At 42.6% G+C, this 57671-nt stretch carries 56 protein-coding genes and 1 riboswitch (1 of these 57 running past the window's edge); of the genes, 18 read left to right on the top strand and 38 right to left on the bottom strand.

The features are described 5' to 3' along the window. From DV872_RS13565 to DV872_RS13555, 3 genes are all read right to left on the bottom strand, one after another. Nucleotides 1-548 carry the 5' portion of a sugar ABC transporter substrate-binding protein gene (locus DV872_RS13565; protein WP_114630487.1) on the bottom strand. It extends 502 nt beyond the left edge of the window, so only the first 548 of its 1050 coding nucleotides appear in the window; the start codon lies at nt 546-548; the stop codon falls past the left edge of the window. Between the two features lie 81 nt (nt 549-629). Continuing rightward, nucleotides 630-2177, bottom strand: coding sequence for an FGGY-family carbohydrate kinase (locus DV872_RS13560; protein WP_114630486.1), 1548 nt, complete (start codon nt 2175-2177; stop codon nt 630-632). 17 nt (nt 2178-2194) lie between these two features. Beyond that, nucleotides 2195-3382, bottom strand: a complete 1188-nt coding sequence (locus DV872_RS13555; protein WP_114630485.1) for an iron-containing alcohol dehydrogenase — start codon at nt 3380-3382, stop codon at nt 2195-2197. 268 nt (nt 3383-3650) lie between these two features. Between DV872_RS13555 and DV872_RS13550 the strand changes: the two genes are divergently transcribed. Beyond that, nucleotides 3651-4526, top strand: a complete 876-nt coding sequence (locus DV872_RS13550) for an SMP-30/gluconolactonase/LRE family protein (RefSeq protein WP_114630484.1) — start codon at nt 3651-3653, stop codon at nt 4524-4526. A 96-nt stretch (nt 4527-4622) separates the two neighbouring features. Here the strand turns inward: DV872_RS13550 and DV872_RS13545 are convergent, their stop codons facing one another. The 9 genes from DV872_RS13545 to DV872_RS13505 form a co-directional block, all read right to left on the bottom strand. After that, nucleotides 4623-5387, bottom strand: coding sequence for an SDR family NAD(P)-dependent oxidoreductase (locus tag DV872_RS13545; RefSeq protein WP_114630545.1), 765 nt, complete (start codon nt 5385-5387; stop codon nt 4623-4625). Between the two features lie 112 nt (nt 5388-5499). Continuing rightward, on the bottom strand, nt 5500-6063 hold the full coding sequence (locus DV872_RS13540) for a hypothetical protein (RefSeq protein ID WP_114630483.1): 564 nt from the start codon (nt 6061-6063) through the stop codon (nt 5500-5502). A gap of 8 nt (nt 6064-6071) precedes the next feature. Continuing rightward, nucleotides 6072-7634 carry an FGGY-family carbohydrate kinase gene (locus tag DV872_RS13535; protein ID WP_114630482.1) on the bottom strand — a complete coding sequence of 521 codons (1563 nt, stop codon included), beginning with the start codon at nt 7632-7634 and terminating at the stop codon, nt 6072-6074. 21 nt (nt 7635-7655) lie between these two features. After that, nucleotides 7656-8822, bottom strand: coding sequence for an iron-containing alcohol dehydrogenase (locus DV872_RS13530; protein WP_114630481.1), 1167 nt, complete (start codon nt 8820-8822; stop codon nt 7656-7658). A gap of 48 nt (nt 8823-8870) precedes the next feature. Further along, nucleotides 8871-9857, bottom strand: coding sequence for an ABC transporter permease (locus DV872_RS13525; RefSeq protein WP_114630480.1), 987 nt, complete (start codon nt 9855-9857; stop codon nt 8871-8873). Nucleotides 9858-9859: 2 nt separating this feature from the next. Next, on the bottom strand, nt 9860-11419 hold the full coding sequence (locus DV872_RS13520) for a sugar ABC transporter ATP-binding protein (protein ID WP_114630479.1): 1560 nt from the start codon (nt 11417-11419) through the stop codon (nt 9860-9862). Between the two features lie 4 nt (nt 11420-11423). Continuing rightward, a complete protein-coding gene (locus DV872_RS13515; protein WP_114630478.1) occupies nt 11424-12392 on the bottom strand; it encodes an ABC transporter permease in 969 nt (322 codons plus the stop codon). Nucleotides 12393-12479: 87 nt separating this feature from the next. Continuing rightward, entirely contained in the window at nt 12480-13523 is a 1044-nt protein-coding gene (locus DV872_RS13510; protein ID WP_114630477.1) for a sugar ABC transporter substrate-binding protein, read from the bottom strand. Between the two features lie 320 nt (nt 13524-13843). After that, nucleotides 13844-14629 carry a DeoR/GlpR family DNA-binding transcription regulator gene (locus tag DV872_RS13505; RefSeq protein WP_114630476.1) on the bottom strand — a complete coding sequence of 262 codons (786 nt, stop codon included), beginning with the start codon at nt 14627-14629 and terminating at the stop codon, nt 13844-13846. Between the two features lie 164 nt (nt 14630-14793). On the opposite strand from DV872_RS13505, the gene DV872_RS13500 reads away from it, so the two are divergent. Continuing rightward, a complete protein-coding gene (locus DV872_RS13500; protein WP_114630475.1) occupies nt 14794-15933 on the top strand; it encodes a uroporphyrinogen decarboxylase family protein in 1140 nt (379 codons plus the stop codon). A 35-nt stretch (nt 15934-15968) separates the two neighbouring features. Beyond that, complete coding sequence (locus DV872_RS13495) at nt 15969-16844, top strand: SMP-30/gluconolactonase/LRE family protein (RefSeq protein WP_114630474.1); 876 nt, start codon at nt 15969-15971, stop codon at nt 16842-16844. 66 nt (nt 16845-16910) lie between these two features. On the opposite strand, the gene rpe is transcribed toward DV872_RS13495, so the two are convergent. The 5 genes from rpe to DV872_RS13470 all read right to left on the bottom strand — a co-directional run bounded on the left by rpe (nt 16911) and on the right by DV872_RS13470 (nt 21155). Beyond that, the gene (gene rpe, locus DV872_RS13490) at nt 16911-17582 is read right to left on the bottom strand and encodes a ribulose-phosphate 3-epimerase (protein WP_114630473.1); all 672 of its coding nucleotides are present in this window, start codon (nt 17580-17582) and stop codon (nt 16911-16913) included. After that, the gene (gene deoC / locus DV872_RS13485) at nt 17582-18268 is read right to left on the bottom strand and encodes a deoxyribose-phosphate aldolase (RefSeq protein ID WP_114630472.1); all 687 of its coding nucleotides are present in this window, start codon (nt 18266-18268) and stop codon (nt 17582-17584) included. The genes rpe and deoC overlap by 1 nt, the downstream gene beginning before the upstream one ends. Further along, nucleotides 18268-19047, bottom strand: a complete 780-nt coding sequence (locus tag DV872_RS13480) for an SDR family NAD(P)-dependent oxidoreductase (protein WP_114630471.1) — start codon at nt 19045-19047, stop codon at nt 18268-18270. The genes deoC and DV872_RS13480 overlap by 1 nt, the downstream gene beginning before the upstream one ends. 12 nt (nt 19048-19059) lie before the next feature. Continuing rightward, nucleotides 19060-19824, bottom strand: a complete 765-nt coding sequence (locus DV872_RS13475; RefSeq protein ID WP_114630470.1) for an SDR family NAD(P)-dependent oxidoreductase — start codon at nt 19822-19824, stop codon at nt 19060-19062. A gap of 203 nt (nt 19825-20027) precedes the next feature. Beyond that, on the bottom strand, nt 20028-21155 hold the full coding sequence (locus DV872_RS13470; protein ID WP_147283172.1) for a GntR family transcriptional regulator: 1128 nt from the start codon (nt 21153-21155) through the stop codon (nt 20028-20030). 98 nt (nt 21156-21253) lie between these two features. On the opposite strand from DV872_RS13470, the gene DV872_RS13465 reads away from it, so the two are divergent. Continuing rightward, a complete protein-coding gene (locus DV872_RS13465; protein WP_114630468.1) occupies nt 21254-21553 on the top strand; it encodes a hypothetical protein in 300 nt (99 codons plus the stop codon). A 112-nt stretch (nt 21554-21665) separates the two neighbouring features. Here DV872_RS13465 and DV872_RS13460 read toward each other — a convergent pair whose 3' ends face one another. From DV872_RS13460 to DV872_RS13445, 4 genes are all read right to left on the bottom strand, one after another. Further along, nucleotides 21666-22607, bottom strand: a complete 942-nt coding sequence (locus DV872_RS13460) for an ABC transporter permease (protein ID WP_114630467.1) — start codon at nt 22605-22607, stop codon at nt 21666-21668. A 12-nt stretch (nt 22608-22619) separates the two neighbouring features. Beyond that, nucleotides 22620-24122, bottom strand: a complete 1503-nt coding sequence (locus DV872_RS13455) for a sugar ABC transporter ATP-binding protein (RefSeq protein ID WP_233516426.1) — start codon at nt 24120-24122, stop codon at nt 22620-22622. Between the two features lie 67 nt (nt 24123-24189). Further along, entirely contained in the window at nt 24190-25134 is a 945-nt protein-coding gene (locus tag DV872_RS13450; protein WP_114630466.1) for an ABC transporter substrate-binding protein, read from the bottom strand. 39 nt (nt 25135-25173) lie between these two features. Beyond that, nucleotides 25174-26190: a LacI family DNA-binding transcriptional regulator gene (locus tag DV872_RS13445; RefSeq protein WP_158546970.1), complete on the bottom strand. Its 1017-nt coding sequence runs from the start codon at nt 26188-26190 to the stop codon at nt 25174-25176. Between the two features lie 371 nt (nt 26191-26561). On the opposite strand from DV872_RS13445, the gene DV872_RS13440 reads away from it, so the two are divergent. From DV872_RS13440 to DV872_RS13395, 10 genes are all read left to right on the top strand, one after another. Then, nucleotides 26562-27119 carry a C-GCAxxG-C-C family protein gene (locus DV872_RS13440; RefSeq protein ID WP_158546969.1) on the top strand — a complete coding sequence of 186 codons (558 nt, stop codon included), beginning with the start codon at nt 26562-26564 and terminating at the stop codon, nt 27117-27119. Nucleotides 27120-27338: 219 nt separating this feature from the next. Next, entirely contained in the window at nt 27339-28328 is a 990-nt protein-coding gene (locus tag DV872_RS13435) for a Gfo/Idh/MocA family protein (RefSeq protein ID WP_114630463.1), read from the top strand. 295 nt (nt 28329-28623) lie between these two features. Then, on the top strand, nt 28624-30006 hold the full coding sequence (locus DV872_RS13430) for a PTS galactitol transporter subunit IIC (RefSeq protein WP_114630462.1): 1383 nt from the start codon (nt 28624-28626) through the stop codon (nt 30004-30006). 101 nt (nt 30007-30107) lie between these two features. Then, entirely contained in the window at nt 30108-30593 is a 486-nt protein-coding gene (locus DV872_RS13425; protein ID WP_114630461.1) for a PTS sugar transporter subunit IIA, read from the top strand. Then, entirely contained in the window at nt 30590-32311 is a 1722-nt protein-coding gene (ptsP, locus tag DV872_RS13420) for a phosphoenolpyruvate--protein phosphotransferase (protein WP_114630460.1), read from the top strand. Before DV872_RS13425 ends, ptsP begins: the two co-directional genes overlap by 4 nt. 17 nt (nt 32312-32328) lie before the next feature. After that, nucleotides 32329-32616 carry a PTS sugar transporter subunit IIB gene (locus tag DV872_RS13415; RefSeq protein ID WP_171832102.1) on the top strand — a complete coding sequence of 96 codons (288 nt, stop codon included), beginning with the start codon at nt 32329-32331 and terminating at the stop codon, nt 32614-32616. A 3-nt stretch (nt 32617-32619) separates the two neighbouring features. Further along, nucleotides 32620-32955, top strand: coding sequence for an MTH938/NDUFAF3 family protein (locus tag DV872_RS13410; protein WP_114630459.1), 336 nt, complete (start codon nt 32620-32622; stop codon nt 32953-32955). Between the two features lie 14 nt (nt 32956-32969). Beyond that, nucleotides 32970-33740, top strand: coding sequence for a DeoR/GlpR family DNA-binding transcription regulator (locus DV872_RS13405; RefSeq protein WP_114630458.1), 771 nt, complete (start codon nt 32970-32972; stop codon nt 33738-33740). An 8-nt stretch (nt 33741-33748) separates the two neighbouring features. Further along, nucleotides 33749-34108, top strand: a complete 360-nt coding sequence (locus tag DV872_RS13400) for a hypothetical protein (RefSeq protein WP_114630457.1) — start codon at nt 33749-33751, stop codon at nt 34106-34108. 1 nt (nt 34109) lies between these two features. Next, nucleotides 34110-34394, top strand: coding sequence for an HPr family phosphocarrier protein (locus tag DV872_RS13395; RefSeq protein WP_114630456.1), 285 nt, complete (start codon nt 34110-34112; stop codon nt 34392-34394). A 24-nt stretch (nt 34395-34418) separates the two neighbouring features. Here the strand turns inward: DV872_RS13395 and DV872_RS13390 are convergent, their stop codons facing one another. The 5 genes from DV872_RS13390 to DV872_RS13370 all read right to left on the bottom strand — a co-directional run bounded on the left by DV872_RS13390 (nt 34419) and on the right by DV872_RS13370 (nt 40242). Next, complete coding sequence (locus tag DV872_RS13390; RefSeq protein ID WP_114630455.1) at nt 34419-35366, bottom strand: sugar-binding transcriptional regulator; 948 nt, start codon at nt 35364-35366, stop codon at nt 34419-34421. 118 nt (nt 35367-35484) lie between these two features. Further along, complete coding sequence (gene lpdA, locus DV872_RS13385) at nt 35485-36891, bottom strand: dihydrolipoyl dehydrogenase (RefSeq protein ID WP_114630454.1); 1407 nt, start codon at nt 36889-36891, stop codon at nt 35485-35487. 15 nt (nt 36892-36906) lie between these two features. Further along, a complete protein-coding gene (locus DV872_RS13380) occupies nt 36907-38232 on the bottom strand; it encodes a dihydrolipoamide acetyltransferase family protein (RefSeq protein WP_114630453.1) in 1326 nt (441 codons plus the stop codon). A gap of 8 nt (nt 38233-38240) precedes the next feature. Beyond that, nucleotides 38241-39221 carry an alpha-ketoacid dehydrogenase subunit beta gene (locus DV872_RS13375; protein ID WP_114630452.1) on the bottom strand — a complete coding sequence of 327 codons (981 nt, stop codon included), beginning with the start codon at nt 39219-39221 and terminating at the stop codon, nt 38241-38243. Between the two features lie 22 nt (nt 39222-39243). Then, on the bottom strand, nt 39244-40242 hold the full coding sequence (locus DV872_RS13370) for a thiamine pyrophosphate-dependent dehydrogenase E1 component subunit alpha (RefSeq protein WP_216664390.1): 999 nt from the start codon (nt 40240-40242) through the stop codon (nt 39244-39246). Nucleotides 40243-40353: 111 nt separating this feature from the next. On the opposite strand from DV872_RS13370, the gene DV872_RS13365 reads away from it, so the two are divergent. Beyond that, nucleotides 40354-41298, top strand: coding sequence for a GTP-binding protein (locus tag DV872_RS13365; RefSeq protein WP_114630451.1), 945 nt, complete (start codon nt 40354-40356; stop codon nt 41296-41298). A gap of 27 nt (nt 41299-41325) precedes the next feature. Here DV872_RS13365 and DV872_RS13360 read toward each other — a convergent pair whose 3' ends face one another. Genes DV872_RS13360 through DV872_RS13350 form a run of 3 tightly spaced genes read right to left on the bottom strand, consistent with a single transcriptional unit; the run spans nt 41326 to nt 43720 of the window. Next, complete coding sequence (locus DV872_RS13360) at nt 41326-41559, bottom strand: MoaD/ThiS family protein (RefSeq protein WP_114630450.1); 234 nt, start codon at nt 41557-41559, stop codon at nt 41326-41328. After that, nucleotides 41556-41990 carry a hypothetical protein gene (locus tag DV872_RS13355; RefSeq protein ID WP_114630449.1) on the bottom strand — a complete coding sequence of 145 codons (435 nt, stop codon included), beginning with the start codon at nt 41988-41990 and terminating at the stop codon, nt 41556-41558. The genes DV872_RS13360 and DV872_RS13355 overlap by 4 nt, the downstream gene beginning before the upstream one ends. Beyond that, nucleotides 41990-43720: an aldehyde ferredoxin oxidoreductase family protein gene (locus tag DV872_RS13350; RefSeq protein ID WP_114630448.1), complete on the bottom strand. Its 1731-nt coding sequence runs from the start codon at nt 43718-43720 to the stop codon at nt 41990-41992. The genes DV872_RS13355 and DV872_RS13350 overlap by 1 nt, the downstream gene beginning before the upstream one ends. Nucleotides 43721-43784: 64 nt before the next feature. Next, nucleotides 43785-43912: riboswitch (molybdenum cofactor riboswitch) on the bottom strand. Between the two features lie 189 nt (nt 43913-44101). Here DV872_RS13350 and DV872_RS13345 point away from each other — a divergent pair. After that, entirely contained in the window at nt 44102-44806 is a 705-nt protein-coding gene (locus DV872_RS13345; protein WP_114630447.1) for a FadR/GntR family transcriptional regulator, read from the top strand. Nucleotides 44807-44931: 125 nt separating this feature from the next. On the opposite strand, the gene iolG is transcribed toward DV872_RS13345, so the two are convergent. The 8 genes from iolG to DV872_RS13300 all read right to left on the bottom strand — a co-directional run bounded on the left by iolG (nt 44932) and on the right by DV872_RS13300 (nt 55306). Next, complete coding sequence (gene iolG, locus DV872_RS13340) at nt 44932-45945, bottom strand: inositol 2-dehydrogenase (RefSeq protein WP_114630446.1); 1014 nt, start codon at nt 45943-45945, stop codon at nt 44932-44934. Between the two features lie 29 nt (nt 45946-45974). After that, entirely contained in the window at nt 45975-46868 is an 894-nt protein-coding gene (gene iolE / locus DV872_RS13335; RefSeq protein ID WP_114630445.1) for a myo-inosose-2 dehydratase, read from the bottom strand. 9 nt (nt 46869-46877) lie between these two features. Continuing rightward, nucleotides 46878-48758, bottom strand: coding sequence for a 3D-(3,5/4)-trihydroxycyclohexane-1,2-dione acylhydrolase (decyclizing) (iolD, locus tag DV872_RS13330; protein ID WP_114630444.1), 1881 nt, complete (start codon nt 48756-48758; stop codon nt 46878-46880). After that, complete coding sequence (locus DV872_RS13325) at nt 48755-49570, bottom strand: 5-deoxy-glucuronate isomerase (protein WP_114630443.1); 816 nt, start codon at nt 49568-49570, stop codon at nt 48755-48757. The genes iolD and DV872_RS13325 overlap by 4 nt, the downstream gene beginning before the upstream one ends. 91 nt (nt 49571-49661) lie before the next feature. Continuing rightward, the gene (locus DV872_RS13320) at nt 49662-50681 is read right to left on the bottom strand and encodes a LacI family DNA-binding transcriptional regulator (protein ID WP_114630442.1); all 1020 of its coding nucleotides are present in this window, start codon (nt 50679-50681) and stop codon (nt 49662-49664) included. Between the two features lie 501 nt (nt 50682-51182). Beyond that, nucleotides 51183-52778, bottom strand: coding sequence for an acyl-CoA carboxylase subunit beta (locus DV872_RS13310; protein ID WP_233516425.1), 1596 nt, complete (start codon nt 52776-52778; stop codon nt 51183-51185). Continuing rightward, nucleotides 52756-54135, bottom strand: coding sequence for an aldehyde dehydrogenase family protein (locus tag DV872_RS13305; protein WP_114630439.1), 1380 nt, complete (start codon nt 54133-54135; stop codon nt 52756-52758). Before DV872_RS13305 ends, DV872_RS13310 begins: the two co-directional genes overlap by 23 nt. Nucleotides 54136-54229: 94 nt before the next feature. Further along, nucleotides 54230-55306, bottom strand: coding sequence for a transaldolase family protein (locus tag DV872_RS13300; protein WP_114630438.1), 1077 nt, complete (start codon nt 55304-55306; stop codon nt 54230-54232). A gap of 493 nt (nt 55307-55799) precedes the next feature. Between DV872_RS13300 and DV872_RS13295 the strand changes: the two genes are divergently transcribed. Both DV872_RS13295 and DV872_RS13290 read left to right on the top strand, forming a co-directional pair. Beyond that, the gene (locus tag DV872_RS13295) at nt 55800-56342 is read left to right on the top strand and encodes a hypothetical protein (protein ID WP_114630437.1); all 543 of its coding nucleotides are present in this window, start codon (nt 55800-55802) and stop codon (nt 56340-56342) included. A 17-nt stretch (nt 56343-56359) separates the two neighbouring features. After that, the gene (locus DV872_RS13290; protein ID WP_114630436.1) at nt 56360-57391 is read left to right on the top strand and encodes a leucine-rich repeat protein; all 1032 of its coding nucleotides are present in this window, start codon (nt 56360-56362) and stop codon (nt 57389-57391) included. A gap of 94 nt (nt 57392-57485) precedes the next feature. On the opposite strand, the gene DV872_RS26975 is transcribed toward DV872_RS13290, so the two are convergent. Beyond that, a partial coding sequence (locus DV872_RS26975; protein ID WP_114630435.1) for a general secretion pathway protein occupies nt 57486-57671 on the bottom strand: 186 nt, incomplete at its 5' end.

The raw sequence follows: 57671 nt of genomic DNA, 5'->3' as shown, positions 1-57671 counted from the left end.
AAGAAAGCACCTGTTCTCATCTGCCAGATCTGCTCGATACCACCGAAGTTCAGCATAGCAACTTTACAAGGTTTATCGGGATTAGCTTTCAACCACTGAGTGGCTGCAATCTGACCCATTGTAAGAGAGCTGGGAGTTTCCTGGGGCTGAACATGGGGAGCCATCATTTCGGTAGGACGAATAAGTGTTGTTACAATGGGGATTCCTGCCTCATGAGCAATATTGATGGCAGTTGTCATAAGACCTGCATCTCCACAGTGAAGTTCAATTGCATCTACACCCTGGGCTACCAGGTTTTCAACAGCTGCAAGAGTCTTTTCATTTGATGCCTGACCATCTACAACGACAACCTTTGCATTGTACATCTGCTTTGCATAAGAAGTCAGTTCTTTAGCAACTGCCTGATGATATGCGTGTTCAAAGGTATAAGGTACTTTACCCAATACATAATCGTAATCCGCAGCTTCATCCTGACCGTTTGCGAAAAGTGGTGCCATTACACCAGCTACCATAATAAGAACCAGTAAAAATTTACTTGTTTTCAGCATATTAATGCCTCCCTTAATTTATTGACTCACAAGAGTCAAAGATACATATCGTACAAAGGACCATTCCCCTTTGAAGAAACCCTAATATGTTGACTGCAATGCAGACAATTTTTTAAAAACACCATTGGCTTTAAGTCCATCAAATGTCCGGCAGAATATATCATATAATTCAGAATAGACTGCCGTATTCTTCTCAATTGGCCTGTATGTCTTTTTTATCTGAACCATCTGCTCAGCCCCTTCCTCGATGCTGTCAAAGAGTCCGGCACCAACGGCTGCAAGAATGGCAGCCCCCAGCAATGTGGCATCCTCAACTTCCAGAGTTGAAACAGGTAGTCCATAGACATCAGCCTGAATCTGATTCCAGAGTTCAGACTTTGTGGGTCCACCCAGAATATGGATATCCTTTATCTCAACACCCGATTGGCTGAATGATGAAAGAATATCTTTCATATCCAGGGTAATTCCTTCTAAATAAGCACGTGCCATACAGGCTCGGTCATGTGCAAATGTCAAACCGACCAATACACCACGAGCACTGCTGTCATAGCGGGGTGTTGCAGCTCCGGCATAATAAGGAAGAAGAAGCAGACCCTTGGAACCGACTGGTACATCGGCAATCTTCTTATCCATGAGTTTGAAAAAATCCAGTCCATCTTTTTCAGATGTGTATTTTTCCAGAGCTGCCACTTCATCTCTAAACCAACGGTAGACTCCACCCGCAGCAGCCTGATGTGCTTCAAGAAGCCAGTTACCTTTTATGGAATGGCTTGTGACCATACCGGAACCTGTTGGGTCCCGAAAAGGTTTATCCAGGAATGCTCCCATTGCACCGGCGGTTCCCATGGAAACAGAAACTGTCCCCTTTTTGACAACACCTGCACCTAGAGCACCGGCACACTGATCACCGGCACCAACAGCTATAATGGTTCCTATGTTCAAGCCACATATAGTGGCAACATCAGCGCGTACAACTCCGGCTTTGATTCCTGATGCCATAGGAATTGGAAGTATGGATGGGTCAATATCAAATAGGTCTAACAGACTCTGATCCCAGACTGATTTTTCCGAATCAAAGAAACCAAAGAAACCGGCATCATTCAAATCAACAAAATAATCATCAGCACCCAGGGCACGCAGAAAATAGTCGTGCATCTGTACAACACGTCTTGTCTGCTTCCAGATTACGGGTTCATTCTTTCGAACCCACATCATTTTAGAGAGCAGCCAGGTTGTACTGTTGGGAAAACCTGTTTTACGGTAATACTCGTCCGAATCAATTTTTTCAGCTATTTCAGCAACTTCCTCGGAAGGTCTGTTATCCTGCCAGGAGATCATAGGCCTGAGAAGCTTCTCATCATCCCCCAGAAAGATTCCACAGCAGCGTTGAGCAGAAACAGAAACAGATTTTATCTGTTCTGCATTGACACCGGATTCAACCACAGCTTCATGCAGGGCCTCCATCGCCGATTTAACAAGCAGATCAGGGTCCTGTTCTACCCAGCCCGGCTTAGGATAGGTACAGGGATATTCCCTGTACGCACTGCCCAGGGCAATACCCTTCAGATTAAAAATTGTTCCTTTAGAACCTGTAGTACCGATATCAACCGCAGCAACACATACATCCATAGCTTTACCCCGGCCCCTTAAAGGGCTTCCTTATAGAGCTGAATCACATCTTCACGGTTTAATTCCATCAAGCTGCAGTTCAAAACATTAACCATTGTCTTAAATACTGAATCAGTCATGGCTTCAATCATCTCTTCTTTAACACCAAGATCACTCATTGTGATTTTGCATCCGAAGCGCTCCAGAACTTTCTCCAAAGCCTCAGGAGACTTTTCAGCCAGCTGTTCTTCAGTCATTCCCGGCTCTGCAAAACCAAGCATTCTTGTGACTTCTGCATATCGTGATATATCTGATTTGCAGGTTTTTCTCATAAAGGGTAGACAGACCGCAGCCATGGTCATGCCATGGGGAGCATCTGTCTGTCCGCCGATACTGTGTCCCATTGCATGAATACCGACAGTACCTGATTTACCTTCACCGATGGCAATTCCGGCGATAGTATTAGCCCAGGCGATTTGACTGCGGGCTTCAACATTACTACCGTCTTCAAGTACAGTTCCCAGATTTTCCATAACAAGGCGTATTGCCTCTCTTGCAAAAAGATCTGTAAAAGGAGTCGCGATATTGGCGATGAATGCCTCCATGGCATGGAAAAGAACATCAATTCCACAGCTTCTGGTAACACCCTGGGGAAGAGTCAGCATGAGTTCAGGATCTACAATTGCATAATCCGCACATGTGCTGTCATTTCCTGTACCGGGTTTTTCATGGTCTTCTGTATTTGTAATAACCCACCAAGGTGTAGCCTCGGCCCCGGTACCGGCAGTAGTTGTAATGAGTAGAATTGGAAATGCGTCCTTTATGCCGGGAGCAGCCAGATCGGCTTTATCGCCTCCGGCCAGGTAATCTCTTATATTCCCACCACCCTGAGCGGCCAGAAATGAGACAGCCTTGGCTGAATCCATTGCGCTTCCGCCGCCGAGGCCGACAGTAAAATCACATTTTTCGGATAAAAATAATTCAGTTTGCTTATTGATGTCCTTATCTCTTGGATTAGGAGATACATCATCAGATATAACTACTTCCAAGCCTGCTTCTTTTAAAAGGTTTTCTGTTTTTTCAAGAAAACCGAGAGCTCTCATTGTGTCCTTAGCAGCAAGAAGAAGAACTTTCTTTCCCAGCTTAGGGGCCAGTTCCTTTACCCTCTTTATTTCACCACATCCAAAAAAAACATTAGTTGGTACCGCAAAATCAAATACTTTCATGTAATATCCTTCGTTTCATTTATTATATAAAACATTATTGTTTTTCGTTTCTTTATTGAATATTAATAACCTCCATGCTCTCAACTGTCAATGTTTATTTTAACTTATGAAGCATATTTCATATAATCATCCTATATACATGTTTATTCGATATATAAACTTATTATTATTTGTTATTTGAATCATTTATACTATTTGACCCATATATGAACTAATGATAATATATATTATTATATCAGACTAAAAAGATAGTCAATGGAGTGTAAAAATGAATAAAACGGCCGTATCAATAGTCCCATGTAAAAAATTCTGCGGGGAGGCTCCTCTATGGATGGAGCAAACAAAAGAGCTTTACTGGGTTGATACCGGAAGGAAAGAGTGCCATAGATTCAACACCAGGAACAAAACATCTTCCATTATTAAAATGGACGGCTTTCCTCAGGCCCTGGGAAGAAGAGAACAGGGCGGCTGGATCTGCCCCATGGAAGACCGGGTGGTGCTTCTTGATAAAGACTTTGCCCAAGTCAAAGATCTGGGATCCCCCCTGCCTGCAGGAACTCCCCTCCTTTTAGGAGACGGCACAACCGGCCCGGATGGCCTGTACTACTTCGGCGCCTATGACCCGGAAGACCTTAGCAGTAAAGAAGGTGCAGTCTACAGAGTCAATTCTGACCTTAGTTTTGAATTGGTAATACCGGAGATGGCTCTGCCCAACGGAATGGCCTTCAACAAAGAAGGTGACAAATACTACCTGACAGAGATGTTCGGGAATTGTATCTGGTCCTATGATTTCAGTAAGGAAACAGGACAATTCACAAACAAAAGCCTTTTTGCCTCTATCCCGGAAGAAGATGGATATCCCGACGGTCTGATAATGGACAACAAGGGAGGCGTATGGAGCGCTCATTGGCAGGGATTCCGGATTACACGGTATAATCCCGATGGAATGATAGAAACAGTTATAAAGCTTCCGGTCCCTACGGCAACATGTATGGCCTTTGGGGATGATGGAGGACTCTATATCACTACTGCTACTAAAGGATGCAGCGAAGAACAGCTGAAGGAGTACCCTGAGTCGGGTAATCTGTTTTTTACCGAAACCAGGTACAAAGGCTTCCAGGAAAGAGAGTTTATTGAAAAGTAAAACTTTGAGATAAAGAACTATTGATTCTCATTTTTCAACCCGGCAGCTAAACAGTATTATCTGCCGGGATTATTATTTATTATTATTGTAATATCACTACCATAAGGTATAACCACCGTCACTGATAATTTCTGATCCGGTTGTGTAGCTGGATGCATCACTGGCCAGAAAGAGTACAAGCCCCTGCAATTCTTCCATTTCCGCCATTCTTCCCATAGGAATTCTCTCAATCCAAATAGGATGTACCTCACCGAACTGCATGGCCATTTCTGTCTTATGATACCCCGGACTGACTGCATTAACCCGTACATTGAATGGTGCCCATTCTGCAGCAAGAGATTTTGTTAATGCCACGACTCCAGCCTTAGCAGCATGATAATCGACAACCTTCTGAGGAACATTGATTATATGGGCAGACATGGAAGCCATATTGATTATTGATCCTTTTTTCTGTTTCAGCATGATTTTCCCTGCAGCCTGAGCAACAAGAAATACTCCTGTCAGATTGACATCAATGGTTCTCTTCCATTCTGCCAGAGTTTTCTCTTCGGCGGGAGCAACTGATGCAATACCTGCATTATTGAAAACTATATCCACCTGACCATACTGTTCCATTATTTTATCCATCATGGCTTCTACCTGAACCTGATCACTCACATCTGCCTGAATGGCAATGGACTTTCCACCTTTGGCAATAATTTCGTTCGATGTCATCTGGGCGCCTTCAATATGCAGGCTGTTGGTCACCACTGTCGCCCCGGCTTCTGCCAATCCTATGGCACATACTTTCCCCAGCCCTCTTGAAGAGCCGGTAACCAGCGCGACTTTTCCATCTAATTTAAATTTATCCAGAATACTCATATATGATTCCTCCTTATTATTAAAACAGATCCACAGGATAATTCTGAGCATATATAAACATATGATCATTTATATAACTATTTGATCCCAGCCGGTCATGTTCTATATTTAACTAAAACTTAATTGATGGGTCCGAAAACCTTACACCAGCTCCATCATGAGCCGTAGCATACTCTGTTATAATCGCGCCTTCGGGACCTGCCATAAACCAATGTTTCTCTTCCTCTTTTTCAGCAAATCCAACTTCCCCCGCAAGCAGGATCTTTTCTTTCCGTGCCTTGACAATATCTTTTTGAAAAGATGGTATCCTTCCTTCCACACCGGGAGTTTCATTACCTTCTGTGAAGAGCATGATGGAGCCGTAACGAACATGGCTGGACTCAAATTTTGCACCGGCATTGTCTGTGGAGACATGCCAGTGCTCGGGAATACTCTGACCAGGCAGCAGAAACATATCCACACCAGTGTAATTATGTTCCATATTTATCACCCAGAAGATACCGGCCATTCCTGCTTCCGGGAATTTCTTCAGGTTAAAATCTGCTACCCAGAAATCATCACTTTTCAAACGACCTGCTATTGGATAATGAAATGCTTCCATCATTTCAAAATATGCAGCTTTAGCTTTTTTCTCATTAAATAATCCATCAGAATTATAAAAACTATCATTGTCCATGGTAAATCCTATTCATGCTCTGACAAGCTATTCTGAAATTCCACCAGAGATGTATACACTCCGCCCTGTTCTAAAGACTCATACATCTGACAATAGACTTTGTATTGCCGCTCATATACTGCATTGTTTTTTTTGTCGGGAACATAATGGTCCTTCAGACGGACCATCTTATCGGTCCCGTCCTGAATTGAGTCAAACAAACCTACTCCGGCACCCGCAATTATGGCGGCTCCCAGTACTGCAGCATCAACAACTTCAAGAGTATCCACTTCCAAGCCATACATATCCGCCTGCATCTGATTCCAGACTTTTGAATTTGTAGGACCGCCCAGAATACGGATGGATCTGATCTCATTACCCGAATCTCTGACAGAACGGATAATGTCATTCATCTCCATGGTGATACCTTCCATATAAGCCCGGGCCAGACAATTACGGTCATGAGCAAAGGTCATTCCAGCCAGAACGCCACGGGCCTCGGGATTAAAACGAGGTGTAGCGGCGGAAGCGTAATGCGGGATAAATACCAGCCCCTTGGCACCGGCGGGAACGGATGCAACCATATCAGACAGAATTGTGTAGATATTCTCTCCGCTGCTTTCTGCATAGGAGTTCTCCAGTCGGGCAATTTCATCCCTGAACCAGCGGAATACACCTGCTGCTGCGGGCTGGTAGCCTTCCAGCATCCAGTCACCATAACAGGGATGATCTGTAACAAAGGTACGACCTGTCGGATCTCGATAAGGATGATTCAGACAGATACCTGTAGCTCCGGCAGTTCCCAGAGAAACAAACATATCTCCCGGGCGGACTGCACCAGCTCCCACGGAGGCACTGTTCTGGTCTCCGGCACCCACGCAGATGGGAGTACCTTCCTTAAGACCGCAGCGTGCAGCCGCTTCTGAAGAGACATTGCCGACCAATGTTCCCGAGGGTTTTATATCCGGCAGCAGAGATTTATCGATTTCAAAAGTATCGAGAAGTTCCTGGCTCCACTCGAAGGCATAGGGGTCCCAGAGTCCATAATAACGGGCATCGGAAACATCGCAGTAATAATCCTTTGCTCCCATGGCCGCCAGCATATAATCCTGCAGCTGCACGACTTTTTTGGTTCTCTTCCAATTCTCCGGTTCGTTCTTTTTCAACCAGAGCATCTTGGGAAGCATCCAGGTCGTGCTGTTGGGAAAGCCGGTGATATCCAGGTACTTTTCAAAAGGCACTTTCCGGTTGATTTCCTCAACTTCATCTATAGGACGATTATCCATCCATGAAATCATGGGTCTGATCAGTTTATTCTGATCATCGAGAAAAATTGTACAGCAGCGTTGGGTGGAAAACGAAACAGCTTTGACTCTTTCCGCAGACACTGCGGATTTAGTCAAGGAATCCCGGACCGCATTCATGGCTGATTTCTCCAGAAGTTCCACATCCTGGTCAACCCAGCCGGGCTTGGGGTACAGACAGGGATATTCATAGTAACCACTGCCCAGCATATTCCCGTTGACATCAAAGACGCCGGCTTTTGCTCCCGTTGTCCCTAAATCTATCCCTATTAATATATCCTGTTCCATTATGACTGACCCCTCTATTTTCTATAAACACAGATCTAGGATTTCTAGAACCGCTTCTTTTGTATATGACTCGATTCCCCAGTTTTTGGCTGTAATCAATACATCATCTGCCATGGCATCCAGCTCATTTACAGGCATATCAGCCTCTTTGAAAGAAGTAGGGACACCGATCCGTTTGAACCAGCTGACTATTGCATCCACTCCGGCTTCGGCCATTGCCTCGCAGGCTTCTCCTTCAATACCGAAGACCTCTTGAGCAAAGACTGAGTATTTTTCGATTTTATCCTTCAGGTGATATTTCATAACAGCGGGGATAGAGACAGACATCGCCGCACCATGAGGAGTATCATAAAAAGCAGAGAAAGAATGACCGATCATATGAATGGAAGCGTCAAAAGCACCCAGACCTGAGACATAAAAACCATTCCAGGAATTAGTAGTGACCCACATCAGAGTGGCTCTTGCCTGTGCATCTTTGGGATCTTTCATCAGGAGTTCCATACATTCTATAACAGTTTTGATCATTCCCAGAGCATATCTATCCTGCATAGGTGCCCATGGATCGTTATGATTCAGGTATCCTTCCAGAAGATGAGACACAACATCAGCAGCGGAAATTGCAGTCTGCCGAATAGGGAGGCCATAAGTCAATTCCGGATCAAGAATAGCAACCTTGGGATACATCAGAGGACTTCCGAACCCTTCTTTTCTCTTTATTTCATCATTGAATAAGACTGAAACATTATTCATTTCCGAACTGGTGGCCGGGATGGTCACGACCGCAATAATAGGTAGAGCATCTTTCATATCTTCAGCACCGGTTGCCATATCCCAGATATCGCCTTCTGCGTAATAACCGACAGCCATGGCTTTAACCGTATCAATAACACTTCCGCCACCCAAAGCAATCAGAACATCGGGCTTCTCTGTCTTTGCTACTTCGATTCCTTTTCGGACATGATCGACCGTGGGGTTAGATTTGACTCCGAAGAACTGAAGAACCTCAATGTTTGCCTCATTCAATGATTTTACTGCTTTATCATAAAAGCCAAATGACTTGATCAGGTCCTCATCGTAAGAAACGAGCATAGCTTTTTTTCCGAATGTTGATGAAATTTCACCAATTTTATTTATAGTACCCTCACCAAAAACGACTTTCGTAGGTAAATGCAATTCAAATGGAAACATAATAACCCTCCTATATAATTCTAAATAATTCTAAATAATTTTCTATAATCAATTACGCTTTGATTTGATCCTCTGATCCAGAAGAACAGCCGCTACAAGAACGACCCCTTTGATGATGCTTTGATAAAAGGTAAGTACTCCCATCATATTCAGACCGTTGCCGATAACTCCGATCAAAAGAGCACCAACAACCATTCCCATAACCGAACCTTCACCACCGTCCAGACTCGTTCCGCCGAGAATAATTGCAATGATAACATCAAACTCAAAACCATCGCCAATATTCGGCTCTCCGATTCCCAATCTTGAAGATTGTATAGCTCCGGTCAATCCGACGATACCACCGATGATGATATAGAACAGCGAAACCATTTTATTGACATTGATACCCGACAATTGTGCAGCAAGTTTATTACCGCCGATAGCAATGGCATATTTTCCCAAAAGGCTTTTATTTTGAAGTATGACCGCAACGATGACTACGGCAAGCATGATCCAGATAGGAAACGGGACATTCAGGAACTCGCCGCGTCCGAGTACATTATAATTCTCCGGCAGATCGTTACGGATCGTAACTCCTCCGGAAATGATAAGGGCAGTACCCCGACAGATAAGCATGGTACCGAGGGTCGCAATAAAGGGTGGTATTTCAAAGAAACAGACCATTAAAGAGTTAAAGTAACCGATAAAGATTCCGAGTCCAACTGCTCCCAGTATAGCCAGAGGAACAGGAACTCCGGATCTGGCAAGAATTGCCATAAAAACACCTGATAGAGCAGCGGCGCTTCCTACAGATAAATCGAAATTACCCGATATCATAAGAAATGTGACTGCCGATCCCGTAATGATTACATAACTTGTCTGTCTAACTATATTTACCAGGTTTTTAGAGCTTAGAAACCTGGGAGACAAAATGGAAAAGATGATAATCAGCAGAACCAATACAGAGAAGATTATAAGATTCTGTACTGGAATTTTTTTATATGCCGGCATCTTTACCTGTGTCTGCCCCAAAGCTGTATTTAAAGTATTCATAATTATTCTACTGTCCCTCCAGTTACAATATGTAGGATTTCTTCATAATCATGGTTTCCACCATTCTTAAGAACCTGTTTGATCTCACCTTCGTAAAGCAGAATAATACGATCACAAAGATTCATGATCTCCGGCAGTTCGGATGAAAATACTACAGACGAAACTCCTTCTCTGGCGAGCTCACGGACGATATTGTGTATTTCTTCCTTGGCTCCAACATCGACTCCCCTGGACGGTTCATCCAGGAGAAAAATCTTAGGTTTTGAGTTCAGACATTTAGCAAGAACGACTTTCTGCTGATTTCCGCCGCTTAGAAGGGACACCTTCTGATTTTCATCCCGGCAGGCGATCTGCAGTTTGGAAATATAGTCTTTTACTAAAGTTCTCTCTTGCCCTTTATCGATAATGCCCCATTTGGAAACAGCATCCATATTCATAAGGGTTGAGTTTTCACGTATATTGAGCATGGTACAAAGTCCCTCCGTCCGTCTTTCTTCGGGAACAAGAGAAATATTTTTATAGATAGCTTCTTTGGGATCTTTAAAATCGACTTTCACTCCGTCCATTTCTATCAGCCCCTCATGAATGCTGTCTACTCCGTAAATGGCTCTCGCGATTTCAGACTTTCCAGAACCTACCAGCCCGTAAAATCCGAGAGTTTCCCCTTTATACAGATCAAAAGATATATTTTTCAATTTGTGATTGGATACATTTCTTACTGAAAGGACTATGGAATCAGACAGGACAGGATTCGGTTTATATCCGGTGACAACGATCTTTCCAAGCATCATGCGAATAAGATCTTTGCATGATTCCTCCTCCTCTACTGTCCTGACCATCTGGTTCGTGGCTTCATCATAGGACTCCGAACAACCGGCGAATTCGTAAATGGGTCTTGTATCAATCATGCAGCCGTCCCGCATAACAGTCACATAATCCCCGATTTCGAAAATTTCAGTGAGACGGTGACTGATGTAAATAACGGTAACATTCTGCTTACGCAGGTTTTTAATAACCTTGAATAGTTTGGCAATCTCAGCCTCGGTGATAGCGGCCGTTGGTTCATCCATTATGATGACATCGGAATTCGTTGCAATCGATTTTGTGATTTCAACAACCTGTTTCTGGGCAACGCTGAGTTCCGAAACCTTCTGACTTAATGTTATATTCTTATCCATACTGGAGAGTATATCTTTCAGTTTCTTCTGATTATCCGTCTTCTTAATGAATCCGAGTTTATGCCGCTCCATCCCCAGGGTAAGATTTTCTTCAACAGTCAGCTGATCAATAACATTCAGCTCCTGAAAAAGAACGCTCATTCCACTTTTCATGGCATCTCGAGTACTCTTGGGATTGAAGGACTTGCCGTTTATCGTGATATCGCCCTTCGTACGCTGTACAGCTCCGGCAAGGATCTTGATAAGAGTGGATTTTCCCGCTCCATTTTCTCCTACGATGCAATGAACAGTGTTTCTCTTAATATCAAAACTGACATCATTAAGAGCTTGAACACCTGGATATTGTTTATAAAGTTCTTTGATTGAAATTAATGTTTCTGACATCTATTTACCCCTGGGCGATTTTATTTTTCAGACTGCGTTCCAGAATTATTGAAGCCAGAAGAATAGCCCCCTTGATTACGGTCTGATAAAAGGACTGAACATCAAGAAGATTGAGACCGTTAGCTACAAATCCTATGATCAAGGCCCCGATAACCATACCCAGGACTGAGCCTTCTCCGCCGGTAATCAAAGTTCCGCCTAGGACTATTGCTATGATGACATCAAATTCAAATCCAAGCCCGATACTGGGGACACCGGAACCGAGTCTTGAAACAAGAATGGTTCCACAGAACCCTGCAAGGATACCTGCGAGAACATAAAGGAGGATGACCCATCTGTCGACCTTGACTCCTGACAAATAAGAGCTGTGCTTATTGGCACCGATAGCATATGAGTATCTTCCGAGATTAGTCTTTGTTTGAATGAAGTAAAAGATTGCGACAATGGCAATCATAATGATTACAGGCAGAGGGACAGGTCCGACCATACCACGTCCGAAGCTCTGAAAATCAAGAGGGAGGCCGCTGGTGATATTGGCACCGCCGTCTGCCCTTGCAATTATATATGCCAGACCTCGGGCCGCATACATTGTTCCCATTGTTGCAATAATGGGAGTAATTTTGAGTTTAGTGACCATTACACCGTTCAAGTAACCGATCAATCCCCCCAGTAGGACAGCTATTATGATAGAAATCGGTGTGGGGGCATAATGCTTGCTGATAAAGGCATGCATTACTCCGGAAAATGCAATAATACTGCCTACGGAAAGATCAAAGTGTCCGGAGATCATCAATAGAGTCAAAGCAGATCCTGTGATTATGATCAGAGAAACCTGCAGCATTACATTGCTTAAATTGACATAAGTTATGAATTTCGGCGTGGCTAATGAAAAGGATATGAATATAAGCAGCAATATCCCCAGCATTAAATATTTTTGAACATTCAATCCGAAACTCATCTTCTTTAAGATCATTCTCTTTTCCTCAGTTAATTAACTTAAATAATTTTTGAAATAATTTTCCGACTGATAAGCTTAGTCGGAAAATTATCAATTCCTGGACTACAGTCCCAGTTCTGCTCTCAGATCCAGATCAGAAAAATACTGTTCTTTCAGGAAGCTGGTACCTTCTTCAACAGAGCTGTTCCAATAATCAACTAAGAAGTTCTTTGTTGAGATTTCTTTCCAATCATCCATGGCCATTGTTCCGTTGATGACTTCCATCAATGCGTCAACCTCGGCCATTGCATTTTCTCTGGGCTGCAGTCCCTGTGTAATCTTAAATGCAGATGTAGGATCGTACAGCTTGAGAAGTTCGCCTTCTGTAGCATCAGTTCCGATGATAATCTCAGTAAGGGGAACACCGTCTACAGCTTTTCCACGTCCGGCAGATTCAAAGGCAGCAAGAGCACCGATAGCATGTTCTGCGGTACTACCGTAAACAATATTTACCTCGGGATGGGCCTGGAGAATATCCTGGGCGCCAGCCATTGACAGCTCGGAAGAACCTTCACCATTCAGCTGTACAACAAGCTCTGCGCTGGGATCGATAGATTTGACGCCTTCAAGGAAGGGAGTACTTCTCAGGTTCATAACATGCTCCATGTTCATGAAGGAAATCATGGCAACCTTGATGGGTTTATCGGGATAGAATTCTTTCCATTTATTAGCAGCCAGTACACCCATTTCAAAAGAAGTGGAGGGTTCATCGATACGAACATGGGGATTTCCCTTTGTTTTAGGCTCATTGTAAAAAGAAACGACGGGAATACCCTCGTCATGAGAAATAGAGATGGCCTGATCCAGAATTACAGGATCAGTTATATGAAGTAACAGCCCGTCCATTCCCTGGGCTACGAAGTTCTCAACAGCATTGAGAGATTTTTCAGGACTGGCCTCTCCATCCACGACTTTTACTTCGACACCATACTTTTCCATAGCATATATCTCGACCCACTTAACATGAGACTGATGATAATCATGTGCCAGGGTATAAGGGATCTTACCTATGACAATTGTTGAATCTTCCTGTCCTCCTGCAGCAAACACCGGAAGAGCCGTTACCAACATCAGAACCAGCATCGTTAAAACTATCCTTTCTTTCATACAATTACTCCTTTAATTTTCCATAATTAAACTTATACTATCATATGTTTTCGCATTGTCAACCTATACTTTCTTTTTTTCATTTTAATATTTTATTCGACACTTTATGCTGCTAAAGAATAGTTGAAAATGAGTAATATTGGCATAAATCAATTGAGATAGGGCTGATTCCTAGTATAAGAGGATATAAAATGTCTTTTTTTTAATGGAAAGAGTATTTATAAAGAGTTATGAATATTCAAATGAGTAATTTGAACTAAAAATAGGGCTGCTCTTTTAGCTGAGCAGCCCTATGACAGTATTATAGTATTTCTTTGCGATCAGACAGATTCTACAACGATTCCAAGATCTCTTGCTTTTTGAATTTCATCTGCTGGAGTATCGGTATCTGTGATAAGCATATCAATATCACCAGGGGCGACAAAGGATCCAAGACTGAGAATACCCCATTTAGATGAATCCACCAGACCAATATTCGTATGGGCCTTTTCTGCAATAATCTTTTTCTGCTCTACAAAACCAATTTCAAGATCGGAAAGCCCCTCATTAAGGGTAAATCCAGCAGCACCAAAAAAGGCTTTTGAAAGATTCCATTGAGACATAAAATCCATTGAGGGCACACCTACTGTAGAGTAGGAATCCCTCTCAAAAAACCCGTTTAATACATAAATCTTAAGATTACTGGTTACCGCAAGCCAGTAAGTCACTACTATACTAGGAGTTATGATTGTAATATCTTTTTTATCAACCAAATAATGCCTCATTTCTGATGCGGTTGTCCCTCCATCGATAAAGATAACCTCCCCATCATTAACCAGATCTGCGGCAGCTTTACCAATCCTCTGTTTGTTTTCAAAGTGTTTCTCTTCCCGGATGTCAAAAGGAAGAACCAGTCCTTCCTCATTTTCTTTGACAGCAATGGCTCCTCCGTGGGTTCTAATTATCAAACCCTTGTCTTCCAGGAGAATAAGGTCATTCCGGACGGTGACCACTGAGACTTCAAAAGTATCACAGAGATCTTTTACAGATGCTTTTCCATTCTTTCGAATTATACCTAATATGTTCTCTTGCCTTTTTTCAATGGCAACACCGTTTCTCTTTTTCATATTCCAATTCTACTATAGAGAGTTATAAGCCGTCAACATTACATTGGCACTAAATATCATTTACATAATTTATATTATCGTTTATTAACTTTAAATATCTATTTGACATTTTACACTTTCCATTGTTTAATATAAAAAATCAATCGACAACATAAGGAGCAGATATGACTCATCGTGAGCGTGTCTTAGGGGCATTGGCCCATAAAGAATCCGACAGGATACCTATTGATCTCTGGGGATCGGCCAGTCGGATATGTAACAAACTGTATTTGGAAATTGCAGAGGATCAAAACTGGAAAGAGCTGGGCCCCTGTATTAAAGCAAGCCGCTCCGGAGATTACGTGGATGATCGTGTTTCCGAACTTGTTGGATGTGATTTCAGACATATCAACATAGGAAAACCCACAGATTTCAAATCCTACACCAATGAACATGGTGCCACAATCGGCGAATGGGGCTGGGGTTCAACTCAGGTTGCCGGTACATCACATATATCTTTCAATCCTCTGGCAGATGCAGAAGAGAGTGATATTGAAAAACATAGATGGCCTGTCGCTGATGATCCCGGCCGCAGTGCCGGAATAAAAGAACAGGTCGAAGCTCTGCATAATGAAAATGAGTATTTTATCAGTGCTGCCTCCGGCATATCAGGAATGATGCTTGACCTGGGTCCATATTTGAGAGGCTTTGAACAGTTCCTCATGGATCTCTATATAAATGAACCATTCTCTCATAAACTGATCGGGAAAATTACCGATGTGATTATTGAAATATACTCCTGTTACTTGAAAGATGTGGGACCTATGATTGATTGTGTAGAGTTTTCCAGTGATCATGGAATGCAGGATCGTCCACTTATAGCACCCGACCTATATCGAAAATTTTTCAAAGGACCCTATGCCCGTATTTTCAGTGAGGTAAAAAAAATGGCACCCAATGCCAAAATTTTTATGCACAGCTGTGGCTCAGTTCGCGACCTTATCCCTGATTTTATAGATATGGGTATAGATATACTCAACTCACTTCAGCCTAAAGCGACTGGTATGGATTCATTTGAGTTAAAAAAAGAGTTTGGAACTGAAATAGTTTTCCATGGAGGACTCTGTCTACAGGGTGGTATTACGGGTACAAAAGAAGAAGCCATAGATGAAGCTAAAAGAAGGATAGATGCCTTCGCTCCAGGGGGCGGATTTATCTTTGCTCCCTCCAATCACTTTATGGAAGATGTCAGTCTGGAAAATTTCTATGCAGTGTATAATACTGCCCGAAAATACGGTCGCTACCCCATCAAATTAACAAATTGAATATAAACATGTGATTAGTTCAAAAGGAGAAATAATTGAGTTTATGTAAAACTATAGATACCATACCGGCCTTTTGTGGAGAAACTCCTCACTATACGACGGATTCAAACAGCATCGTCTGGATTGATTCGGGAAATCCAGTCTTATATATTTATCATCTTGATTCTGGCAGTATAAGCAGCAAGAAACTACCCGCCCCTCTGGAGGGTCTGATCCCCAGAGAGAAGGAAGGATGGGTTGCACCGACTGCGCATTCAATTCTCTATCTAAATGAAGAATTTGAACTTGAACAGGAAATAAAATCTCTTCTTCCGGATAGACAGCAGCTGGCGTTTCATGACTGCTGTGCTGGACCGGATGGATCTTTATACATCGGTTGTTACGACGAAGTAGATTATGCTGCATCCAAAGGATGCATCTACAGATTAAACCCGGAACTTCAATTCGAGCAGGTAGCCGAGAAACTGGCTCTCCCTAATGGCTCCGGATTCAGTCCTGATGAGAAAACATTTTATATCAACGAGATGATGGCTTCCCGTATCCTTGCTTATGATTTTGATACATCAAAGGGAACTTTCAGCAACAGACGGACTTTCACTGAAATAGCTCCTGAGAAAGGATATCCCGATGGAATGACCATTGATAGCGAAGGTTGTCTATGGGTTGCTCTATGGCAGGGATTCAAGATAGTGAAGATTACACCGGATGGAAAGATCGCAGAAGAAATTGAGATGTCCGTTCCGTCTCCCACCTCTATGACCTTTGGCGGTACAGACCGGAAAACCCTCTATATTACCACTGCAAAAAAAGGGTTATCTGAAGAGCAGCTGACCGACTACCCAGAGTCGGGATTATTGTTCAAATTGCCGGTGAAGGCAAAAGGACTGGGCGCAAGAACTTTCAAAGGCTGAGAATTCGAGCATTTGGTTAAGCAGGAAAGGAAGTATCTCCCTCCCTGCTTAACCACACATTCAGGATCATATATAAACAGACTGGTTCAACAGCATTCTAAGCTGCTCTGTTTCCACACCATAATCGTCCCGGTCAAAAATGGCCGAACCTACAACAAAGATATCTGCACCGGCATCTGCTGCATCACAAATGGTCAGGGGATTAACTCCCCCATCCACCTGAATACGGACAGATGACTCCCTGACATCAAGGATTTCACGAAGTTCCCTGATTTTCTTCAGCACGGGAGTTCGAAAGCTCTGGTTGCCAAATCCCGGTTCTACGCTGAGGAGAAGTATATAATCCACATCATCAAGAAGCTCACTCAACTGAGATACAGGAGTGCCGGGAGCAATAGCTATCCCCGCTTTTTTCCCATAAGACTTTATTTTTTGTATAACTCTCAAGGGAGTATGAGTTGCTTCAATATGAAAGGAGATCATATCTGCTCCGGCATTTGCAAAGGATTCAACAAAATCCAGTGGATTCGCAATCATAAGATGCGCATCCACTGGCAATTGACAATATTCTTTCACAGCTGAAACGGTCTTGGGACCCATGCCCAGATTAGGAACAAAATTCCCGTCCATCACATCCACATGGATGATATCAGCCCCCGCCGCTTCCACAGCCCGGACCTCATCAGCCAGTCGCCCCATATCAGCCGAAAGGATAGATGGGCCGATTTCGAATTTCATCAGTATCCATCTCCGGATTCACCGACACCACCTTCACATATGGCTTTTACTGATGAAACACCGATACCGAGACGATGAACACCCATATCAACAAACATCTTTGCACGATCGTAATCTCGGATTCCTCCAGAGGGTTTGACCTTGATCTTTCCTGCAGATGTATCCAGCATGACCTTTACAGCCTCTTCGGAAGCACCGCCGGAAGCAAATCCTGTAGATGTTTTAACAAAATCAGCACCTGCACGAATGGCCGCTTCTGTTGCACCTTTGACCTCATCAAGATTCAACTCTGTAGATTCTAAAATAACCTTCAATGCTACTGCTGCAGGTTTGCATACTTCAACTACGGCACGGATATCAGATTCAACCAGGTCCCATTCCCCGGATTTGATAAAACCATAATTGGCAACCATGTCTATTTCACTGACACCGCGATCTATATAAGCTTTAGCCTCTGCAGCCTTTACTTCACTCAGACCACAGCCATGGGGAAAACTGAGAACAACTGAAACTTCCGTATCACTTCCTTTACTCAGTTCTCTTGCCAGATCAATATCACATGGTCTGACACAGACAGTTTTAGATCTGTATTTGACAGCCTCTGCTATGGCAGCCATCGCTTCTTTCCGGGTCATATCCGGTTTAAGTACGGCAGTATCCAGGTATCTGCATATTTCATCACTCATCAATGAACCTCTCTCCCACCGGAAACATTGAATGCCTGTCCGGTATTATAATCACCATGTATGGTTAAAAATTCACACCATGCCACAATATCATCAATAGCAGCCAATCTCTGAAGGGGGATTTTCGCTGTAAATTTATCTACAATCTCATCCCGTTCCATTTTCATATTCTCTACATAACCCTTACTCACACTGGACCAGACACCTGTTGCATCCACAATACCGGGGCACAAGCAGTTAACCTTGATCTGATCTCCCGCCAGCTCAAAAGCCAGGGCATGAGTCAGAGAGATAATGGCTCCCTTGGCACCGGAATAAGCACCCATAAGTGCAGAACCGGTCTTACCTGACTTGGAAGCAAAGTTGATAATTCTACCATCTTTGTAATTCTTCATAGTCTTCAACGCACCCTGCACACAATAGACAGAACCGTTAAAATTGATCTGCATCATGCGGTCAATTCTTTCTGGAGTCATCTCTTCAATGGATTGCTGATCAACGGCTCCTGCAATATTTGCAAGTGCAAAAACATTACCCAGATTCTTGGCAATAGTTTCAAAACAAGCCAAAACTGCATTCTGGTCTGTAATATCCAGGACATAACCGGCTACATCGAATCCTTCTTTTTTAAGTCTATCAGCCTGATCCTTAACCTCCGGCAGTATATCTATGAGAGCTACAGAAGCTCCATGCTGACAGTACTTTTCGGCAACAGCCAGACCAATACTCCGCGCCGCCCCAGTGACAACACAAACTTTACCTTTTAAATCGACTCCCATTTCACTCTCCTGTTAAATAAGCATTCCACCGGTGATATCCACTACAGAACCGGTGATATTAGCGGCCTTACCCGAAGCCAAAAAAGCTACCAGGTATCCAACTTCAATAGGCTCTGTCAACTTTCCGACAGGAATCCTTTTAATGTAATAATCTTCCATTCCATCCTGACTCCACTTATCTTCATTCATGGGAGTCCGGACCATACCTGGAGCAATTGCCACGACACGGATTCCATCTGCTGAAACTTCCCGGGCCATAGACCTGGTCAGCATATTGATTCCGGCTTTTGCAGTTGCATAATGGGCATGTCCGCCGGTGTTATACTGAAAAGCTGATTTGGAAGAAAGATTCACAATGACACCTTTTTTCCCTGCTTCAACCATCTTATTCACAACACGCTTGCTCAGCATATAAGGACCGTTCAGGTTTATATCTATGACCCTCTCCCAACGGCTGTCATCCATCTCGACTGCATTCTCAGTCGGCCAGACACCTGCATTGTTCACAAGAATCTCAACGGCCCCAAGTTTACCGGCAACCTCTTTCAGCATGGTATCAAGGTCATCAGCCTTAGAGACATCTGCATATACCGCAATACACTCTGTGCCATATTTTTCATTAAGCTTCTCAACAAAAGCTTCTACTGCAGGCTTATCTACAATGTAGTTCACAGCAACATTGACACCTTCACAGGCGAGGTATTCCGATATACCTCCCCCGATCCCACTTCCGCCGCCTGTAACCAGCGCGACCTTACCCTTTAGACCTAAATCCATAGGACCTCCAATAAATTACTATATCAATCAATGTATAGCACTATATATAGCTATAAAGCACATGTCAAGTTTTCCACCAATGAATAGATATATTTCACGAAATTAGAGACATAGATCAATTAAAAGAGAGGAAGGACTATAGGTATTATATAGTTACAAGAGTAGAGAAAGGTTATTGAAAAGATCTTTGAAGTAAAAAAGAATTATGAATTGAGAGAATATTTGCGGAGTACAAGCTCCGGCTTTACCTCATAATGAGACAAAGAAAGCTCTCCCTCATCACTATATTCTGTAAGGATTGTCCGAACGATCTGCACGGTTCGGGAATTGTTCAGATCCATTGAACTGAGACCAAGAACTTCAGCAAAGGCATGATTCCCACATCCAATGATTGTAAAGTCCTTTCCGGACTCAAGGCCGGTTCCCTCTAAATAATTCTGCACGCCTCCGGCAGAAAGATCATTGGCACAGAGAAAAGCCCGGCAGGTAGGATGATGATTCAATATACGGCGACAGGCATCAGCTCCCCCTTCCCTTAGACCCATTCCGTTGACACGAAGTGAGGAAAGAGAGCTTATATTCAACGATTTCAAACCCTGAGAGTAACCTTCAAGCAGTTTTTCACCCCTGTAGTTCCTTTCCCAGTCAACAAAAGCTATATCATCATAACCAAGGCGGTTCATAAAAAGAACGGTATCAAAGGCACCACGAACAAGATCATAGTGAATCTCAGTATATTCAGAATCAGTCTCTGAAGGATTTAGCAGGAGAACACGTTTTGCTATAGATGCATTAAGGTTCGTTACCACACCCTGAACTGAGGGCTCATAAATCAATAAAGCACCATCCCCGGCTAAGGCCTTTTTCACAAGAGAGTTTTCCAATACAGAATTTTCATGATACAGGGAGACACTCATATCTATTTTTCTGGATACACATTCTCTGCTTATGATATCCAAAACTTCCTCATTGGATGAATCTATCAAGGGCAGCACGATTCTCACTGATGACGCATACTTCTTATCCGGTTTATCTGCTGATACTGAACCTGCAGCAGATGTACCCGCATAAACGACAATGGTACCTTTACCACTATAGCGCTCTATGTACCCCTCCTCTACAAGCAGGGACAATGCATTTCTAATGGTAACATGGGTGGTTCCGAAACGATCTTTAAGCAATCTTTCGGGAGGGAATGAATCACCTTTCTGGTAATCCCCCCGGAGAATCTCATTCTTAAGCTCTTTATATATATTAAGATATAGAAAATCGCTTCTTTTATTCCCTTTATCCGGCATTACTTTCCTCTTGACTTCTCCTGCTTTCTTCAAGAATATATGTTACAAAAAGACAGGTTTGATGTATGCTTTAATACAAAAGAGCACTATAGTTATGAGTATAGCATTAGAGGATTGATAAGAGTAGTCATATGGCAGAAGAAAAATCGTTCAACAAAAAAGTGGCAGAAGTCATATCAACATTTGACTTTATGCGTGTCAAACAGGTGATGGATTACTTAAACTGGAACTGGGCAGGTTTTGATGGAACACCAGACGAAGAAGCTCTCATAAAAAAAGCTACCGATTTACTGGAACAAGTAGGCAATAATCCTGGTGAAGTTTGCGGTTCCGGCGGGTTCAGAGCAAGCTGCAAGCAAAATGGAACTCTAAGTTTGAAATTCATTCTAACTGAAAGCTGGTCTGATCCTCCCGATGAGACTATTATTTAAAAACTCTTCAAGAGCCAAAAAAATTGAATCCCGATATATATAAATTTAATAAACCCGCTGAATGATTCAGCGGGTTCCATAAGAAGCAGCATTGATTACTGCAACAAGTTATTTAACGTTTCTTTTTATTAAGTTGATCAAAGAGTACAGCGAAAACAATCAGACCACCTACAGTGATGTCCAGAATAAAAGGGTTGATCCCAAGAAGGTTTCCACCATTTCTAATAGCTGCGATTATCACTGTTCCGAGAACGGTTCCGAGTATTGTCCCTACGGCACCGCTCATTGAAGCACCACCGACTACAACAGCCGCGATAACATCAAGCTCATAACCTGTTCCGGATGTTGGAACACCATTACCAAGACGTGCTGTCATTAAAATACCGGCAACCGCAGAAGTAAATGCTCCAAAAGCATATATACCATATATGTTTTTACCTATTTTAATACCCGAAAGACGAGCCGCTTCTTCGTTGGAACCGATTGCATAAACATTACGGCCGAAAACTGTATATTTGGCAATTATAAATCCAATAATGACAATGATGATCCAGACCCAGACCATTCCCGGTACCCCAAGGTATTTGGCAACTGCAAAGTGTTTGAAATCCTTTGGCAGGCCTGAAATCTTCCTGGCTCCGGATATGAGCATAACTGCTCCCCTGACCATGGTCATGCCACCCAGGGTGGCAATAAATGCCGGGACACTTCCTTTATGAATCAGAATGCCCATCAGGAGACCCAATACAGTACCTGAAAAAAGAGCAAGCAATATAGCCAGTGGAATAGGTAATCCTGCTTTCATCATCATAGCGGACAGAACGCTGCTGAACGCCAGAACTGAACCGACAGACAAGTCAATTCCACCAGAAAGAATAACAAATGTCATTCCGATCGCCATAACACCTATTATTGAAGTCTGCCGGAGCAGGTTCATTATATTATTGTATGACAGAAATCTATGGGATACGATGCTGAGTACAGCAATCAGAAGTACAAGAATTATAACAAGGTTTCTCTCAGCAAACTGAGGGCCCTTAATTTTTTTCAACATTGGTTTAGTCTCCTATTTTAATAAACCGGAAGCCAGTTTAAGTAATTTTTCTTCACTGTAATCGCCACGCTCGACGATTCCTGTCTGTTTTCCTTCATGGATGACCATGATTCTATCAGCGATGCCAATAATCTCAGGCAGATAGGACGAGATCATGATCACAGCATTTCCTTCAGCTAAAAGTTGTTCAAGAAGTCTGTATATTTCTGATTTAGCACCCACATCAATACCTACTGTCGGTTCATCAAAAATGAAGATATTACTGTTACAGCAGAGCCACTTTCCAATAACAACTTTCTGCTGATTACCTCCGCTGAGGTTAATAACTTTTTGTTTACCAGAGGGTGTTTTTATCCTCATATCATCAATCTGCTTAAGAGAACGTTCTTTCTCTTTTTTCAGATTTATAAAGCCAAGCTTTGAAATGTCTTTATAAGAGGCCATATTGATATTATTTTCTACTGTAGTGTCCAATGTCAGGCCTTCATTTTTACGATCTTCAGGCAGAAGCCCTATACCCTTACTTATGGCTACAGCCGGATTTCCAATGGATACTTTCTTATTATCTAGATAGATTTCTCCGGACTCAAAGGAATCCGCCCCGTAGATTGCTCTGACAATCTCTGTTCTTCCAGAACCTACTAAACCGAATATGCCGAATACTTCACCTTTGTGAATACTGAAATTTATATTTTCAAAAGCTCCTGAACTGGTCAGGTTTTCAACCCGGAGGGCTTCATCGCCTTGTTTGCAATGTTTAATGCTATACATATCTTCTATCGTACGACCAACCATTTTAGAGATCAGATCATCTTCATTGCTGTCTGATACGATCATAGTATCGATAAGACGGCCGTCTTTCATAACGGAGACCCTATCGCAAAGTTCAAATATCTCTTCCATACGGTGTGAGATATAAATACATGCTACGCCTTCGTTTTTTAGTCTTCGTATAATTGTAAATAATTCTTCAACTTCTTCATTTGCCAGAAGAGCTGTCGGTTCATCAAAAATAATAATTTTGCTATGTTCAAAATATTTTTTAGCAATAATAACCATTTCCTGCTGAGCTGCGGAAAGCTGCTTAACAACGCTCTTAGCATCAACAATAATATTTAGTTCGTCCAGGACAGCCTGAGTCTGTGACGTCATTGCTTTCCAGTCAACAAATCCCAATTTAGTAAGGGGGATTCTCCCTAAGAAAAAATTCTCGGCTACTGTCAAATGTCTGGCAATTGTAACATCCTGATAAACAGCACTGAGACCATGGCCTGCAGCATCGATGGGATTTCGGATATCGACCTTTTCTCCGGCGATGTAAATGTCACCGCTGCTTCTCTGATGAACACCCATCATAATTTTAATCAGAGTGGATTTCCCAGCACCGTTTTCACCTACTAACGCATGAACTTCCCCGGCATTAATACTGAGGTTGACATCTGTTAACGCTTTAACTCCAGGAAATTCCTTGCTTATATTTTCCATACGGATAATTTCATCGAAGTTCTGCTTCAAAAAATACTCCTTTATCTAACCAGAATAAAAAAAACCGCACCGAAAGGAATCAGTGCGGTCATGTCTTTTAAAGATCTTCTTTCTTTGTAACTTTTACACCAGTGTCAACAAACTTGGGAAGTGTCTCGCCGTTTATTGCTTTCAGTGCATAGGCACAACCTGAGTAACCCATATTGAACTGGTCCTGAATAATGAGTGTCTTGATAACACCATCGCCAAGGGCAATAATTTCATCTTCATCATCATCAAATGCAACAACCATAATCTTGTCTTTAAGTTCTGCCTGCTCGATAGCCTTGGCAACACCGTCACCAGTATGGTTGTTATCGGCATAAATACCAATAAGGTCATCATATGTTGTAATAAGGTCTTCTGTAGTCATCAGTGACTTTGCAATATCATTATTAACATAACGGGGATCAAGAATTTTGATGTCCGGAGCAAGAATCTTAAGCTGGTCAATAAATCCACCATCTCTCTCAATTATTGTATCAACACCTGCAACAGCTGCAACGATTGCCACTGTTCCATTTTTCTCAATTCCATACTCGTCAAAGAATGCGACCATTGCATCCGCTGCCAGTTTTCCACCGAGAACATTGTCTGTAGCAAGGTGACTTGTAACGTCTGTAGGAATCTTTGTATCAACTGTGATAACGGGGATTCCCAGACTGAGGGCATTATTAACGGCGGGGACTGCACCTTCACCTGCATTTGAAGCAATTACGATTGCATCAGGTCTGCTCTCAACTACATTTTCGAGTATACCAATAGCTTCTTCTACGTCTGCTTCAGAAGCAGGACCATAAATAGTTACTTTAACATCGGGGTTTTCTGCATCGAAAGCTTCTCCACCCTCAATAACTTTCTGCCAGAAACCTGAGTCTGTTGCCTTTATTATAAGTGCAATTTCAGTTTTTCCGCTGTCTGCTGCACTGTCCTGCTGTCCTCCAGCAAATACAGGAACTACCATCATAGCCATAATGACTAAAATCAGGGTAATCTTTTTCATGTTTGTCTCCTCAATTATATTTATAGCTTCATACGAAGTCTATTTAACTGTTGCTACTGAATCCGTCATTTTCAGTCTGGTCTTCAGTTCGATATGTACCGGTTCATATTCCTCTCCGGCATGTTTTATCCTTTCAAGAAGGAGTTCGGCCGCATATTTACCGATCTCTGTGAGGGGTTGGATGATACTTGAGAACTCCGGCTCTATGAAGGATACATAGTCATGATTTGGAAAGGTTGCAATATCATCAAAAACAAGCACCGAGATATCTTCTGGAATATTCAGTTTTCGACGAAGCCGCATTTTGAGTGCACCGATGCCAATATATACATTTGAACAGAAAAGTAATGTTGGTCTGTTTTCTGAGTCCAGTAAATCCGCTATTTCTTTTTCAAGCTGACAATCAAAATCCTTCACCTGTATGAGAGAGTCTTCTGACTGTTCTATTCCATGATCTTTAAGAGCTTTCTCAACACCACGGAATCTTTCTTTATCTGTATAAAAATCACCATAAACAGCGCCGATATTCCTATGCCCCATTTCGATACAGCGGCTTATTGCCTTATATGAGGCCGTATAGTTGTCCACAGTAATGCTGTCGCAATCGAGTCTATCGATGAGACGGTCAAGGAGAATTACCGGGAGGCCTTCATCAATGCATGCCTGTATGTGTTCACCTTTTTCATGGGATGATGCCAATACAACTCCATCAATCTTTTTGTCCATCAGCATCTCAAGCTGTTTGATCTCATTATCCTTACAGTTCCCGTAATCAGAAAGAATAACGTTGTAACCATTTTCTCTCATATTTCGTTCAAATTCTTTGATAATCGGAGGAAAAAAAGAATCCGTAATGTCGGGGAGTATGACACCTACGGTGAATGTAGTACTTGTCTTCAGACCGCTCGCAAGTGGATTCATTTTGTAGTTGAGCTTATCAATTGCATTAACAATCTTTATTCGATTCTCCTCGGTAACAGTACGACCGTGAAGAAAACGTGAGATTGTTGATTTTGAAACTCCTGATTCTCGTTCAACATCAAGTATTGTAGACAAAACCTTTCCTTCAAGTGAGAACGTTCTCACTTGATAGGAATTATATGTCAGCATTTTTTATATGTAAAGGAATAATTTCAATAATGAGAGGGTTTCATATTTCATAGATATATATAAGACTATTATATACATTTATACATCTTTAATTTAAATTATAGATTTTATTATCGTTTTGATTTATTTTATGATTTATGACTTCAGGCGGAAATATGGAAGAAATCAGCACGGTAAAATGGTATGTTTTCACCTTTGTGTCATAAAAAGCGGGCAAAAAGAAAAAATATTATGTTAGAGTTGTTATGGATTATTTTGATAAAGAATCTTTAGCTGAAAATAGAATGAAGATTAAATAAAAGATGAAGGATTACAAAATGAAAAACAAGGAACAACTGATTCAAAAAGCGGAAGAATTGGGATTCAAATATGAAAAGGAATATCGGGGTTGCGCACAATGCACGATACTTGCCGTTATGAACACCCTGGGAATTGACAATCCCTATATCTTCAAAGCAGCTACCGGTTTGGCCAGTGGTGGCGGAAAAATGTGTGATGGTGTTTGTGGAGGATATGCTGGTGGAATTATGGCCATGAGTTTGATTTTTGGTAGAAGTCTGGATAAGGTCCTGGATGATAATGAAAATAAAAACACCTCTTTTCTTATGGCCACACAATTAAGAGAAGAATTTATTAAAAGTTATGGAACTGTAATCTGTGGAGAGATACACCAGAAAATATTCGGCCATACATTCAATATGTACGATGAACTGGATAAAAAGCAGTTCGATGATGAGGGAGCTCATGTTGACAAATGTACATCTGTTGTTGCCTCCGCTTCCCGAGAAGCAATGAGATTACTCCTTGATGAAGCCGAAAGAAGAGGAATGACTATTGATGATATTAAAGAGATCGGCAGCATAAAAACCTTTTAAAATCTGTAAGATTCTAATTATTTCGAAAGAACCCTGCCCTCTTTTTAGTGAGGGCATAGTCTTTATGTCCCATTAATATGTAAATATCTGTATTTTTGAAATTATATTCCACATTATTGAAATATAAAATCATTTACATTGACAACTATTCATTCTCCGATATATTTTTAGAATACTAAATCAATCAATAATATCAATAATATCAATAATGGAGATAACATGAAGAAGTACAGATGGGCCATTCTAGGAACCGGAAAGATTGCAAACAGATTTGCCGAAGCTCTGAATAACATCCCCGAAGAAGCTGAGCTTCTTGCAGTAGGATCCCGACGCATTGAATCCGCTGATTCTTTTGCTGATAAATACAGTATAGAAAAACGTTATGTCGGATATGAACAGGTTGTTGCCGATCCCGATGTAGATATAGTTTATATAGGAACGCCCGGTGTCTGCCATATTAAAGATGTCACAATGTGTCTTGAAGCTGGAAAATCCGTTCTCTGTGAGAAAGCTCTGACCATCAATGCAAAAGAGAGTCAGACTCTGATAACACTGGCAAGAAAAAAGAATCTCTTCCTTATGGAAGCCATGTGGACAAGATTCTTCCCTATCCACAGAAAAATACAGGAATTGATTGCAGAAGGTGCCCTAGGCGACCCTAGAGGTGTTTTGGCTAATTTCAGCGCTGTTGCCCCTCCGGGAGACGGCAATCGTTTCTGGGATGTAAAGCTGGGAGCCAGTGCTTTACTGGATATAGGCCTTTATGGAATAGCCTTTGCCTCACAACTCTTCGGGGAGCCCGAAGAAGTAACCGGCCTGGCCTATATAGGTCCAAACGGGTTTGATTACCATTCATCCTGCGCCATGAAATACAAAGGTGGACGACTGGCGACAATTATGAGTTCTCAAATGACACATGACATAAAAGATGCCGTTGTATTCGGCGACAAAGGTAAGATTGTCATTGATGATCCCTGGTACAAACCTACTGCAATGACTGTTCACAGAGAGGGAAAAGATCCTGAACGGATTGAATACCCTCTGGATGGATTCAACGGGTACGAATATGAAGCCAGAGAAGTCATGGAATGCCTCGACAGGGGTGAAACAGAAAGTAAAATGGTTCCCCTTGACGAATCACTTTCCATTATAAAGACCCTGGATACATTGAGAAACCAGTGGGGATTTCAATTTCCTTCTGAAAAGTAGTCTTGAAACCCTTTTAGACTGAGCCGGAAACAAGCCGTTAAATCTTGATTCCGGCTTTTCAAAAATATAATTATTTCCTTACCCAAAAACAAGATATTAAATATTTAAAGTTCTCAAAAAATCGATAGGAAATTAAATTCTATGAAGATTAATACCTTCGGACCATACAAAAATAGGTCCCTAAAACCATTTTTATGCAATTAATTTTCATTTTCTTTCTATTTAATTTCATTTTTTGTTTGACAGCTGCAAATTCCTATTATAGGATATTTAAACAATCATTAAAGGAGCTTTTATGGAAAGCGTAGTAGGTTTTTTCCTGGGTCTCGGCCCATCTGTCCTTCTCCCAATCATCCTGTTTGTCATCGCGTTAGTATTCGGGGCAAAACCAGGGAAAGCACTCAGATCATCATTGATGTTCGGTGTCGGTTTTATCGGATTGAATCTTGTTATTGGCTTATTGTCCAATAATATCGGACCCGTTTCAAAAGGAATGGTAGAACGTTTCGGTCTGCAAATGGATATTATCGATGTAGGCTGGCCTGCATGTGCATCCATCGCATTCGGTTCAAAAATATCAACTTTAATCATACCTGCGGGTATCCTTCTTAATCTTCTTCTGATCTTTACAAAAGTGACCAAGACGATCAACATCGATATCTGGAACTTCTGGCATTTTGCTTTTGTCGGCGGACTGGTACAGTGGGCAACAGGCAATATCTGGTACGGACTGATTTCCGCAATGATTTTCGCAGCAGTCATGCTCTTCCTTGCAGACTGGACAGCCCCTGCCGTCCAGCAGACCATGAAACTGCCGGGAATTTCCATTCCTCATGGATTTTCAGCAGCTCCAATCCCCTTTGCAATCGTTATCAACAAAATCATTGATTTAATCCCCGGTGTCAGAGACATCAAAGGTGACCCAATAACAATCAAGAAAAAATTCGGACTGATGGGTGAGCCTCTGATCATGGGTGTTGTAATCGGTCTTGTGCTTTCGTCCATTGCTTACCTTGGACTTGGTCCCTGGACAGACTGGCTTGGTAAAATCCTTTCTACTTCCGTATCTCTAGGTGCCGTCATGGTATTAATGCCCCGTATGGTAGCTCTTTTAATGGAAGGTCTAATCCCTCTTTCAGACGCGGCAAGAGATTTTCTACAGAAACATGCTAAAAACAGAGAAATTTTCATTGGTCTGGATTCAGCAATAATTGTTGGTCATCCCACAGCTATAGCAACAGGTCTTGTAATGGTGCCCATCACTTTGCTCCTTGCTATTATCCTTCCAGGAAACAGAGTAATTCCTTTTGGAGATCTGGCTGTACTGCCCTTCCTGGTTTGTATGGTAATTCCCATTGTTAAAGAAAATGTATTCCGCTCTATTGTCATATCTACAGTATTTATGATTCCTGCGATCTATATAATGAATTACCTGGCTCCCGGAACTACTGCAGCAGCCCTGTCAGCAGACTTTGCACTTCCCGAAGGTGCTAACCTGGTATCCAGTATCTGTGACGGCGGAAACTGGATTCCCGCAATGTTCCTCTGGGTAAGTGATTTCTTCTGGCTAGGAAACTCAATTATTGTTATCATCCTTGGCGCCAGCTGGTGGGGACTGAAAAAGTACCCTGACACATGGCACAAACTTGCTGGTTTCAGAGCCGAAGAAGTCGAATAGATTCCAAGTGATTGGTATTTACCGGTAATTATTTAAACACACATAAAACCGGGCTGCCTCGGCAGCCCGGTACTTCATAATTTTACTTTAAAGGATCTCACATGCGAATCGAAGATATTCTTAAACCTGAATATATCATTGAAAATCTGTCTGCCGACACAAAAGAAGCAGCACTGAAACAGATGGGAGAAAAACTGTTCTCCATGGGATTGGTTAAAGAATCATTTATTGAAGCAATTCAATACAGGGAGAAAAATTATCCTTCCGGTCTTCCCATGGAAGGTCATAAGATTGCCATCCCCCACACTGATGCGGAACATGTTAACGAATCTGTTATTCTCTTTGCCCGCCTCAAAGATCCCCTGGAATTTTCGGTAATGGGTGATCCCGATGAAAAGATTCAGGTACAAATGATCTCCATGTTTGCCTTGAAAGAAAAAAAGCTGATTGGAGATTTATTGACAACTCTGATAACGACCTATCAGGATGATTCTGTTCTTGATTCACTCCTGCATGCAGAAGACGGCCGAAAAATGTATGACATCCTCATTAAACAAGTCGGTGCAAATTTAAAAGGTGAGTCATGAAAATTCTTAATGGAAAAACGGCCTCTCCCGGCTTAAGCAGGGGAAGTGCCTTCCTTTACAAAACGTTAGATCTTCACTTTGAAAGCAGGAAAATTACAGATATAGAAAGTGAAAAGAAAAGACTCCAAACTGCCTTCCAAAGCTCTTTAGCAGAGCTGAGCACTATAAAAGACACTATGTCTGGATCTTTGGGTGAAGAATATGCACATATATTCAGAGCTCAGATGACTATGGTGGAAGATGATGAGTTTCTAGCTGAAATATGCGAAGTTATTGAAGAGGAAAAAATGTGCTGCGAAGAAGCTCTTCAAACCATATTAACCCTCTATTCCAGTCAGTTCAGCTCTATGGGTGAAGATGACTACAATCGTCAACGCCTTCTGGACCTTGAAGATGTATGCAAGAGAATTTTACGAAATCTCCTTGGTGTAGAAGAACTTAGTCTCGCCTCTGTTCCTGAAGGCAGCATAGTCATTGCAGAAAACCTCATGCCTTCAGATACAGCTATGATGAATAGGAAACATGTTATGGGGTTTATCAGCGAAAAAGGTGGAGTAACCTCTCATGTTGCAATACTTGCAAAAAGCCTGTCCATTCCGGCATCTGTGGGAGTTAAAGACGCATTAAACACCTGTCAAAAAGGTGAAGAAATATATTTAGATGTCAGTGACTTTGAAAAAGCGGTTATTTACATCAATCCTGATGAAAAAACAAGCTTAGAACTGAATACTAAGATCATCAAATACAACAAACAGAAAGAATTGAATCTGAAGATGAAAGATCTGGAACCGATTACCACAGATGGAATAAAGATTATTCTTTCTGCAAATATAGGCTCTGAGCAGGATCTAGATGACGCTCTGGCCTTCGGGGCAAAAACTGTAGGTCTGGTGAGAACTGAATTCCTCTTTTTGAATTCACCGGATCTCCCGGATGAGGAAACCCAGTACAATTTTTACAGTACCATTGCAAAACGTTTAGAGGGTGGTATGGCTGTCATCCGTACATTGGATATCGGCGGTGATAAAGAAGTAAAATGCCTCTCCCTGCCTAGCGAGGAAAACCCTTTTCTGGGATTAAGGGGTATAAGAGTCTGTCTGAAATATAAGGATATATTCAAAACCCAGCTACGGGCACTCATGAGAGCTGCGGTACATGGTGATATCAGAGTTATGTTCCCCATGATTTCTGATATTGCCGAATACCGACAGGCCCGGGAATTGATGGGAATTGCGGCTGATGAACTAAAAGAGGAAGGCATAGAATATTCCTCTGATTTTGAAACTGGAGTCATGGTGGAGACTGCTGCTGCAGTACTGATATCAGATATATTATTGAAAGAATGTGATTTTGTAAGTATTGGAACAAATGATTTGACACAATACCTGTTATCGGTAGATCGTATTAATGAAGATATAAGTGAATACTATCGAATGTTCAGCCCGTCAATTTTCAGAGCCATAAAACAGACCTGCGATAATGCGGGTAAGGCTCAGAAATGGGCAGGGATTTGCGGAGAACTGGCAGGGATGCCTTTGGCTATACCTGTATTGATTGGACTGGGAGTGAAGGAACTCAGTATGTCCGGACAGCTGCTTCCACAGACCATCGGTCAAATTCGTGGATTATCTTCCAAAGAGTGCCGGGCAGCAGCTCAGAGAGTACTTGAAATGGAAACTGAAGAAGAAATTAAGGCGTATTTACGTCAAGTAATATAGAAAAAAGGAGATTTAAAATGATTGGGAAAAAAATCCTTGTATGCTGTGGAACTGCTATTGCAACATCCACTGTTGTTTTGAGAAAGATAGAGGAAATTCTTGAAGAAAAAGGAATTACGGGTGTTCGATTTGATCAGTGCAAGGCATCTGAAGTATCGTCAAAACTGAATGATGTGGATTTAATAGTAACAACAACTATGATTTTTGACGTGGGTGATATCCCTGTGATCCAAACTCTTTCTTTCCTGACAGGTATAGGAATTGAAAATGATATGAATAAAATCATATCATATTTGGAGGCATAGTATATGATTGAATCAATTTCTATGGGTAAACTACTGTTTAATGGAAAAGTATCCAGGTCTGATACTATAGTTTTTAAAGATAATATGGATACTAAATGGTGGATAAAAGAAAGAAACAGCGTACAGATGTGTGATCTTGAAAGTGTCATGGCTGTTAATCCTGAGGTTATTGTTTTTGGTACCGGTTTTATGTTGCCAATTTCGATGAGTATAGAGACTCAGGAAGAGATTAAAAATAAGGGAATAGAGCTTATAATCGAAAAATCTGAAGAGGCTATGGAAATCTTTAATTCCAAAGTAAAGGAAAAGGAAACTGTGGGTCTTTTTCATTTGATTTGAAAGTTCAATAACTGATGAAAAATAAGAAAGACAGGATTAATGGAATCATCAACAACCTCCGCCTGAAGGGCACTACAAACCTTGAGAATCTTGCAGCTGATTACAATGTTTCAACGGCAACAATTCGTAGGGATATTAAAGAGCTTGAAAAATCAGGGCAGGTAGTGCAGACCATCGGTGGTGGTATCATCTTGAGAACGGACTTCTCTGAGTCAGTCAGAAAAGAAAACCTGAGTCATGCAATTGTTGAAAAGATAAGGATAGCCGAGTACTGCTCGACCCTGATAAATGAACAGGATACTGTAATATTAGGTCCCGGGGCCATTACGACCTTAACTGGACGTATTATCAGTGGTCTAGATATCAACTTCAGGGTGGTCACGAACTCACTTTCTCTGGCTCTTGAACTGTCAGAACTGGACAATATCAATACCTATATTATTGGTGGTGAAGTGGAAGGAAACTACTCAACTAAAATGGAATATAATCAGAGCGGACTTGATAGTATTAAGTATGCTGACAAACTGTTTATTTCTGCAGATGGTATAGATATAGAACATGGATTAACCTATTTTCAGGCTAGTTCAATGATTCCTATGATTAAACAGATGATGGAAGTAGCTGATGAAGTCATACTCATAGGCGATTCGACTAAATTTGGAAAAATATATTTTAACAGACTTCAGGGAATTGAATGTGTAACAAAAATTATTACTGACAGTAAATTGGATGCAAAATATAAAGGCGCATTCACAAAACTTAATATTGATTGCATAACTGTGTAGGAGATAAAATGATATCAGAGATTTCATTAATGATGTCCGGAGCTCTAGGACAAAAAGTGATCAATTTTTATATGAGTTATCAGCTTCTTTTCAATACGATTGTTGTTCTGTATGGAGCAATCCTCTTATTGGCTCATTTAAATGAAAAAAGGATTATTAGAAGTATTCTGACGAATAGAGGCGAGGACCATCTCACTCTTGAAACCTTGGATTATTTAGAGGAAATGGAAGATCCTGAATTCTGGAAAACCCTTCTGAAATCCATAAAAGTCCCCATAATTTCCACAAGGTCAGCTTTGTATTACCAAAAGGCAAACCGGGAAAATATTCTTAAAAATTTGACTAAACACTTAAAACGTAGGAAATAAAATGACTGAATTGAATATAACCATCACAAATGACACAGGGCTGCATTCCAGACCAGCAGATGTTTTTGTGAGAACTGCAAAACTGTTCTCATCTGAAATTATTGTAAAAAAAGGAGAAAAAACAGCAAAGGCCAAGGCAATACTGAAGGTCATTCTTCTCAATGTTTCCCAGGGAGATACCATATCTATATCAGCAGATGGTGAGGATGAAAAGGAAGCACTTGATGAATTGAAAAAGTTAATTGAGTCGGATTTTAAGATTATAAACCCAAAGGTAAAAATCTAATTAAATATCCGAAGGATCTACAGATCAGCCCTGTGAAAGCATCCGCAAGGCTGCATTTTCATCAGTGACAATAGAGTTGACCAGACGGCCCTTGACAGCACCAAGAATGGCCTCTGCTTTTTCCGCACCGCAGGCAATACCTATGACATCAGGCACTTTCAGCAGCATATCCCAGGGAATACCGATAACTCTCTGATTTTCAGGTATGTCTAAAAGCTGTCCGTTTTTATCATAATGAAGGCCGCATATATGACCGATGCCTCCCATTTCCTGAATCCTGACTGCATCAGATAGATTAAGAAAACCTTCCCTGACCATTGAGCTGAAATCAGGATTATCCGGACTCAAACCTACAAGAGCAATGTCTATCTGACCCATCAGTTCCATTGTTTCGGCTATTGGAGATTCTTTAAGAAGGAGTTTTTTCAGCTCGAGATTCTTAACGATCACCGGTGCCTGAATCAGACGGCAGCTGCCATTAATTTTATTCGCAAGGTTCCTGGAGAGTTCGAATCCATCATATGACAGATTTTCCATTCCCAGGCTTCCGGTCATCTGAATAACTTCAGTATCAACAACACTTTGCACATCCAGAGCCTTAACAAGCTGATAAAGACTGCTGCCCCAGGCCAATCCGACTCTCTGCCGATCCCTCAGCTTTGACTGAAGAACTCTTGCTGCGGCTGCTCCTGCGGCAGCAAGAGTAGCTGCCTTATCATCTTCTGAATGGACAACAACAGCGGTTCTCAGGCCATAGTCTTTTATGAGTCTTTCCGACAAGGCGGATACCAGCGAACTGTCACTTTCCTGTATCCGTATTTCGACAATTCCCTCTTCACGGCATTGTTTCAGAAGATTGGAGACACTGGGTCTGGATATTTTGAAATGCCGGGCTATTACCTCTTGAGAGAGTCCATCATTGTAGTATTTCTTGGCAAGTTCAATTAAAAAATTCCGGTCTTTCTGAATCAAAGAAAACTCCTGAGACTATCACGTTACCATAGTAAGCAAACAAAAACAATTCGCTGTTCTGTTCAATACAGACCGGTCGACACTTGGGTTCCGAATACCGGTCTGCTGATATATGTAATTATTTTAAAGAAGGAGGAAGATGGAGACATCTCCCCAGACTATCTGCTGCCGCCTCCATAAAAGCCTCCCCGACTGAGGGGTGTCCATGAATGATATCGGCAATCTCATGACTTGTCACTTCCATAGCCATAAGAGCAGCCGCTTCATTGATGATCTCTGAAACACCGGGTCCCGCCATGTGGACACCGAGTACTTCTCCATATTTTGTATCCGTTACAATTTTAACGAAGCCTTCTGATTCTCCCACAGCCAGAGCTTTTCCATTGCCGGCCAGGGGAAAGTAACCTGTTGAAATCTCTCCCTTGAGAGCAGCCTGTTCCTCGGTAAGACCGACAGAAGCAACTTCCGGCAGAGAATAGACCACAGATGGTACATAACGCATGTCTGCTTTTTTCAATGCTCCTAAAGCATTTTCGGCAGCCACTTCACCTAGTTTGAAGGCGGCATGGGCCAGCATTTTCTGGCCGGTCACATCTCCTGCTGCATAGATACCGGAAATATTGGTCTCCTGATATTCATTGACAAGTATGCGTCCACGTTCAGTCTTGATAGAAATTTCACCCAGAACAGAAAGGTCCGGTACCCGTCCTATTGAAAGGAGAGCCTTCTCAGCTTCCAGAGTTTCACCCGATGAGAGAGAGAAAGCCAGTCCGGGACCTTTTTCTTCAATTTTTTCAAGGCGTACACCCTTATATATTCCGGCACCCTTTTTTATCAACAGCTTCTCAATAAAAACAGAGATAGAAGTATCCATAAATGGCAGCAGCCTGTCTTCCATTTCAACGATGTTTATTTTGACACCGAATGAGAGGAAAATCAAAGCCATTTCGACCCCGATAACTCCCCCGCCGATGACAGTCATACTGGCAGGCAGTTTATCAATAGACAATATTTCATCACTGCTGAAGACTCTTGGAGTATCAATACCCGGTATTGGAATTCGGGCAACTTTTGATCCGCCAGCAATCAGGATCTTATCACCCTTAATCTGATCTGCTCCATCGATGGACACTGTGTTTTCAGATTCAATGATGCCCTTTCCATAAAAGACATCCACACCATTGGCTTTTAACAGACGCCCGACTCCACCGGTCAGCTTTTTCACTACCTTGTCTTTCATCTTCAGAGTAGCAGGCATATCGACCTGAAATTCCGTATTTATCAGCCTTATCCCACGGGAAGCGGCATGTTTGATCTCTTCAATTATTTCAGCATTTTTCAGGTAGGCCTTTGTAGGAATACAACCCCGGTTTAAACAGGTTCCCCCCAGGGTATCCTGCTCAACAAGAGCAACCTTAGCACCAAGCTGAGCAGCTTTTATTGCCGCCACATACCCGGCAGGACCTCCTCCTATAACGATGAGACCATATGAGCCGTTATTCTGTTGTTTCTTTGTATCAGACATAATTTCTATCTCTCCTTAAACCATCAAAGCCAGTGGGGTTTCAAGTAATTCCCGTATTCGGCTGAGGAAGATAGAAGACTCGGCACCATCTAAAATTCTGTGGTCAAAAGTAAGGCTGAGTCCCATAATATTACTTACACAGACTGCTCCATCCACTAATTTCAGTTTTTCATCTATAGCACAGACACCCAGTATGGCAGCCTGTGGCTGATTAATAATGGGTGTAAAACCGCTTATCCCGAAGGTACCGATATTACTTATGGTAAAGGTTCCCCCTTCCATTTCCTCTGATTTGATCTTGCCCTCTCTTCCACGCTTTGCCAGGTCGGCAGCGACAGAAGAAAGTTGTTTTAAAGAAAGCCTGTTTGCATTCTGAATGACAGGAACCAGAAGACCTTTTCCTGTTGCCACAGCCATACTGAGATTTATATTCCCTTTATAGATAAGGTCTGTACCATCAAGAACAGCGTTAACCCGGGGATTTTCCTCAAGAGCAAGAGCACAGGCCTTCAATACAAAGTCATTGATAGTGATTTTGACTTCACCATTGAGAGCCTTATTGATCTGTTTTCTAATCTTCAGCATTTCGCTTACGTCAGCTTGTATATGACTGGTTACAACAGGTATTTCAGTATGACTCTGAAGCAGCCGTCTTCCTGTTATTTTCTGAATATTGGTCAAAGGAACTCTCTGATCCTCAGCCATACCTGGGCCTTGCAGTTCCTGAGAAACATTTGAATTCAGATCAGAGCTGAAAATTTTTCCATCATGTCCACTACCCTGTATACCTGACAGATCTAGACCCTGATCCAGAGCCACACGTCCGGCCAGAGCTGTTGTATTCACCTGTTTAAAGGAGAGGACATCGGCTTCCCGGATTTCCCCGGACCGGCCACTGGGTGATATTGATTCAAGGGGCAATGCTCTTTCAGCGGCCGCTCGCCTGGCCGCAGGAGTTGCTTTGACTTTACCATCAGAAACATTGGATGACTCATTGGGAATCTCAGTCTCTGCAGGTTTTGCCTCAAGGTCCGGGAGCCCTGGTTTGCTGATGTCCTGAAGTTCACCAAAACCTTCAGAGGAAGACTCTGGAATCTTCTCTCCCGGTTTCCCTATCCAGGCGATGGTCTGAACAACGGGAACTGTCTCTCCGTTTTCATAAAGGATTTTCAGGATAGTTCCATCATAATCCGATTCCACTTCCATGGAACTCTTATCGGTTTCAATCTCAACAACGGGGTCGCCTGTTGAAACAACATCCCCTTCTTTCACGAGCCATTCAACAATGACTCCTTCTTCCATAGCCATACCCGTTTTGGGCATTATTATTGATTCAGCCATAATGCCTCCTAAAGGATTTCGTCAATGGCAGCAGAAATGCTGTCTATTGTGGGTACAACCAGAGCTTCCAGGTTCGGATTATAAGGAATGGGAACATCCAGTCCTCCGACTCTTTTTACCGGAGCATCCAGATAGAAAAAAGCATCACTGTCAACAATAACACTTGAAAGCTCCCCGCCAAATCCACCTGTCTGGCAGGCTTCATGAACAATGACAACCTTTCCAGTCTTCTTGGCAGACTGAATAAGACAATCTTTATCCAAAGGTACAAGGCTTCTGATATCAATGACTTCGATTTCAATACCCTTTTCAGCGTATTTATCAGCAACTTCCAGACTACGCTGGACCATGCGGCCATAGGTGATAATGGTCAGGTCTTTACCTTCCCGTTTAATATCTGCCACACCAAGAGGAATTGTGTAGTCATCCTCGATTTCAGGGACTTCACCCTTGGTTCTGTATAAAAGTTTCTGTTCAATAAACACAACGGGATTGTTGTCCCTGATGGCTGTTTTCAGGAGCCCTTTGGCATCATAGGGGGTGGAGGGTATAACAACTTTCAGACCCGGGGCATGACAGACCCAGGCTTCCAGACTTTGAGAGTGCTGCTCTGCTGCACCTGTACCAGAACCACCGGGGGCCCTGAGAACCATGGGAACAGACGCCTGTCCACCAAACTGAAACCGGGTTTTTGCCGCCTGGTTTACAAGCTGATCCATGGCCAGTGTCATAAAATCACTGAACATCAGCTCTGCAATAGGCCTGAGGCCGGTCATGGCAGCCCCGGCAGCGGCTCCCGTAATTGCCATTTCGGTGATTGGTGTATCCAATACACGCTCTTCACCAAACTCTTCAAACATCCCGCGGGAGACACCGAAGGCTCCCCCGTATAATCCGATGTCTTCACCCATAAAAATTATATTTTCATCACGACGCATCTCTTCGCTCATGGCTTCTCTGATAGCATCTGCATATGTTATTTCGCGCATTGTATTCTCCTGTATCTCCGGTTCAGTCGGCATATACATCATCAAAGATGTTTTCAATTTTAGGTTCAGGACTGTTCTCTGCAAATTCAACAGCATTTATTATATCCTGCTCTGCCTGCTTATCCAGAGCCTCCAGATCATCCTTAGAGGCAAGACCTTCTTTTATAAGAAATTCACTGTACCGCTTAATGGGACACTTTTCCTTCCACTCTTTAACTTCTTCTTTGCTTCTGTATGCCTGGGGATCACTCTTGGAGTGACCAAACCAGCGATATGTATTCAATACCATCAGCATGGGGCCGTTTTCTTTAACATATTCTTTTGCTTTGAGAGTTTCTTTATATATATTGACCACATCATTTCCATCCAGGGCCAGTCCTTTGATTCCATAAGAAGAGGCACGAACCGAAATATCATCGATATTCATGGATTTACTTACATGAGTAGACATACCATAATAGTTATTGGTGCAAACAAATAAGACTGGAAGTTTCCAGACTGATGCCAGGTTCAGAGCCTCATGAAAAGTACCTTCATTGCTGGCTCCGTCTCCAAAAAATCCGACGGTAATATTATCTTTCTTTAAATATTTCTGACTCAGACCGGCACCTACAGCGAGTGGAATTCCTCCCCCCACAATACCGTTTGCCCCCAGACTGCCAACTGAAAAATCGGCAATATGCATACAACCGCCCTTGCCTTTACAATATCCGGTTTCTTTACCCAGGAACTCAGCCATCATTTTGTTGATGTCCATATTCTTACCGATTCCCTGATTATGACCACGGTGGGTCTGCAAGATATAGTCTTCATTTTCGAGAGCAGAGCACACGCCGATCCCGGTAGCTTCTTCACCAATACAGAAGTGAGCTGTTCCATGAACCTTGCCCTCGACAAAAAGACGGGCAGCTTTTTCTTCAAATTTTCGGGTCTGAACCATTTTAAGATACATGTCCAGATACTTTTCTTTTGTAATCTTCACGCTTTTTGCGTGAGATGTAATGCCTTTTGTATTCTTCATACATATTATTCTACATTAATTCACTTGCATGTCAATTGTAACTTTATTATTTATTTTTTTACATATGTTATTACCATGGATTTGCTCGATTAAAATCGTTACAATCAGATCATGTCAGAGAATCCAATCAAAATTACAATCATCGGCGGTTTCCTTGGAAGTGGGAAAACAACAATCCTCAACAATATAATCAGGGATTTACCAGAAGGGCAGAGAACAGCAATTCTGATAAATGATTTCGGAGATGTTAATATCGATGCCCTTCTTATTGAAAAGGGAGATTATTCCAAGAAGGAGATTAAAGGCGGCTGTATCTGCTGCAGTCTCAAGGAGAAACTGCTCCAGAATCTTCTCACCATAGTAAACGATGAAAAACCGGATCATATCTATATTGAAGCCACCGGCCTGGCCGTTCCCTGGGAGATGAAAAAAAGTATCAGCACCAACTTCAGTGCCGACAAACTCCTGGTGGATGAAGTACTGGTCTGTACGGATGCAATTCAGTTCAAACGCTTCCATGATTATCTTCCCGCCTACTCCAGGCAGTTTGAAGGAAAGCCCTATGTGCTGATTACAAAAGCGGACATTCATGCTTCTGATCTTCTGAAAGAAATCAGAGAAAAACTGCAGCGTCATTATCCGGGAATTTCCGGATTCTCGGAATCCAGAAACGGAACATGGACCAGACCGGAAGCTCAGGATAAAAGAGAAGAGGATCTCCCCAGGGGCATGATGCCCTTTCTTTTACAGGCGAAAATGATAGATACGGGTAAAGATGGAATTGAGCAGCTCTCATTTCAGGGAGCCCTTAAAGAAAATTCGGAAGTGCTGAAATCTCTGATATCAGAAAACAGTGAGAAAATCATCAGACTTAAGGCTCTGATTCCCCAAGAAAGCAGCTGGAAGAGTATTCAGTTTGACGGGGAGATACTTTCAGAGGATTCCATTTATCCTGAAGATTCAGGATTGCTCAAGGAAACAATTCTTACTCTCTTCTGCATGAAAGAGCATAGAGCCTACTTGAAAAAGGTATTCACTCAGATCATAGGAAATTGACAAGGCTGAATATCCCCCCCCAATCTCTCAACCTCCACCTATTGGCGGAAAGAGTCCGAGCACATCACCGTCTTTGAGAGGACTGTGCGGTTCGGCATGGACATTGTTGACAAAAATAATAGTTACTTTTTTCGGTGGGATACCCATTCTGTTCATTATATCCAGCACACGATCCCCTGTTTGAAGAGGAAAATCCGGAACCGATGGAAAGAGAGTACTCAGTGTCGCAAATGTTTTTACTTTAACAACCCCTGCACTCAAACCACATCCTCCGCATAAAAACCCAGTTCCAGAATATCATTTTTATGATCAGAAAGAACAGTATTGAACAGTTTGAGACGCACAAGATTTCCGTCAACCTTGATCCTTCTATCCTCACCGCTGCTCATGCTCTTCCGCATGGCCTTGATGGGACTGTTAGAGCGGAGCATGGCCCCCACCAGACCGGGCATGGCTCCGGACAATACAATTGTATCCCCGGAAACCAGCCTGGTGGAATCAGGTTCATCCACACAGCCGTTATTCAGGATAAGGGTCTGTACCTCCCTCTCCATCCCTTCAGGATCAAGAGAGAGGATTCTGAGGATAAAAGATGTGACAGTCTCCCCGGGCATGTACTCAACAAGAACACCCTGCTGAAGGACGCTGCTCAGGAAGATTCCGTCACATGATCCTTTATCAATTCTTCGCATTACCAGTTAAAGACCTCATCCAGTTCCTCATCTGTTACTTCAAAAACTGCATCGTGGGGTGCCAGTTTTTCTCTCTTGAAATACATAGGCAGACGGTCATCCTCTTTTGTGAATCCTGCACCCTTATTGAAATCCCGCTCCATTGTCAGAACAGATTTACCAAGTGCGGTCACATCATCTGCAGTCATACTCAGGCCGAAAAATGCATTTATAAGATCTACAAAGGCATTGAAAGTTTCAGGCTGATCAAGAATGGGGAATGCAATAAAGAGACACATTCCCGTAGAGTCGATGGCCGCAGTGGCAATCTGGAGATTTCTTGAGAGTTCAATCTGTCCCTGAGGTTTAAGAGGATCTACAAATCCGCCCACTTTAAGAATATTTGTGGCAATGGCATATCCCGCAGTATGGTCGGCACCCTGAGGGGTAGTCGCATAGGTAACACCAATTCCCTGTATGGGTCTGGGATCGTAGGCAGGCATAGCCTGTCCCTTGACAACGGGAGCTCTTTCAAGACCGAATGCCTTTGCAGTCACAGCGGCGCCGCTTCCAAGGATTCGACCCATTGGAGTTCCATCCCCTACTTCCTGAAGAAGTTTAATGGCAGCTTTGGCATCACCGAATTCGGCCATACCTGCATCCATAGCAACCGCAATGGTGGCTCCCATTTCAATTGTATCCAGACCGAAGTCATCATCCATTCTATCCATCTGAGCAATGGCATCAAGATCATCTATGCCGCAGTTGGGTCCATGGGCCCAGACTGTTTCATATTCGGGCTGCTTGGTGACGTAATTACCTTCCTTGTCCACATAGGTACCGGAGCACTGAATGACACAGCCTCTGTGACATCCATGGGTTGCCTTGCCACCCCGGGCTGTTTCTGTTTCAGCCAGTGTCTCACCGCTGATTTTATGAACATTGGGAAACTGACCCTTTGAGAAGTTATTTACAGGGAATCCACCAGCCTCGTTTATTATATTGGCAAGAACATTGGTTCCATACGCAGGGAGTCCCTGACCCGAAACACCATGAGCCTTAATTCCCTTGATAAAAAGCTTATTGGCAGCCTTGAAGGCATCTTCATTTACAGGTTTTCTCACTGAACATCCGCTGTCATCAAGAACAATGGCCTTGATTCCCTTTGCTGCCATTACGGCTCCCACACCGCCACGTCCGCAATGTCTTGTGGGTCTGAGTTCAACATCAGTACAGGCAATAGAAGACGCTGCCAGTTTTCTCTCTCCTGCTGTACCGATAGACATATAGGCAGCCTTGTCGCCATATTTTGCGACTAATTTTTCAACAACATCATAGTTATTCAGTCCAGTGATATCAGTGGCCTCTACAATTGAGATTTCATCTTTTTTTACAACAAGAGTATAGAGTTTACCCTCAGGAGATTGTCCTTCAAGAATAATTGCGGCATAACCGATACGGGCCAGAACCTGGGCGGCCTGTCCTCCTGCATTGGATTCTTTGATTCCACCGGTGAGGGGGCTCTTACAACCTACCGAGAGTCTTCCGGAGATAGCTGCGGCTGAACCGGACATCATACCGGGAGCAATGGCCAGCTTATTTTCAGGACCCAGAGGGTGACAGAGAGGAGGAACTTCTTTGAAAATTACTTTAGTAGTGAGTGCTCTTCCGCCGATACCGGCATAATCACCCACATCTTCAATAACATATTCCGGAGTGGAACCCATTTTGATGCGCAGAATCTTATCCATACTTAACTCCTTTATAAGGACCTCAACAGTCCATATTTCCCGTATTTGAACCCGGATATCTAAAAGTCCGGACGGTGTATCTCCTTTTCAAACACGGAAGGCTCTGAGATTTCTCTCCAGAACCCTTACGGTCAGAATTCCTTTGTCTTAATAAAAGACTTTAGGAATAAAGACTCGGAGAAGTACGCTGAATTTAAGTATATTATAGATTGGTCATTTGTAAATGAAATTGTTACTTTATATTAACAATTCATGTGTACAAATCAGAAATCGGAGGATAAAAATCCAAGGCCCATATATTATGAATTAAATCTTTAAATTATGCCTTCTCTGTTGTCTGAATTCTACAAATGTTGTATTGTCATACAATAGGAGTCATAGATGGCCAAAATTCGTCAAAAAACAGTTGTAGAGCAGGTAATGGAGCAGATAAAAGAGCTTATTGCCTCCGGAGAGTATCAACCGGGAGACAAACTGCCTACAGAACATGAACTTGCAGCACGTTTCGGAATAGGCCGCTCCTCAGTTCGTGAAGCCATAAAAATATTCAATTATCTCGGAGTCCTGAAATCCAAAGCTGCCAAGGGCACTTTTCTTTCAGACAGAGCTAATATTTCCACCGAAGCACTCTCCTGGGCCATTTTGATGGGTAAAGAAGAACAACATGAACTTATCGAGACCCGAGGAGCAATCGAACTCTGGAGTGTAATAAACCTGACAAGACAGTCTATGGAAAAATCTGAAGCCGTTGAAGAAGTCCTGAAAGAGCTGCAGAAAGAGGTTGATGAGATGAAAGCCGGAATTGAATCGGCCTCTCCTGAAACAACCGTAGAAGCTGATTACAATTTCCATAACATCATAGTTAAGAGTACCGGAAACACTCTATTCTATGCCATATACCAGACTCTTAAATCCTTTATGTATGAAGAGATAGTAAAATCCCAGGATGATTATTCCGACCGTTCTCTGATTGTTTCTGAACATCAGCATATTGTTGATACAATCAGATCCGGTGAAATCAACCAGTCAGTTGTAACCTTCAGCTCTCATATCGAAAATATTGAAAGCCGCCTGAATATCCGCTGATCATTCAGCCTCGATTATTCCCTTAATTATTTAAAATCCAATAAAAAAACCGCTTCCCCTTGAGTTCCTTCATTAAAGAAGGCAACTCTCGAAGAAACGGCTTTTCAAGCTGTTCTATTGCTTAATTAATAATTGAGTTTTACAGGCTTTCCTGTTTTCAAAGATTCACCAGCTGCAATTGCAATCTGTACGGGTCTCAATGCGTCAATGCCGCCCAGGGGAGTATCTGTATCATTGATAATAGCCTCACAGAACTCTCTCAGTTCCTGTACAAAGGAAGCCATATAACGCTCAAGAAAGAAGTGAAAAGGTTTTTCAGAAATGATTCCATCTTCAGTACTGAGTACTGCCGTAGACTGTGTATCATTTCCAGTCGCAACAGATCCCTTACTGCCGAAAACTTCAGCACGCTGATCATATCCATAGGCCGCTTTTCTGGAGTTATCGATACAACCGATAGCACCATTGGCAAATTTCATAGTTATCAGTGCGGTATCAATATCACCGGCCTTTCCTATTTCGGGATCAACAAGCACAGCACCCTGAACAAAAATTTCTTCTACTTCACTGCCGCTTAAATAACGGACCATATCAAAATCATGGATGGTCATATCAACAAACATACCACCGGAACTTTTTACATATTCGATGGGGGGTGGTGAGGGATCTCTTGAAACGATCTTAATCATGTGGGGATCACCGACTTTGCCAGCCTCCACAGCATCTTTTACGGCTCTGAAGTTGTGATCAAAACGTCTGTTGAATCCAATCTGGAACTTCACACCCGCTTCCTCAACAATTGCCAGAGTCTGCTTGATACTTTCGACATCAAGGTCAATGGGTTTTTCACAGAAGATATGCTTTCCTGCCTTTGCCGCTTCTCTTGTAATCTGTGCATGTGTATCTGTAGGAGTACAGATAAGAACAGCATCAATTTCTGAATCAGCTAGAATATCCTTGTATTCTTTAGTTGTTGATTCAACACCCATGGACTGTGCCCAGGCAGCAGTCTCATCATTCATAAATGGGTCAGCCATAGTTTTAACTGATGCTCCGGAAATCTGATTACAGATTCCTTCGGCATGTACCCTTCCGATTCTTCCGGCACCTATGATGCCGATATTCAATTTTTTCTTCATTTTTATCTCCCGGTTCTGAAAACTATTTCTCAGATACCTGTATTTTTTCTTATGTAATCTCTGGCCATCTTGGCATATGCAAAGGGGTTGGCTTTAGCCGGGTCCTGTTCTGCCTCAACAACCATCCAGCCTCTGTATTCATTCTGTTCCAGAATACTGAAGATTGAAGGAAAATCGATTGAACCATCACCGGGGACTGTAAAGACACCCTGTCTGACAGCATCAAGAAAGGATGAATCATTGGACTTTACATCAGCATAGACATCAGTTCTCATATCTTTAAGATGAACATGGCCTACCCTTCCAATAAACTTTTTCAATGCTGCAACGGGATCTTCTCCGGAAAAGGCAAAATGCCCGGCATCAAAGAGTAGAGAGACCTTTGCAGGATCTGTGTCATTCAGAAATCGTTCTGTCTCTTCAACAGTCTGCACACCTGTTCCCATATGATGATGAAAAGCCAGCTTAAGACCTTCTTCATTGGCAATATGTCCCAGTTTATTCATTCCATTACACATCTGAGCGAACTCTTCTGTGCTTAATACAGCTTTTCCACTGAAAACGGATGTAGTTGTATCACCCTGGCAGGAACGTGTCTGCTCTGAAGGACCGATAACATCGGCACCCATGGCTTTCAGGAAAGAGAGCTGGGCTCTGAAATCTTTTTCAACCTGCTCGAAGGGCTGTGAAGCCAGAAAAGAACTGAACCACTGATTACAGATTTTCAGCCCTCTCAGATCCAGATGCTCTTTCAGGACTGCCGGATCTTTAGGATATTTATTTCCCACTTCAGAACCTGCATACCCTGCCAGAGCCATTTCACTGACACACTGTTCAAATGTGACTTCCGCACCGAGATCGGGCATATCGTCGTTGGTCCAGCCGATGGGAGCCATGGCCAGTTTTACATTGTCTTTATTCATTTTTTACCTCTAATACTGTTTTGCTTCTGCAATATTTTTAACAAGTTCTTTATTGGCTTTGAGAACAGCTTCTTTTTTGGAAACTTCGGGTGTACCGACTCTCCACCAGCTTTCATATCCTTCTGACATGGAGTCAAAATCAACCTTGATATCAAGGAGTGTAGTTACAGGACTCTCTTTAGCTTCAGCCAGAGCCGTTCTAAGCTCTTCTGAATTATGAACTCTCCAGACTCTGCATCCATAACCTTCGGCTATTTTTGCATAATCTACGGGAATCGGTTTTCCACCTTCATCAAGACGTCCTGTCTCAGGATTTCGATATTTTAATTCACAGCCGAACTTGGGAATCCCCTGGCTGGTCTGCAGATTATCAATACAGCCGAATCCGTTATTATCAAAGAGCATGATATTGATTTTGACGCCTTCCTGTATGCTGGTAAGCAGTTCTGAATGGAGCATTACAAAACTGGCATCACCGGTCATGGAGTAGACCTCCTGATCAGGTGCGGCAATTTTTGCACCTACAGCGCCGGAAACTTCATAGCCCATGCAGGAAAATCCATATTCCATATGGTAGGTATCTTTATGTCTTGATCTCCAGACTCTCTGCAGATCACCGGGAAGACTTCCGGAAGCACCTACAATAATTGCATCCTTATCAAAAATCTCTTCATTCATAATCCCAAGAGCTCTGAGCTGTGAGTAGATTCCATTGGGTCCCAGTTCATTATCAGAATAGAGATGATCTACTTCCTTTTTCCAGGCAGCTCTTGCATCTTCAATTTCACTGCTGTAAGAGGATTTCCATCCCTTTTTCTCCAGTTCTGCACTCAGTGAGTCCAGTCCTGCTTTCGCATCACAGAGGAAGGGAAAAGCATTCATCTTATAGGCATCAAAACTGTTAACGTTTAGGGAGAGAACTTTTACATTATCCCTTTTAAATGATGATTTACTTGCAGTAGTGAAGTCTGAAAGTCTTGTTCCCACAGCAATAACAAGATCTGTTTCCGCAGCAATAACATTGGCTGCCAGACCTCCTGTGACTCCGAGGCCTCCAAGATTCATGGGATTGTCCCAGGTCACTGCACTTTTACCGGCCTGTGTTTCGCCAAAGGGAATATTGAATTTCTCACAAAATGAGGCCAAAGCTTCTCCGGCCTCTGAATAGCGGACTCCTCCGCCGCAGACAACAAGGGGTTTACTGCTTTCAGTAATTACTGAAGCAGCTCTCTTAACAGCATCATCTGATAGAGAACGGCGCTCAATGAAGTGAACCCGTTTTTCAAAGAATTCCACCGGATAGTCCCAGGCTTCCGCCTGTACATCCTGGGGCAGGGCCAGACAGACTGCACCCGTATCAGCAGGATCGGTAAGAACACGCATGGCATTCATGGCCGCAGACATCAGCTGCTCGGGGCGGCTGACTCTGTCCCAGTAACGGCAGACAGAGCGGAAGGCATCATTGCTGGTTACAGTACTGTCATTAAACTGCTCCATCTGCTGAAGGACGGGATCGGGCTGCCGGCAGGCAAAAGAATCACCCGGAAGGAGTAAGACCGGGATTCTGTTAACTGAAGCCAGGCCGGCAGCTGTCACCATATTGAGTGCACCGGGGCCGATGGAGGAAGTCACGGCCATTATTTTCCGGCGGTTATTCTGTTTTGCATAGGCAATAGCCGCATGGGCCATACCCTGTTCATTATGTCCCTGGTAGAATTTGAGAGAGTGATCAGGCTCCTGAAGAGCCTCCCCTATCCCGACAACACATCCGTGTCCGAATATACCGAATACACCATTTACAAATTTTTCTTCTTCTCCATCAAAGGAGATATATTGATTATCAAGAAATTTAACCAGGGCCTGTCCCATGGTCATTCGGACTGTTTTCATATTTTTGTTCCTTCATGTTTCAGCTCGGGCCAGATCTTTACTTCAGGATCGATAAGCCATTTATGCTCTTCTTTGAAATATCTGGTAGACGGCAGCCATCTGTCTTCAGGAAGATGGGAAATCATCCAGATGTAATACATGGCGTAACCTGCTGCTGTCACCTGTGAATGGGTTTTACCCCCATTGATGAGACATGTATCGCCATTTTTTGTATAAAAAGCTTCTTCATCCAGAAGAGAGACTCCGAATCCCTGCTCAGGAAAATGTCTGTAATGATAAATCTCAGGCTGAGGATGATGATGGGGGGGATAACTGGACCAGCGGCCGGGATGATTTATGACCTCACCCAGAACCATGTTGGATTCAGGGGCAATCTCACCATCAAATACAGTACGGACAGTACGTTTGGCAGCATCATGCATTATTCCTCCACCGAAGATATCACTTCTGATATCTTCAGGTCTGTATAGCTTAGAAGGAAAATCTTTACTATTTGTCTTCTTTTCCACAGAAATCTCGACATCGGACAATGCTGTTATTTTTACCTCCACCCCACTAGGTACATGCAGTACAGAGGGGCTTTCTTCAAAACAGGAAGAGCGTTTCATTACGGCTTCTTCTCCCTGCCATTCAAAGCGGAGTTCACCTGAAATCAGAAGCCAGGCCCGTTCTTTGATCTGATCACCGTCTTCCCAAACGTCTCCGGCAGATAATCTGAGAATTCCAAAATCAAGGAGCATATCCGAATGGATTCCATTTTCCTCTGTTATAGAGGTATACCCAGAATCTTGTATCTGATTTTTTACTATCATATAATTCCTCCTGCAGATACTCAGTCACTTACTGATATCTGATTGTTTTATTTTATTATTCTCACTTTCAAAAGAGAGAGATTATCCTATTTCAGGATGATTCACGTGGTACAAGAACGGGCTGTATGCTGATTCTTTTCTTCAGCAGCTGTTCCCCATTCTTCATTTTCTCAATCTGCATAAAAAGGCGGTCACAGGATATATGAGCCAGCTCTTCCCGAGGCTGATGAATTGATGTAAGCCCCGGATTATTATAAAGACAGAATTCGGTGTCGTCATAACCGACAACAGACATATCAGCAGGCATTATCATTCCTGCATCCCTCATAGCCTGCATAGCACCCAGGGCCATCAGATCATTGGAGCCGAACAGTGCGTCATACTCTTTGATCTCTTCGATATTTGAACTGACAACAGCCCTGGCAGCATCAAATGAGGAATCACTGTAATATCGATTTACCGTGAATCCGGCCTTTTCAATTGTGTCGCAGAATCCGTCTTCTCTCTGTCTGTACTCCAGATGCTTCTCTTCCTCTGCAATAAGGACAAATGTCTGATTGCCTTTTTTCAGCAGATGCTCTGCTACAAGACGTCCCCCCATATAGTGATCTGTATAAACCACGTCCTGGTCCTGCACCACTTTTCCAGGAGGATAGTGAATGCATACAAAGGGGACCGATTTTTTCTCAAGAAACTCGCAGCTCTCTTCACTGAGATCTTCCAGCAGAATGATCAGACCATCAACCTTGTTTCTTGTTACCAGCCGGATAATATTATTCTGACCGGAATAATGATTCTGCTGATGGGAAACGATCAGATCCATATCAGCCTTTTCCAGACTCGTACGGAGTTTGTTCATCAGCATACTGTGATAGACGTTTACATTAGATTCTTTGTACTGCTCAGGCATGATAATACCGACTGTTCCGGCCCGGCTTGTAATCATACTTCTTGCACCGGCATTAAACTCAAAACCCAGGTCATCTGCAATTTTGTTCACCTTGGACTTTGTTTTATCAGACACTAAAGAACTGTCATTGAGACAACGGGAGACTGTAGAGAAACTGACTCCTGCTATTTCTGCAATATCTTTAATGGTGACCTGTTTCATTAAACCCTCAATAAATAATCTTAGACAATGGATATCTTGCAATTCTTTGCAAACGTTGTCATTAACTATGATTATTATACTGAAACTATTGTATTGTCAAGTTTTATTATTACCTCATTTCTAGTTACACATCTATATACATACCATACATGTATTTAAAATATATTTTTCTATCAATTAAAAGATAAAAACTGACTGTTGGAATTAAAAAAATAAAGAGTGAATCAATGCACGAAAGGAAGAATAAATACAAACGTTTGCAGTTCTCAGCTCTGTACAGGAAATTGCTATATTACTATGAGATAAAAAATGCCCGATCCCCCGGTTAAAAGGGATCGGGCCGGATCAGGAAAAAAGGGTTATCCTACTTCTTTCTTTGAGTCCATACAGAAGCATCTGAATATATTCCGGGCACATGCTCGGGAACATATCGGACATCATTTGCTTCTGCTGCAAAACTATTCTTATTTCGATTCTTATCTCTTAATCTTTTTATAAACATCATAGCGGTATATTTCCATGTTTCTTATACGGCAGGGTTTCCTGTTTATCCGCACACATTTCCATAGATCTGATAAGCTCCTTCCTCACTGATTCAGGGGCAACCACATCGTCCACAATTCCAAGAGAAGCTGCAGAAAAGGGATTCATAAACTTTTCCTGGTACTCATGCATCTTTATCTCACGAATAAGATCTGAATCTTTGGCTGCTTTAATTTCATTTCTGAAAATAATATTAGCAGCGCCTGAAGCACCCATTACTGCGATCTCTGCAATGGGCAGCGCGAGGACACGGTCATATCCAAGAGCCTTGGAAGCCATTCCAATATAGGCGCCACCATAGGCTTTTCGGAGTACAAGAGCCAGCTTGGGAACCGTTGCTTCTGCAATAGCATAAAGCAGTTTAGCTCCGTGACGGATGATGCCTCCATGTTCCTGTTCAGTACCGGGCATATATCCGGGTACATCAACAAGTGAAACAATGGGAATCCCGAAGGAATCACAGAATCTGATAAAACGGGCAGCCTTATCAGATGAATCTCTGTTAAGAGCACCGGCAAACACATTAGGCTGATTCCCGATAACACCTACAGATCTTCCACCCAGACGGGAAAATCCGACTACCATACTCCTGGCAAAATACTTATGAACTTCCAGAAACTCACAGTCTTTATCAAAAAGCAAAGCAATAATATCCCGAATATCATAGGGTCTGTTTGACTGTCCCGGGATAATCCGGAGAATATCCGAAGTATCCCTGTTAGGATCATCCTTACTGTCAACAACAGGAGGAGTTTCCTTATTTGATGAAGGAATAAAGGTGAGCAGTTTACTAACTGTAAGTAGACACTCATCTTCACTGCTGCAGTTAAAGTGGGCATTACCACTCAAGCTGTTGTGAGCCACGGCACCACCAAGGGTCTCATGGCTAACATCTTCACCTGTCACAGCCCTAATGACATCGGGACCTGTTATATACATATGGCTGGTTTTATCCACCATAAATACAAAGTCAGTCAGCGCAGGAGAATATGCGGCTCCACCGGCACAGGGCCCCATGATCAGACTGATCTGGGGAATAACTCCGGAAGCAAGGATATTGCCTCTGAAGATACTTCCATATCCTTCCAGAGACATAACTCCTTCCTGAATACGGGCTCCACCTGAATCGTTGATCTGAATAAAGGGTTTACCAGTCTTCAGAGCCATCTGCAGAGTTCCGGCTATCTTGGAAGCATGCTGCTCCCCGAGAGATCCGCCCAGAACAGTAAAGTCCTGAGAAGACATCCAGACCTGCCGTCCCCCCATAAGTGCGCTTCCGGTTATTACACCATCACCGCTGATTTTCTTTTTATCCATGCCGAAGTCATCGATACGGCTCAGCTCATAGGGCTGATTCTCAATAAAGCTGCCATCATCCACAAGAAGATGGATTCTTTCGCGGGCCGTATGTTTTCCTTTGGCTCTCTGTCTGGCCCGGCGGTCTTCACCACCCCCGGCCAGCATGGACTTCCGCATCTTCTCAAGGAGAGCCAGGCTCTCCCTGTGAGTTCTGGGAAGTTCCGGAACCTGATCAGCCTTTTCTGACTTGCTCACTGAATAACTCCTTGTCATCAGGCTGTCGGTTGGCGATAGGAGAGGAGACCCAGGTTGTGTTCATCAGATGTTTCCAGGTGATATTTTCGCTTGAGATATTTCCTCCCCAGGTTCCGCAACCCAGGGTTAATGTCATAGGCATTCCATTTGTCCAGGCACCGCTGTTGGCGAGACACTGGGGCTGATTTACCATAACTCGTGAAACTTTTACCTGTTCGGAAAGCTGCATAACCCGCTCTTCATTGGAGCTGTGGATTCCACAGGAGTGACCTGCACCGGAGAAGTTGGTTATATCGTTCACCATCTGTACGGCATTGTCAAAATTGTCCCATTTATATACAGCTGTAACAACAGAAAGTTTTTCACCGGAGAAGGGGAAATCTGCACCGATTCCGCTCTCTTCTACAAAGAAAAAACAACGGTCTTCAGGAAGATCAATTCCGGCAATCCTGGCAATCTTAGCGGCTGGCTGGGCAACTACATCTCTGTTGAGGTGAACACCGTCAGGCCACAGAGCAGTCTGGAGTTTATTCTTCTCATCCTCATCACAAAGGTATCCGCCTTCATCCTGAAGAGCAGCAACAAAAGTGTTGTAAATAGTATCCTGAATAAGACAGGCATTCTCAGCTGAACAGCTTGTAGCCTGGTCAAAGGTTTTTGAACGTTTAATTTTATCAGCGACAACGGCCATATCCTGAGTGTCATCAACGATGGTTACTGCATTACCCGCACCTACACCGTAGGCGGGAGTACCGCTGGAATAGGCTGCCTTTACAAGACCTCCACCACCGGTGGCCAGTATAAGGTCACACTGCTCCATGAGATCCTGAGAGTTATCCATGGTGACTTCATCCATATGAATAATAAGATCGGCAGGGTAACCTCCGGCTTCCAGAGCCTCTCTCATTTTATTAACGACAATTTCGTTTGTTTTTCGGGCACGTGGATGGGGAGCCAGGATGATGGCATTTCTTGTCTTAATGGCACTCATTGCCTTAAGAACCTCAGTTGCTTCACAATTGGTACAGGGAACAAGAGCCCCGATAACACCGACAGGTTTGGCAATCTTAATAAGCCCCAGAGCCTTGTTTTCCTCAATAACTCCAGTGGACTTTTCACCTTTCATATCGAACCAGCCGCCCCGGACCTTATTCATCATCTTCCCGTATTTACTGGAGACATCACCCATCTGAGTTTCTTCAAAGGCGAACTCTGCAATTTTCTGTGCAAAATCTTCCTGAATTGTAGCCCAGGCGATTCTCTCGCACATATTATCAACCTGTTCCTGGCTGAAAAACTCTATCTGTTTCTGAGCCGCACGGGCTCTATCCATTAATTTACTGATATATTCTGACATATTATATTCCTTCTTATCCTATTGATTATCCTATTGATTATCCTATTGATTATCCTATTGATTACCCAAACAAGGGGATTTCTCCCCCTGATTATTATGCGTCGGGATTGGGAACCATAAAGTCCCTTACAACAGACAGCAGTTCGGTATATCCAGCCAGGAATCCTCTGAGGGTTCTTGAAGTGGCACCATAGGTTACAAACTCTTCATGTTTCAGGCCGTAAGCTTCATAGGCTTTAGTAAAATCGGGGAACTTCTTGTGAAGTTCTTCCAGAATTGCAGGATCAACGGGTTTATCAATTGTAACTTCTACAGGAACATCACAGTTGTTAAACTTTTTCTGCCATCCTCCGGGAATTGTCTGAACAATGTCATCACCGATCAACTGTGACCAGTGCAGATGGTTTCTGTAGGCTGCAGAGAGGAGTCTGGTTCTGAATCCCTTTTCTTTATAGATCTTATAGGCTTCCTTGAAAGCAGCCACACCAGCCCAGTCCAGAGTTCCGGGGTTGGTAATAATGCCTTCTTTAGCCGCAACAATTTTGAGCCAGTCATCCAGACGCCCCACCATGATGGTACATACGGGAGTCATGTTTGAAACATCTTTCCCTTCGGCTTCTCTTCTTTTCAATCCGCGCTCTACTGCTTCACCCACGGCAACAGCCTGAGGAACAGTAAAACTTACAGTGGCGTTGATGTTGACACCCTGGTATGTAGCCTCTTCAAAGGCTTTAATTCCGGCAGCGGTTGCAGGCATTTTAACCATCATATTAGAAGCCAGTTTATTAAACTGAACAGCCTGAGCTGTCATGGCTTCTGCATCTCTATAGAGCTGGGCATTTGTCTGAATGGAGATTCTACCCTTCTTACCCTTAGTTTCATCAAAAACAGGTTTCAGAACATCAGCACCCTTTACGGCCATCTCTTCAATCAGCTTCCAGGATATATCCACTTCTGAAGCAGTGGGCATTTCTTTGATAAGTTCTTTAATTCTACCCTGCCAGAGGTGCATTTCTTTCTTTAGAACATTAAGAACAATAACGGGGTTGGTAGTCGCTCCGGAGGCTCCGTGGCCGATGGCATATTCCAGCTCTTCGATAGAACAGGAATCGTTCCAGACTTCCATATCACAGATGGACACTGATTTTTTCATTGGACTCATATTACTCATATTTATCTCCTGTTTTCTTTAAACTTATTTGCGTTTGTTGTATTGTATGATAATACCACAATCCGATATTTGTAAAGGGCTTTTTACCCTATTGTCTGATATTCTTACTTTTAAAGTTTTATGATTGAGAGATGGAAGGGTTTTTCAAACTGTTTAAGAAATCATAATAAATACTTAATACTTATACAGAAAAGAAATAATACTTTAATATCCTTTAATGGGAATGTTATTATTACATATCTTTAATTTTGTCAAAATTACTTTTTTGAGAACATATATTGGATCAGAAGAGAAATCTCCGTCAAATACGATTAAAAGGGTCAAGATTAAGAACATATGAATGGCCCTTCCCTTCATTATAGTTTATTTGATTTTTTATCTTAAATCCTCATTAAAAAACTGAAACCTATTCCAAGGGATAGTTGTGGGCAGAACTTTTCGCTCTTAGATTAGAGAACTAACAATGTTCATTTCCTGGGAGAATCGAATACAAATGAAAAAAAGTCTATTTGCTATGTTACTTCTTATATCCACTATGTCTCTCAATGCCCTGAATTCAATCGATGCAGGGGTGCAGTTCGGCTTGCCCCTGGGTGATTACGGAAATTATGCAGGATTCTCTTTCGGCACCGGGTTTCAGATAAATGTAAGCCCGGGCTTTGAGGACGATCTTATTTTTTTCGCCTCTGCAGAAGTTAATAAATGCCAGTCTAAAACGACATGGGTTGACTTCTTTATTGATGTTCCCCTTTTTACAGGACTCGCTTATACCTTTCATGCCACTAAGGATATAGAGATTATTCCCGAACTGGGCATCGGAATCATAAATCACATAGCCTATGGTGATGTTTATCGAACCGGAAACAACAGTGTTGATTATTTTCTGGATACAGCAGGTCGGATCAGCATAAAAACCTCCTACAATCTCAATGACAATATTGCCGTTTACATCCGGCCCTCCTGGATTTACTTCTTTGAGGATGAAAATACCGGCAGCACCCTGGGAGCCCAACTGGGTATGAGTCTCAGATTCTAAATAAAAGGGAAAAATTCATGAAAAAAATACAATCGAAAGTAATACTGATATTATCATTTCTGTTGATCCTGGCAGGATGCAGCAACCTGATTTCTGAACTGGAACGGATAGATTTAAACGGCGAAACAAAAGTGAAACTCCTGGATACAGACGGAAAGAGCGTCCTGGTCGATATGGTCATGACGGAGGAAGAAAAGGGATTGGATTTAGATGGTGATGGTACCGTTGATGTCCCCCTTGTTGAAAGTGAATCCAACCCATCTACAGGAATCTATGCTCTGGACTTTAACAACGATGGAATTGTTGATTTCTACCTCATCGTCTCGGCAACAGGTACGAGTACTCTGAATACTGCCAAAGATGGCAGCGGAACAGCAGGGACAGTCATTGTCAGCGACGATGGAACAGTTACAGGGATCGATACAGATGGTGACGGGAATCCCGATGTAACGGCAAGTACGAGTGATACAAGCAATACGAATGAGACACCAATTGCAGCTGCCACGGAACACAGCATCACCTACAATAGCAATGGAAATGATGCCGGAACAGCTCCCGGCGATTCAACAGTATATTCCACGGGTGAGAGCATCACCATCCTGGGAAATCCGGGCAGTCTGGCAGAGGGATTAAATCTCTTTGTATGCTGGAACACGGCTGCAGATAAAAGCGGCACAGATTACATGGAGGGTGACAGCTTAGTTGTCAGTGACAGCGATATTGTGCTCTATGCCATTTATGGAAATATGATAACTCCGGGTGTGTTTTTTAAAGGCATCAAATATAGATCCATTGGGGCAACGATGACAATGGAAACTGTAGATTGTGATGAAACACTCAGTGGAGAAGTAACCCCTATTTCCCAGCTGATGGGGTATGATCTTGCAGGAATAGGACCCATGTCATTCATGAATTGCACAAGCATAACCAAGCTAAACATTCCTGAAGGAGTCACACGAATAAGACATTCAAGCTTTCAAAATTGCACTGAATTAACTGAAGTTATTATTCCAAGCTGTTACCCGCCCGCCAGCACTTCCACCACCTGACAAGCTTGGTTTCCACCACTCGACAGTCAGCTCTGCAGAATGTGAACACACTGCATTACCAACTGACGACCAATGGAAAATCATAGAGTCAATTTCATTGGGGGAAGGGAAGGTCTTTTGAATCGATAATTTCGCGTTTACTAATTGCTCCGCTGATCAATGCCTGATAACAGATTTTATTAACCTGCCTGTTAATCCCTTCTGATCGATTATGGATCTCACTTCTTGCGGAATCCGAAAAGATAGAAGTATTCCTTCCTGCTATCTTCAGAGAATGATC

Origin of the sequence: Oceanispirochaeta sp. M1, assembly GCF_003346715.1 — a bacterium.
GTDB lineage: Bacteria > Spirochaetota > Spirochaetia > DSM-2461 > DSM-2461 > Oceanispirochaeta.
The sequence above is the reverse complement of the archived record's forward strand: the minus strand, read 5'-3'. Positions and strand labels throughout refer to the sequence as shown.

What these genes read in the sequence shown, in the direction of transcription:
- DV872_RS13560 (WP_114630486.1), bottom strand. Translation starts at nt 2,177, where the DNA reads ATGGATGTATGTGTTGCTGCGGTTGATATCGGTACTACAGGTTCTAAA.
- DV872_RS13555 (WP_114630485.1), bottom strand. Translation starts at nt 3,382, where the DNA reads ATGAAAGTATTTGATTTTGCGGTACCAACTAATGTTTTTTTTGGATGT.
- DV872_RS13550 (WP_114630484.1), top strand. Translation starts at nt 3,651, where the DNA reads ATGAATAAAACGGCCGTATCAATAGTCCCATGTAAAAAATTCTGCGGG.
- DV872_RS13545 (WP_114630545.1), bottom strand. Translation starts at nt 5,387, where the DNA reads ATGAGTATTCTGGATAAATTTAAATTAGATGGAAAAGTCGCGCTGGTT.
- DV872_RS13540 (WP_114630483.1), bottom strand. Translation starts at nt 6,063, where the DNA reads ATGGACAATGATAGTTTTTATAATTCTGATGGATTATTTAATGAGAAA.
- DV872_RS13535 (WP_114630482.1), bottom strand. Translation starts at nt 7,634, where the DNA reads ATGGAACAGGATATATTAATAGGGATAGATTTAGGGACAACGGGAGCA.
- DV872_RS13530 (WP_114630481.1), bottom strand. Translation starts at nt 8,822, where the DNA reads ATGTTTCCATTTGAATTGCATTTACCTACGAAAGTCGTTTTTGGTGAG.
- DV872_RS13525 (WP_114630480.1), bottom strand. Translation starts at nt 9,857, where the DNA reads ATGAATACTTTAAATACAGCTTTGGGGCAGACACAGGTAAAGATGCCG.
- DV872_RS13520 (WP_114630479.1), bottom strand. Translation starts at nt 11,419, where the DNA reads ATGTCAGAAACATTAATTTCAATCAAAGAACTTTATAAACAATATCCA.
- DV872_RS13515 (WP_114630478.1), bottom strand. Translation starts at nt 12,392, where the DNA reads ATGATCTTAAAGAAGATGAGTTTCGGATTGAATGTTCAAAAATATTTA.
- DV872_RS13510 (WP_114630477.1), bottom strand. Translation starts at nt 13,523, where the DNA reads ATGAAAGAAAGGATAGTTTTAACGATGCTGGTTCTGATGTTGGTAACG.
- DV872_RS13505 (WP_114630476.1), bottom strand. Translation starts at nt 14,629, where the DNA reads ATGAAAAAGAGAAACGGTGTTGCCATTGAAAAAAGGCAAGAGAACATA.
- DV872_RS13500 (WP_114630475.1), top strand. Translation starts at nt 14,794, where the DNA reads ATGACTCATCGTGAGCGTGTCTTAGGGGCATTGGCCCATAAAGAATCC.
- rpe (WP_114630473.1), bottom strand. Translation starts at nt 17,582, where the DNA reads ATGAAATTCGAAATCGGCCCATCTATCCTTTCGGCTGATATGGGGCGA.
- deoC (WP_114630472.1), bottom strand. Translation starts at nt 18,268, where the DNA reads ATGAGTGATGAAATATGCAGATACCTGGATACTGCCGTACTTAAACCG.
- DV872_RS13480 (WP_114630471.1), bottom strand. Translation starts at nt 19,047, where the DNA reads ATGGGAGTCGATTTAAAAGGTAAAGTTTGTGTTGTCACTGGGGCGGCG.
- DV872_RS13475 (WP_114630470.1), bottom strand. Translation starts at nt 19,824, where the DNA reads ATGGATTTAGGTCTAAAGGGTAAGGTCGCGCTGGTTACAGGCGGCGGA.
- DV872_RS13465 (WP_114630468.1), top strand. Translation starts at nt 21,254, where the DNA reads ATGGCAGAAGAAAAATCGTTCAACAAAAAAGTGGCAGAAGTCATATCA.
- DV872_RS13460 (WP_114630467.1), bottom strand. Translation starts at nt 22,607, where the DNA reads ATGTTGAAAAAAATTAAGGGCCCTCAGTTTGCTGAGAGAAACCTTGTT.
- DV872_RS13450 (WP_114630466.1), bottom strand. Translation starts at nt 25,134, where the DNA reads ATGAAAAAGATTACCCTGATTTTAGTCATTATGGCTATGATGGTAGTT.
- DV872_RS13440 (WP_158546969.1), top strand. Translation starts at nt 26,562, where the DNA reads ATGAAAAACAAGGAACAACTGATTCAAAAAGCGGAAGAATTGGGATTC.
- DV872_RS13435 (WP_114630463.1), top strand. Translation starts at nt 27,339, where the DNA reads ATGAAGAAGTACAGATGGGCCATTCTAGGAACCGGAAAGATTGCAAAC.
- DV872_RS13430 (WP_114630462.1), top strand. Translation starts at nt 28,624, where the DNA reads ATGGAAAGCGTAGTAGGTTTTTTCCTGGGTCTCGGCCCATCTGTCCTT.
- DV872_RS13425 (WP_114630461.1), top strand. Translation starts at nt 30,108, where the DNA reads ATGCGAATCGAAGATATTCTTAAACCTGAATATATCATTGAAAATCTG.
- ptsP (WP_114630460.1), top strand. Translation starts at nt 30,590, where the DNA reads ATGAAAATTCTTAATGGAAAAACGGCCTCTCCCGGCTTAAGCAGGGGA.
- DV872_RS13415 (WP_171832102.1), top strand. Translation starts at nt 32,329, where the DNA reads ATGATTGGGAAAAAAATCCTTGTATGCTGTGGAACTGCTATTGCAACA.
- DV872_RS13410 (WP_114630459.1), top strand. Translation starts at nt 32,620, where the DNA reads ATGATTGAATCAATTTCTATGGGTAAACTACTGTTTAATGGAAAAGTA.
- DV872_RS13405 (WP_114630458.1), top strand. Translation starts at nt 32,970, where the DNA reads ATGAAAAATAAGAAAGACAGGATTAATGGAATCATCAACAACCTCCGC.
- DV872_RS13400 (WP_114630457.1), top strand. Translation starts at nt 33,749, where the DNA reads ATGATATCAGAGATTTCATTAATGATGTCCGGAGCTCTAGGACAAAAA.
- DV872_RS13395 (WP_114630456.1), top strand. Translation starts at nt 34,110, where the DNA reads ATGACTGAATTGAATATAACCATCACAAATGACACAGGGCTGCATTCC.
- lpdA (WP_114630454.1), bottom strand. Translation starts at nt 36,891, where the DNA reads ATGTCTGATACAAAGAAACAACAGAATAACGGCTCATATGGTCTCATC.
- DV872_RS13380 (WP_114630453.1), bottom strand. Translation starts at nt 38,232, where the DNA reads ATGGCTGAATCAATAATAATGCCCAAAACGGGTATGGCTATGGAAGAA.
- DV872_RS13375 (WP_114630452.1), bottom strand. Translation starts at nt 39,221, where the DNA reads ATGCGCGAAATAACATATGCAGATGCTATCAGAGAAGCCATGAGCGAA.
- DV872_RS13370 (WP_216664390.1), bottom strand. Translation starts at nt 40,242, where the DNA reads ATGAAGAATACAAAAGGCATTACATCTCACGCAAAAAGCGTGAAGATT.
- DV872_RS13365 (WP_114630451.1), top strand. Translation starts at nt 40,354, where the DNA reads ATGTCAGAGAATCCAATCAAAATTACAATCATCGGCGGTTTCCTTGGA.
- DV872_RS13355 (WP_114630449.1), bottom strand. Translation starts at nt 41,990, where the DNA reads ATGCGAAGAATTGATAAAGGATCATGTGACGGAATCTTCCTGAGCAGC.
- DV872_RS13350 (WP_114630448.1), bottom strand. Translation starts at nt 43,720, where the DNA reads ATGGATAAGATTCTGCGCATCAAAATGGGTTCCACTCCGGAATATGTT.
- DV872_RS13345 (WP_114630447.1), top strand. Translation starts at nt 44,102, where the DNA reads ATGGCCAAAATTCGTCAAAAAACAGTTGTAGAGCAGGTAATGGAGCAG.
- iolG (WP_114630446.1), bottom strand. Translation starts at nt 45,945, where the DNA reads ATGAAGAAAAAATTGAATATCGGCATCATAGGTGCCGGAAGAATCGGA.
- iolE (WP_114630445.1), bottom strand. Translation starts at nt 46,868, where the DNA reads ATGAATAAAGACAATGTAAAACTGGCCATGGCTCCCATCGGCTGGACC.
- iolD (WP_114630444.1), bottom strand. Translation starts at nt 48,758, where the DNA reads ATGAAAACAGTCCGAATGACCATGGGACAGGCCCTGGTTAAATTTCTT.
- DV872_RS13325 (WP_114630443.1), bottom strand. Translation starts at nt 49,570, where the DNA reads ATGATAGTAAAAAATCAGATACAAGATTCTGGGTATACCTCTATAACA.
- DV872_RS13320 (WP_114630442.1), bottom strand. Translation starts at nt 50,681, where the DNA reads ATGAAACAGGTCACCATTAAAGATATTGCAGAAATAGCAGGAGTCAGT.
- DV872_RS13305 (WP_114630439.1), bottom strand. Translation starts at nt 54,135, where the DNA reads ATGTCAGAATATATCAGTAAATTAATGGATAGAGCCCGTGCGGCTCAG.
- DV872_RS13300 (WP_114630438.1), bottom strand. Translation starts at nt 55,306, where the DNA reads ATGAGTAATATGAGTCCAATGAAAAAATCAGTGTCCATCTGTGATATG.
- DV872_RS13295 (WP_114630437.1), top strand. Translation starts at nt 55,800, where the DNA reads ATGAAAAAAAGTCTATTTGCTATGTTACTTCTTATATCCACTATGTCT.
- DV872_RS13290 (WP_114630436.1), top strand. Translation starts at nt 56,360, where the DNA reads ATGAAAAAAATACAATCGAAAGTAATACTGATATTATCATTTCTGTTG.